This is a genomic window from Mycolicibacterium parafortuitum (assembly GCF_002086815.1).
GTDB classification, from domain to species: domain Bacteria; phylum Actinomycetota; class Actinomycetes; order Mycobacteriales; family Mycobacteriaceae; genus Mycobacterium; species Mycobacterium parafortuitum.
This window is the reverse complement of record NZ_MVID01000021.1, coordinates 57672-115342: the sequence shown is the minus strand read 5'-3', so window position 1 is coordinate 115342 and position 57671 is coordinate 57672. Positions and strand designations below refer to the sequence as shown.

Annotated in this window: 53 protein-coding genes (2 of these 53 cut by a window edge); 14 read left to right on the top strand and 39 right to left on the bottom strand. The window is 69.6% G+C overall.

The annotated features are described in order from the left end of the window. The 5 genes in view from tkt to pgl are tightly spaced (at most 58 nt apart) and all read left to right on the top strand, a layout consistent with a single transcriptional unit that may run on beyond the window. Positions 1–1673, top strand: partial view of a transketolase gene (gene tkt, locus BST38_RS20620; protein ID WP_083145331.1) — the 3' portion only. It extends 418 nt beyond the left edge of the window; only the last 1673 of its 2091 coding nucleotides appear in the window; its start codon lies beyond the left edge, outside the window; it ends in the stop codon at positions 1671–1673. A gap of 8 nt (positions 1674–1681) precedes the next feature. After that, positions 1682–2797 (top strand): transaldolase, encoded by a 1116-nt coding sequence (gene tal / locus BST38_RS20615; protein WP_083145330.1) that lies wholly within the window; start codon positions 1682–1684, stop codon positions 2795–2797. 58 nt (positions 2798–2855) lie between these two features. Then, entirely contained in the window at positions 2856–4337 is a 1482-nt protein-coding gene (zwf, locus tag BST38_RS20610; RefSeq protein ID WP_237160860.1) for a glucose-6-phosphate dehydrogenase, read from the top strand. Between the two features lie 31 nt (positions 4338–4368). Next, the gene (gene opcA / locus BST38_RS20605) at positions 4369–5277 is read left to right on the top strand and encodes a glucose-6-phosphate dehydrogenase assembly protein OpcA (RefSeq protein ID WP_083145328.1); all 909 of its coding nucleotides are present in this window, start codon (positions 4369–4371) and stop codon (positions 5275–5277) included. Beyond that, entirely contained in the window at positions 5274–6005 is a 732-nt protein-coding gene (pgl, locus tag BST38_RS20600) for a 6-phosphogluconolactonase (RefSeq protein ID WP_083145327.1), read from the top strand. The genes opcA and pgl overlap by 4 nt, the downstream gene beginning before the upstream one ends. On the opposite strand, the gene BST38_RS20595 is transcribed toward pgl, so the two are convergent. From BST38_RS20595 to BST38_RS20580, 4 genes are all read right to left on the bottom strand, one after another. Further along, complete coding sequence (locus BST38_RS20595; protein WP_083145326.1) at positions 5973–6374, bottom strand: DUF6632 domain-containing protein; 402 nt, start codon at positions 6372–6374, stop codon at positions 5973–5975. The two genes, pgl and BST38_RS20595, sit on opposite strands and share 33 nt — an antisense overlap. Positions 6375–6612: 238 nt before the next feature. After that, complete coding sequence (locus tag BST38_RS20590) at positions 6613–7227, bottom strand: LutC/YkgG family protein (protein ID WP_083145325.1); 615 nt, start codon at positions 7225–7227, stop codon at positions 6613–6615. Continuing rightward, entirely contained in the window at positions 7220–8710 is a 1491-nt protein-coding gene (locus tag BST38_RS20585; RefSeq protein WP_083145324.1) for a LutB/LldF family L-lactate oxidation iron-sulfur protein, read from the bottom strand. The genes BST38_RS20590 and BST38_RS20585 overlap by 8 nt, the downstream gene beginning before the upstream one ends. After that, entirely contained in the window at positions 8707–9447 is a 741-nt protein-coding gene (locus BST38_RS20580; protein ID WP_207569362.1) for a (Fe-S)-binding protein, read from the bottom strand. The genes BST38_RS20585 and BST38_RS20580 overlap by 4 nt, the downstream gene beginning before the upstream one ends. 53 nt (positions 9448–9500) lie before the next feature. Here BST38_RS20580 and BST38_RS20575 point away from each other — a divergent pair, with 53 nt between their 5' ends. Next, complete coding sequence (locus BST38_RS20575) at positions 9501–9872, top strand: ATPase (protein ID WP_083145322.1); 372 nt, start codon at positions 9501–9503, stop codon at positions 9870–9872. Positions 9873–9902: 30 nt separating this feature from the next. Here the strand turns inward: BST38_RS20575 and ppc are convergent, their stop codons facing one another. The 6 genes from ppc to BST38_RS20545 all read right to left on the bottom strand — a co-directional run bounded on the left by ppc (position 9903) and on the right by BST38_RS20545 (position 16911). Then, positions 9903–12707, bottom strand: a complete 2805-nt coding sequence (gene ppc, locus BST38_RS20570; protein ID WP_083145321.1) for a phosphoenolpyruvate carboxylase — start codon at positions 12705–12707, stop codon at positions 9903–9905. Positions 12708–12781: 74 nt separating this feature from the next. Beyond that, positions 12782–13018 carry a preprotein translocase subunit SecG gene (gene secG, locus BST38_RS20565; RefSeq protein WP_083145320.1) on the bottom strand — a complete coding sequence of 79 codons (237 nt, stop codon included), beginning with the start codon at positions 13016–13018 and terminating at the stop codon, positions 12782–12784. Positions 13019–13049: 31 nt separating this feature from the next. Beyond that, positions 13050–13835 carry a triose-phosphate isomerase gene (tpiA, locus tag BST38_RS20560; protein ID WP_083145319.1) on the bottom strand — a complete coding sequence of 262 codons (786 nt, stop codon included), beginning with the start codon at positions 13833–13835 and terminating at the stop codon, positions 13050–13052. Between the two features lie 9 nt (positions 13836–13844). Continuing rightward, the gene (locus tag BST38_RS20555; RefSeq protein WP_083145318.1) at positions 13845–15065 is read right to left on the bottom strand and encodes a phosphoglycerate kinase; all 1221 of its coding nucleotides are present in this window, start codon (positions 15063–15065) and stop codon (positions 13845–13847) included. A 7-nt stretch (positions 15066–15072) separates the two neighbouring features. After that, on the bottom strand, positions 15073–16095 hold the full coding sequence (gap, locus tag BST38_RS20550) for a type I glyceraldehyde-3-phosphate dehydrogenase (protein ID WP_083145317.1): 1023 nt from the start codon (positions 16093–16095) through the stop codon (positions 15073–15075). Between the two features lie 102 nt (positions 16096–16197). Next, positions 16198–16911, bottom strand: coding sequence for an ABC transporter substrate-binding protein (locus tag BST38_RS20545; protein ID WP_083145316.1), 714 nt, complete (start codon positions 16909–16911; stop codon positions 16198–16200). Positions 16912–16995: 84 nt separating this feature from the next. On the opposite strand from BST38_RS20545, the gene BST38_RS20540 reads away from it, so the two are divergent. Further along, positions 16996–18504, top strand: coding sequence for an esterase/lipase family protein (locus tag BST38_RS20540; protein WP_133057250.1), 1509 nt, complete (start codon positions 16996–16998; stop codon positions 18502–18504). Between the two features lie 10 nt (positions 18505–18514). Here the strand turns inward: BST38_RS20540 and whiA are convergent, their stop codons facing one another. Genes whiA through uvrC form a run of 4 tightly spaced genes read right to left on the bottom strand, consistent with a single transcriptional unit; the run spans position 18515 to position 23485 of the window. Then, positions 18515–19492 carry a DNA-binding protein WhiA gene (gene whiA / locus BST38_RS20535; RefSeq protein ID WP_110781837.1) on the bottom strand — a complete coding sequence of 326 codons (978 nt, stop codon included), beginning with the start codon at positions 19490–19492 and terminating at the stop codon, positions 18515–18517. Beyond that, positions 19489–20520 carry a gluconeogenesis factor YvcK family protein gene (locus tag BST38_RS20530; protein ID WP_083145314.1) on the bottom strand — a complete coding sequence of 344 codons (1032 nt, stop codon included), beginning with the start codon at positions 20518–20520 and terminating at the stop codon, positions 19489–19491. The genes whiA and BST38_RS20530 overlap by 4 nt, the downstream gene beginning before the upstream one ends. Further along, on the bottom strand, positions 20517–21452 hold the full coding sequence (gene rapZ, locus BST38_RS20525) for an RNase adapter RapZ (protein ID WP_083145313.1): 936 nt from the start codon (positions 21450–21452) through the stop codon (positions 20517–20519). Before rapZ ends, BST38_RS20530 begins: the two co-directional genes overlap by 4 nt. Continuing rightward, positions 21449–23485: an excinuclease ABC subunit UvrC gene (gene uvrC, locus BST38_RS20520; protein ID WP_083145312.1), complete on the bottom strand. Its 2037-nt coding sequence runs from the start codon at positions 23483–23485 to the stop codon at positions 21449–21451. The genes rapZ and uvrC overlap by 4 nt, the downstream gene beginning before the upstream one ends. 53 nt (positions 23486–23538) lie before the next feature. On the opposite strand from uvrC, the gene BST38_RS20515 reads away from it, so the two are divergent. Continuing rightward, entirely contained in the window at positions 23539–25470 is a 1932-nt protein-coding gene (locus BST38_RS20515; protein ID WP_083145311.1) for a gamma-glutamyltransferase family protein, read from the top strand. On the opposite strand, the gene BST38_RS20510 is transcribed toward BST38_RS20515, so the two are convergent. From BST38_RS20510 to BST38_RS20495, 4 genes are all read right to left on the bottom strand, one after another. Further along, the gene (locus BST38_RS20510; protein WP_083145310.1) at positions 25439–25912 is read right to left on the bottom strand and encodes a PH domain-containing protein; all 474 of its coding nucleotides are present in this window, start codon (positions 25910–25912) and stop codon (positions 25439–25441) included. The two genes, BST38_RS20515 and BST38_RS20510, sit on opposite strands and share 32 nt — an antisense overlap. Then, entirely contained in the window at positions 25909–26388 is a 480-nt protein-coding gene (gene ribH / locus BST38_RS20505; RefSeq protein WP_083145309.1) for a 6,7-dimethyl-8-ribityllumazine synthase, read from the bottom strand. The genes BST38_RS20510 and ribH overlap by 4 nt, the downstream gene beginning before the upstream one ends. Further along, entirely contained in the window at positions 26385–27656 is a 1272-nt protein-coding gene (locus tag BST38_RS20500; protein ID WP_083145346.1) for a bifunctional 3,4-dihydroxy-2-butanone-4-phosphate synthase/GTP cyclohydrolase II, read from the bottom strand. Before BST38_RS20500 ends, ribH begins: the two co-directional genes overlap by 4 nt. A gap of 97 nt (positions 27657–27753) precedes the next feature. Continuing rightward, positions 27754–28383: a riboflavin synthase gene (locus BST38_RS20495; RefSeq protein ID WP_083145308.1), complete on the bottom strand. Its 630-nt coding sequence runs from the start codon at positions 28381–28383 to the stop codon at positions 27754–27756. Positions 28384–28492: 109 nt separating this feature from the next. Here BST38_RS20495 and BST38_RS20490 point away from each other — a divergent pair, with 109 nt between their 5' ends. Next, positions 28493–29197: an LppX_LprAFG lipoprotein gene (locus BST38_RS20490; protein WP_083145307.1), complete on the top strand. Its 705-nt coding sequence runs from the start codon at positions 28493–28495 to the stop codon at positions 29195–29197. Beyond that, on the top strand, positions 29158–30750 hold the full coding sequence (locus BST38_RS20485; RefSeq protein ID WP_420872539.1) for an MFS transporter: 1593 nt from the start codon (positions 29158–29160) through the stop codon (positions 30748–30750). Before BST38_RS20490 ends, BST38_RS20485 begins: the two co-directional genes overlap by 40 nt. Here the strand turns inward: BST38_RS20485 and BST38_RS29425 are convergent. The 9 genes from BST38_RS29425 to BST38_RS20445 all read right to left on the bottom strand — a co-directional run bounded on the left by BST38_RS29425 (position 30717) and on the right by BST38_RS20445 (position 40097). Further along, positions 30717–30869, bottom strand: a complete 153-nt coding sequence (locus BST38_RS29425; RefSeq protein ID WP_165761620.1) for a hypothetical protein — start codon at positions 30867–30869, stop codon at positions 30717–30719. The genes BST38_RS20485 and BST38_RS29425 overlap by 34 nt on opposite strands. A gap of 130 nt (positions 30870–30999) precedes the next feature. Next, positions 31000–32001 (bottom strand): bifunctional diaminohydroxyphosphoribosylaminopyrimidine deaminase/5-amino-6-(5-phosphoribosylamino)uracil reductase RibD, encoded by a 1002-nt coding sequence (ribD, locus tag BST38_RS20480; protein ID WP_083145305.1) that lies wholly within the window; start codon positions 31999–32001, stop codon positions 31000–31002. After that, on the bottom strand, positions 31998–32675 hold the full coding sequence (gene rpe / locus BST38_RS20475) for a ribulose-phosphate 3-epimerase (RefSeq protein ID WP_083145304.1): 678 nt from the start codon (positions 32673–32675) through the stop codon (positions 31998–32000). The genes ribD and rpe overlap by 4 nt, the downstream gene beginning before the upstream one ends. Before the next feature lie 24 nt (positions 32676–32699). Then, positions 32700–34085 (bottom strand): RsmB/NOP family class I SAM-dependent RNA methyltransferase, encoded by a 1386-nt coding sequence (locus tag BST38_RS20470; protein WP_083145303.1) that lies wholly within the window; start codon positions 34083–34085, stop codon positions 32700–32702. Further along, complete coding sequence (fmt, locus tag BST38_RS20465) at positions 34082–35014, bottom strand: methionyl-tRNA formyltransferase (protein WP_083145302.1); 933 nt, start codon at positions 35012–35014, stop codon at positions 34082–34084. Before fmt ends, BST38_RS20470 begins: the two co-directional genes overlap by 4 nt. A 22-nt stretch (positions 35015–35036) precedes the next feature. Then, positions 35037–35573 carry a LemA family protein gene (locus tag BST38_RS20460; RefSeq protein ID WP_083145301.1) on the bottom strand — a complete coding sequence of 179 codons (537 nt, stop codon included), beginning with the start codon at positions 35571–35573 and terminating at the stop codon, positions 35037–35039. Then, the gene (locus tag BST38_RS20455) at positions 35567–37396 is read right to left on the bottom strand and encodes a DUF2207 domain-containing protein (protein ID WP_083145345.1); all 1830 of its coding nucleotides are present in this window, start codon (positions 37394–37396) and stop codon (positions 35567–35569) included. Before BST38_RS20455 ends, BST38_RS20460 begins: the two co-directional genes overlap by 7 nt. A 5-nt stretch (positions 37397–37401) precedes the next feature. Then, complete coding sequence (locus BST38_RS20450; protein ID WP_083145344.1) at positions 37402–39348, bottom strand: primosomal protein N'; 1947 nt, start codon at positions 39346–39348, stop codon at positions 37402–37404. A 50-nt stretch (positions 39349–39398) separates the two neighbouring features. Then, on the bottom strand, positions 39399–40097 hold the full coding sequence (locus BST38_RS20445) for a lysoplasmalogenase (RefSeq protein ID WP_083145300.1): 699 nt from the start codon (positions 40095–40097) through the stop codon (positions 39399–39401). 23 nt (positions 40098–40120) lie between these two features. Between BST38_RS20445 and BST38_RS20440 the strand changes: the two genes are divergently transcribed. Next, positions 40121–41038 (top strand): alpha/beta hydrolase, encoded by a 918-nt coding sequence (locus BST38_RS20440; RefSeq protein ID WP_083145299.1) that lies wholly within the window; start codon positions 40121–40123, stop codon positions 41036–41038. Positions 41039–41058: 20 nt separating this feature from the next. Continuing rightward, a complete protein-coding gene (locus BST38_RS20435; RefSeq protein WP_083145298.1) occupies positions 41059–42561 on the top strand; it encodes a flavin-containing monooxygenase in 1503 nt (500 codons plus the stop codon). Positions 42562–42624: 63 nt separating this feature from the next. On the opposite strand, the gene metK is transcribed toward BST38_RS20435, so the two are convergent. From metK to pyrR, 12 genes are all read right to left on the bottom strand, one after another. Further along, positions 42625–43833: a methionine adenosyltransferase gene (gene metK, locus BST38_RS20430; protein WP_083145297.1), complete on the bottom strand. Its 1209-nt coding sequence runs from the start codon at positions 43831–43833 to the stop codon at positions 42625–42627. 136 nt (positions 43834–43969) lie between these two features. Further along, complete coding sequence (coaBC, locus tag BST38_RS20425; protein WP_083145296.1) at positions 43970–45232, bottom strand: bifunctional phosphopantothenoylcysteine decarboxylase/phosphopantothenate--cysteine ligase CoaBC; 1263 nt, start codon at positions 45230–45232, stop codon at positions 43970–43972. A gap of 20 nt (positions 45233–45252) precedes the next feature. Then, positions 45253–45552 carry a DNA-directed RNA polymerase subunit omega gene (gene rpoZ, locus BST38_RS20420; protein ID WP_083145295.1) on the bottom strand — a complete coding sequence of 100 codons (300 nt, stop codon included), beginning with the start codon at positions 45550–45552 and terminating at the stop codon, positions 45253–45255. A 26-nt stretch (positions 45553–45578) separates the two neighbouring features. After that, positions 45579–46190, bottom strand: coding sequence for a guanylate kinase (gene gmk / locus BST38_RS20415; protein WP_083145294.1), 612 nt, complete (start codon positions 46188–46190; stop codon positions 45579–45581). Between the two features lie 9 nt (positions 46191–46199). Further along, entirely contained in the window at positions 46200–46517 is a 318-nt protein-coding gene (gene mihF, locus BST38_RS20410; protein ID WP_011894593.1) for an integration host factor, actinobacterial type, read from the bottom strand. Positions 46518–46898: 381 nt separating this feature from the next. Beyond that, entirely contained in the window at positions 46899–47711 is an 813-nt protein-coding gene (pyrF, locus tag BST38_RS20405) for an orotidine-5'-phosphate decarboxylase (RefSeq protein ID WP_083145293.1), read from the bottom strand. 2 nt (positions 47712–47713) lie between these two features. Then, positions 47714–51052, bottom strand: a complete 3339-nt coding sequence (gene carB, locus BST38_RS20400) for a carbamoyl-phosphate synthase large subunit (RefSeq protein WP_083145292.1) — start codon at positions 51050–51052, stop codon at positions 47714–47716. A 103-nt stretch (positions 51053–51155) separates the two neighbouring features. Continuing rightward, complete coding sequence (carA, locus tag BST38_RS20395; RefSeq protein WP_083145291.1) at positions 51156–52283, bottom strand: glutamine-hydrolyzing carbamoyl-phosphate synthase small subunit; 1128 nt, start codon at positions 52281–52283, stop codon at positions 51156–51158. After that, positions 52280–52783 (bottom strand): PH-like domain-containing protein, encoded by a 504-nt coding sequence (locus BST38_RS20390; protein WP_083145290.1) that lies wholly within the window; start codon positions 52781–52783, stop codon positions 52280–52282. The genes carA and BST38_RS20390 overlap by 4 nt, the downstream gene beginning before the upstream one ends. Further along, complete coding sequence (locus BST38_RS20385) at positions 52780–54063, bottom strand: dihydroorotase (protein WP_083145289.1); 1284 nt, start codon at positions 54061–54063, stop codon at positions 52780–52782. The genes BST38_RS20390 and BST38_RS20385 overlap by 4 nt, the downstream gene beginning before the upstream one ends. Further along, positions 54060–55007, bottom strand: a complete 948-nt coding sequence (locus BST38_RS20380) for an aspartate carbamoyltransferase catalytic subunit (protein ID WP_083145288.1) — start codon at positions 55005–55007, stop codon at positions 54060–54062. The genes BST38_RS20385 and BST38_RS20380 overlap by 4 nt, the downstream gene beginning before the upstream one ends. Continuing rightward, a complete protein-coding gene (gene pyrR, locus BST38_RS20375) occupies positions 55004–55585 on the bottom strand; it encodes a bifunctional pyr operon transcriptional regulator/uracil phosphoribosyltransferase PyrR (RefSeq protein WP_083145287.1) in 582 nt (193 codons plus the stop codon). The genes BST38_RS20380 and pyrR overlap by 4 nt, the downstream gene beginning before the upstream one ends. 352 nt (positions 55586–55937) lie before the next feature. Between pyrR and BST38_RS20370 the strand changes: the two genes are divergently transcribed. Further along, complete coding sequence (locus BST38_RS20370) at positions 55938–57143, top strand: serine hydrolase domain-containing protein (protein WP_083145286.1); 1206 nt, start codon at positions 55938–55940, stop codon at positions 57141–57143. A 37-nt stretch (positions 57144–57180) separates the two neighbouring features. Then, on the top strand, positions 57181–57671 hold the 5' portion of the coding sequence (locus BST38_RS20365; protein ID WP_083145285.1) for an HNH endonuclease signature motif containing protein. It continues 805 nt past the right edge of the window; 491 of the gene's 1296 nt are visible here — the first part of the coding sequence; it begins with the start codon at positions 57181–57183; its stop codon lies beyond the right edge, outside the window.

The window sequence follows — 57671 nt, the reverse complement described above, 5'->3', positions numbered from 1 at the left end:
CCTCGGCGGTCGGCATGGCCATGGCGGCCCGCTACGAGCGTGGCCTGTTCGACCCGGACGCCGCGCCCGGTGAGAGCCCGTTCGACCACTACATCTACGTGATCGCCTCCGACGGCGACATCGAGGAGGGCGTCACCAGCGAGGCGTCGTCGCTGGCGGGCACCCAGCAGCTGGGCAACCTGATCGTCTTCTACGACAAGAACCACATCTCGATCGAGCACGACACCGACATCGCCCTGAGCGAGGACGTCGCCGCGCGCTACCGCGCCTACGGCTGGCACGTCCAGGAGGTCGAGGGCGGCGAGAACGTCGTCGGCATTGAACAGGCAATCGCGGAGGCCAAAAAGGTCACCGACATGCCGTCGCTGATCTCGGTGCGCACGATCATCGGCTACCCGGCGCCGAACAAGATGAACACCGGCGGCGTGCACGGTTCGGCGCTCGGCGACGACGAGGTCGCGGCGACCAAGAAGATCCTCGGCTTCGACCCCGAGAAGACCTTCGAGGTCAGCGAGGACGTGATCACCCACACCCGGGGGCTGGTGGCGCGCGGCAAGGAGGCCCACGAGGCCTGGCAGCAGGACTTCGACGCCTGGGCCCAGCGCGAGCCCGAGCGCAAGAAACTGCTGGACCGGCTGGTGGCCGAGGAGCTGCCCGAGGGCTGGGATTCGGACCTGACGTACTGGGAGCCCGGGTCCAAGGGCGTCGCCACCCGCGCAGCGTTCGGCCAGGTGCTCAACGACGTCGCACCGAAGCTGCCCGAGCTGTGGGGTGGTTCGGCGGATCTGGCGGGCAGCAACAACACCACCATCAAGGGTGTGAAATCGTTTGGCCCGCCGTCGATCTCGACCGACGACTTCACCGCCGACTGGTACGGACGGGTGCTGCACTTCGGTATCCGCGAGCACGCGATGGGCTCGATCCTGTCCGGCATCGTGCTGCACGGTCCGACCCGCGCGTTCGGCGGAACCTTCCTGCAGTTCTCGGATTACATGCGGCCCGCGGTACGGCTGGCGTCGCTGATGGACATCGACACCATCTACATCTGGACCCACGATTCGATCGGCCTCGGCGAGGACGGCCCGACCCATCAGCCGATCGAGCATCTCGCCGCGCTGCGCGCGATCCCGAACCTGTCGGTGGTGCGCCCCGGTGACCCGAACGAGACGGCGTACGCGTGGCGCAGCATCCTCGCGCGCGGAAACGGCAGCGGCCCGGTCGGTTTCATTCTGACCCGGCAGGCGGTCCCGGTGCTGGAAGGCACCGACGCCGAGGGTGTCGCCCGTGGCGGTTACGTCCTGGGCGGCGGGGACGCCACCGGGGCCGACGTGATCCTGATCGCGACCGGCTCCGAGCTGCAGCTGGCCGTGGAGGCCAAGAAGTTGCTGGCGGACAAGGAGATCAACGCCGCGGTGGTGTCGATGCCGTGCGTCGAATGGTTCGAGTCGCAGCCGAAGGAGTACCGCGACAGCGTCCTTCCGCCGAATGTGTCGGCGCGCGTGGCGGTCGAGGCGGCGGTCGCGCAGAGCTGGTACAAGCTCGTCGGTGACACCGGCGAGATCATCTCGATCGAGCACTACGGCGAATCCGCCGACGACAAGACCCTGTTCCGCGAATTCGGTTTCACCCCTGAGGCAGTGGCGGCCGCGGCGGAACGCACGATACAGAATTGAGGAACGACATGACCCAGAACCCGAATCTGGCGGCACTTTCCGAGGCCGGCGTCTCGGTGTGGCTCGACGACCTGTCCCGCGAGCGGCTGCAGACCGGCAACCTGCAGGAGCTGATCGACACCAAGTCGATTGTCGGCGTGACGACCAACCCGTCGATCTTCCAGGCCGCCCTGTCCAAGGGACACGCCTACGACGCGCAGGTCAAGGAGCTCGCCGAGCGCGGCGCCGACGTGGACGCGACCATCCGCACCGTGACCACCGACGACGTCCGCAACGCCTGCGACGTGCTGGCCAAGCAGTACGAACTGTCCGACGGCGTCGACGGGCGGGTGTCCATCGAGGTCGACCCGCGCCTGGCCCACGACACCGACAAGACGATCCTGCAGGCCATCGAGCTGTGGAAGATCGTCGACCGCCCGAACCTGCTGATCAAGATCCCGGCGACCGAGGCAGGTCTGCCGGCGATCACCGCGGTGCTCGCCGAGGGCATCTCGGTCAACGTGACCCTGATCTTCTCCGTCGAGCGCTACCGGGCCGTGATGGACGCCTACCTCGCCGGTCTGGAGAAGGCCAAGGAGGCGGGCCACGACCTGTCCCGGATTCACTCCGTCGCATCGTTCTTCGTGTCCCGGGTGGACACCGAGATCGACAACCGGCTGGAGAAGATCGGCTCCGAGGACGCGCTCGCGCTGCGCGGCAAGGCGGGCGTGGCCAACGCCCGGCTGGCGTACGCCGCCTACGAGGAGATCTTCCTCGGCGGGGAGCGCTTCGCTCCGCTGAAGGAGGCCGGCGCCCGGGTTCAGCGTCCGCTGTGGGCGTCGACCGGTGTGAAGAACCCGGACTACTCCGACACGCTGTACGTCACCGAGCTCGTCGCCCCGAACACGGTGAACACCATGCCGGAGAAGACCCTCGACGCGGTCGCCGACCATGGGACCGTCACCGGAGACACCGTCACCGGCCGCGGCGCCGAGTCTCAGGAGGTCTTCGACAAGCTTTCCGCGATCGGCATCGACATCACCGACGTGTTCCTGGTGCTGGAGAACGAAGGCGTCGAGAAGTTCGAGAAGTCCTGGCAGGAACTGCTGGAGGCCACACAGGGTCAACTCGACGAGAAGAAGTGACCGGGTAACCGTGGCCGAGCTCTGGCGTAACCCGTTGCGGGACAAGCGCGACAAGCGCATGCCCCGCGTGGCAGGCCCGTGCAGCGTCATCATCTTCGGGGTGACCGGGGACCTTGCACGCAAGAAGCTCATGCCGGCGATCTACGACCTGGCCAACCGGGGGCTGCTGCCGCCGTCGTTCGCCCTGGTCGGGTTCGCGCGCCGGGACTGGGAGGACGAGGATTTCAGCCAGGTGGTGTACGACGCCGTCAAACAGCACGCGCGCACACCGTTCCGGCAGGAAGTGTGGGACCGCCTCGCCGAGGGGTTCCGGTTCGTCCAGGGCACGTTCGACGACGACGCCGGCTTCGTGCAGCTGGCCGAGACGTTGGACAAACTCGACGTCGAGCGCGGCACCGGCGGCAATCACGCGTTCTATCTGTCGATCCCGCCCAACGCATTCCCGGTGGTGTGCGGGCAGTTGCAGAAGTCGGGACTGGCCAAGGCGAAGAACGGCAGCTGGAGCCGGGTCGTCATCGAGAAGCCGTTCGGACATGATCTCAAGAGCGCGTGTGAGCTCAACGCGGTGGTCAACAGCGTCTTCCCCGAGGAGTCGGTGTTCCGCATCGACCACTACCTCGGCAAGGAGACGGTGCAGAACATCCTGGCCTTGCGTTTCGCCAATGAGCTCTACGAACCGATCTGGAACTCGCACTACGTCGACCACGTCCAGATCACGATGGCCGAGGACATCGGATTGGGTGGTCGCGCAGGCTATTACGACGGTATCGGTGCCGCGCGGGACGTCATCCAGAACCACCTGATCCAGCTGCTGGCGTTGACCGCGATGGAGGAGCCGGTCAACTTCAGCCCGCACGAGCTGCAGGCCGAGAAGCTCAAGGTGCTCGGTGCGACACGTCCGCTCGGCCCGCTGGACGAGACCACCGCACGCGGCCAGTACGCGGCGGGCTGGCAGGGCAGTGAACGGGTTCCGGGCCTGTTGGAGGAGGAGGGGTTCGCGGCCGATTCCGTCACCGAGACGTACGCCGCGATCACCCTTGAGGTCGACACCCGGCGCTGGGCGGGCGTGCCGTTCTTCCTGCGCACCGGAAAACGGTTGGCGCGCAGGGTCACCGAGGTGGCCCTGGTGTTCAAGCGGGCACCGCATCTGCCGTTCGACGCGACCATGACCGAAGAACTCGGCAAGAACGCGCTGGTGCTGCGCATCCAGCCAGACGAGGGCATCACGATGCGCTTCGGTTCCAAGGTGCCGGGCAGCGCGATGGAGGTCCGCGACGTCAACATGGACTTCTCGTACGGCTCGGCGTTCGCCGAGGACTCCCCCGAGGCCTACGAGCGGCTGATCCTCGATGTGCTGCTCGGGGAGCCCTCGCTGTTCCCGGTCAATGCCGAGGTCGAATTGTCCTGGGAGATCCTGGATCCCGTACTGGAGCACTGGGCGGCACACGGCAAGCCAGACCCGTACGAGTCCGGTACGTGGGGTCCGGCGTCCGCGAACGAGATGGTGCGCAGGCTGGACCGGGAATGGAGGCGACCGTGACGAGCGCTTGCGCGAGGAACCGAGGTCTCCGATGATCGTCGAGCTCGCGGACACCACCACCAACGAGATCAACAAGAAGATCATCGGCATTCGCGAAGAGGGCGGGGCGCTCACGCTGGGCCGGGTGCTGACGCTGGTCATCACCCCCGACTGCGAGGAGACGCTGGAGAGCGCGATCGAGGCGGCGAACTTCGCCAGCCGCGAGCATCCGTGCCGGGTGATCGTCGCGCTGGCCGGCGACCGTTCGGCGGCACCGCGCCTGGACGCCGAACTGCGCGTCGGCCGCGACGCAGGTGCCGGTGAGGTCGTGGTGCTGCGGCTGTCCGGTGAGTTGGCCGACCACGCCGACAGCGTGGTGCTGCCCTTCCTGCTGCCCGACACCCCGGTGGTGGCATGGTGGCCGGCCACCGCGCCGCCGGTGCCGTCGGAGGATCCGTTGGGCAGGTTGGCGATCCGCCGGATCACCGACGCCACCCTGGCGGAGGACCCGCTGGAGGCGATCAAGAGCCGGCTGCCCGGTTATGCGCCCGGTGACACCGACATCGCCTGGAGCCGCGTGACGTACTGGCGGGCGCTGCTGGCCTCGGCGATCGACGAGCCGCCGCACGAGCCGATCGAGAAGGCCGTCGTATCGGGTCTGAAATCCGAACCGGCGCTGGACATCATGGCCGGCTGGCTGGCCAGCCGGATCGACGGTGAGGTGATCCGCGCGGTCGGCACGCTGAAGGTGGAGTTGCACCGCGCCAGCGAGATGATCACGTTGAGCCGTCCGCAGGACGGCCTGACCGCGACCCTGAGCCGCACATCGCGGCCGGTGGCGTTGGTGCCGCTGGCGCGCCGGGACGTCCCGGACTGCCTGGCCGAGGAATTGCGGCGGCTCGATGCCGACGAGATCTATCGCGAAGCGCTGACGGGGATCGAGAAAGTGGTGTATCGATGACGGCGACCGTCGAAACCTATTCGGACACTGCCGCTTTGGTTGCGGCCACGGGTGACCGGCTGGTCGACACGATCAAATCCGCGATCTCGGCGCGGGGTGCGGCGACCGTCGTACTGACCGGCGGCGGCACCGGGATCGGTCTGCTGAAGCGGGTCGGCGAACGCAGCGACGAAATCGACTGGTCGAAGGTGCACATCTACTGGGGAGACGAGCGTTTCGTTCCGGCCGACGACGATGAGCGCAACGAGAAGCAGGCCCGCGAGGCGCTTCTCGACCACATCGACATCCCGGACGGGAACGTGCACGCGATCGCGCCGAGTGACGGCGAGTTCGGCGATGCGCTCGACGCGGCCGCCGAGGCGTACTCCCAGGTGCTCGCCGAAGCCGGACCGGATCCGACGCCCGAATTCGACGTCCACCTGCTGGGTATGGGGCCCGAGGGACACGTGAACTCGCTGTTCCCCGACACCGACGCGGTGAAGGAGACTGAACGTTTCGTCGTCGGGGTGACAGACTCCCCGAAGCCGCCGCCGCGCCGGATCACGTTGACGCTGCCCGCTGTTCAGCGGTCGCGCGAGGTGTGGCTGGTGGTGTCCGGCGAGGGCAAAGCCGAGGCGGTTGCGGCCGCGATCGGCGGCGCGCAGCCGGTCGACATCCCCGCCGCGGGCGCGGTGGGCCGCGAGGCCACGGTGTGGCTACTCGACGAAGCGGCGGCCTCGAAGCTCTGACTTACGCGTCAGCACTGCCAGCGTCACCGCCACGAGGAGCAACGCCGGGACGTCACCCCACAGGTGTCCGCGGTGCGGGCCGTCCAACGACTGCACCGCCATGATCGCGGCGTGCACGACGCTGGACCACACGGTGAACCAGATCAGGCTGGCGTGCTCCTCGGGCCGGCGGGCCGCATTGCACAGGCAGGCGCCCAGCACCGCGTAGATGCCGACGATCATCATGAAGTACTGGGATTCGTGCGGCGCGCCGTGGTGCCACGCCCAGCCCGAGGGCCAGACCAGCGCCAGCGGGTAAAGCAGGAGCATCACCGCGCCGAAGACGACGAGCGCGATGCGCAGGAGTCTGTAGCTCGTCGCCGCTGTCATCGCCGCTCCTCCGTGGACTGCGCACACAGTAACGCCACCTCGTGCCGGCAGGTGGGCGCCCGACAACTACGGCGACGACCCACCACCGTTCTGATGTTCTCGGGCATCGGCGACGCCGGCCATGTACTGGGAGATCCGGTCCGTCAACGCGCCGGCGGTCAGTCGCGGGTTGTGGTCACAGTGCCGAGTGTCCATGTAGATCAGACGCCGGCGAGCATTAGACGGTTCCGTGCGACTCCTAGTCGACGACGAGCACGTGCAGCGTCCTCGGCCCGTGCACTCCCTCGACACGATCGAGCTCGATGTCGCTGGTCGCACTCGGCCCGCTGATCCACGTCAGCGGGCGGGTAGCCAGCCCCGATTCCGTCAATCGCGCGACGGCACCGGGAACATCGTCGACGATCTGATCGACCCGCACCACGCAGACGTGCACATCCGGCACCAGGCTAAGCGCCCGACGACCCTGCCCCGGTCCGTGCGACAACACGATCGTTCCGGTGTTGGCGATGCCGACCGACGCCGTCGTCACGACCGCGTCGACGGCATCCAATTCCGCGGCAGACAGCCCCTCGTCGCGGACCCAGGCAGCGCTGTCGGGCCACGACTCGATCACGCTGCCCTCGGCCACCACCCGCGCGAAGTCCTTCAGCGCCGACGCGAGCGCCGCCCCGACGTCGTCGACCCTTTCCACCCGGGCCCGGTAATCCGCCACCCGTTCGATGAACCGATCCACCAAACCGAGATCGCCGGTCCCCACGTCGCGGCCGTACTCCCACGGCACCTCGGGGACCTCGGGACGGTCGTGCAACGCGGCCCGGATCCGCCCGAGGATCTGCTGACGCGCCTCATTCATCGGCGCCGCCGTCAGTCCGTTCCCACCACGTCCGGAACGACTCGGTGGGCGGCACGGGCGCGTCCCGCGCCTGCGACCATCCGCTGGCCGGCCACGGCAACGACCGCAGCGCGTCCTTGCTGCCGAACAGCTTGCTGCGCAGCACCTTCCCGCCGATACCCGCCGCCTTCTCGGCGCCCTCCAGCCTCCGGTGATCGGCGAACAGCCAGCCGGCCGCCTTCATCGCCGCCTGTTCCCCCGACGGCAACCCGCCGCGCTGCTCGTCCACCACCCGGGTGCGCAGGTGAACCAGCATCGACGGGATGTCGATGCGCACAGGACACACGTCGAAGCACGCCCCGCACAGGCTCGACGCATACGGCAGCGACTTGTCGATCTCACTGGATGTCCCGCGCAGCTGCGGCGTCAGCACCGCCCCGATCGGGCCCGGATACACCGAGCCGTAGGAGTGACCACCCGCCCGCTCGTACACCGGGCACACGTTCAGACATGCCGAACACCTGATGCAGCGCAGCGCATCCCGGCCTTTCGGGTCGGCGAGCACATGGGTCCGGCCGTTGTCGAGGAGCACGATGTGCACGTTCTGCGGCCCGTCGCCATCGGCCGTGCCGGTCCAGATCGATGTGTAGGGGTTCTCCCGCTCCCCCGTGCTGCTGCGCGGCAGCACCTGCATCAACACCTCGAGATCCCGCCACGACGGCAGCACCTTCTCGATGCCCACCACCGAGATCAGCGTCTCGGGCAGCGTCAGGCACATCCGCCCGTTGCCTTCGGACTCGACGACCACGAGACTTCCGGTGTCGGCGATCGCGAAGTTCGCCCCGGATATCGCGACCCGTGCGCGCAGGAACTTCTCCCGCAGATGCAGGCGTGCCGCCTCGGCCAGCCGGCGGGGCTCGTCGGTCAGATCCTCGGGGGCCGGGCGGCCGACTTTGGCCATCTCCCGCAGGAAGATCTCGCGCACCTCGGCGCGGTTGCGGTGGATCGCGGGCACCAGGATGTGGCTCGGCCAGTCGCCACCGAGCTGCACGATCAACTCGGCGAGATCGGTCTCCCACGCATCGATCCCCGCGGCGGCCAGCGCCTCGTTCAGCTCGATCTCCTGGGTGGCCATCGACTTGACCTTGACCACCTCGCGCGTGTCGGCCGCGCGCACCAGGTCGACGACGATCCGGTTGGCCTCCTCGGCGTCCCGGGCCCAGTGCACCGTCGCACCGGCCGCCGTCGCGTTGGCCTCGAACGCCTCCAGATGCTCGTCGAGCCGGTGCAGCGCGGCGTCCTTGATGGCTTCGGCGGCCAGCCGCAGCTGCTCCCAGTTGTCGAGCTCCTCGACGACGCGGGCGCGTTTGGTCCGGATGGTTCCGGTGGCGTGGGCGAGGTTGCGCCGCAGCACCGAGTCGCCCAGCGCGTCGCGGGCCGCGGTCTGGAACTTCGGCAGCCCGAGGAACTGCTTGGTCACCCCGACGCGGGGATGGTCGCTCATCCCGGTCCGCCTTCGGTGCGGGCCAGCACCTCGGCAAGGTGCATCACGCGCATCCCGCTGCGTTGCCGCGACAGCAACCCGCCGATGTGCGCCAGACACGAGTTATCGCCGGCGACAAGCACTTCCGTACCGGTGTCGCGGGCGGCCCTGGCCTTGTCGAAGCCCATCGCGACCGAGGTGTCGGCGTTCTTGAGCGCGAAGGTCCCGCCGAAACCGCAGCACTGGTCGGCGCGGGGCAGTTCGACGAGGTCGATGCCGCGCACCGCCTGCAGCAGCTGCAGCGGCTTGTCCCCGACGCGAAGCATCCGCAGCGAGTGACATGTCGGGTGGTAGGTGACGCGATGCGGGAAGTACGCGCCGACGTCGGTGACGCCCAGGACGTCGACGAGGAACTCGGAGAGCTCGTAGACGTTGGGCGCCAGGATCTCGACCTCGTCCTGCATCGCACGGCACCCGGCCCGTGCGGCGATGTCGCGGTGCTGGTGACGCACCGAGCCGACGCAGGATCCCGACGGCGCGACGACGGCGTCGTACCCGGCGAATGCGGCGACGAAGTTCCGCACCGCGGGGATGGCCTCCTCCGCGTAACCGGTGTTGGTGAACATCTGCCCGCAGCACGTCTGCTCGACCGGGAACTCCACCCGACATCCGAGCCGTTGTAGCAGTCGCACAACGGCTTTCGGGGTATCCGGCCACATCAGGTCGTTGTAGCAGGTGGCGAACAGTGCCACCCGCATGTTCATGGGCGCATCCTCACCACCGTATCCGATGTGTGGGCCATACTGGCCGAATGTCAGACAAAGCGGGCAGACCCGTCCGGACCGGCCCCGAACGGATCCGCAAGCTCGCCCAGGCGGCGCTGAACGCCGACGTCACCGTCGAGCAGGTCGACACCATCCTGGAAAGCCTGAGCGTGACGCTCGAAGATCTCAGCCGCTCCACCGAGATCCTCGACGTCACGCTGGAGCGGTTCAACGGAACCATCAACCAGATCAACGAGCTCGCCCCGCGGCTGATCGCCGTCGTCGACCGGATGGAGGGCATCGTGTCCCGGGTCGAGCGCATCGTCGGCGTCGGCGAATCGGTGATCATGCCGCTGGCCGCCACCGAGCAGGTCATCCGCGGCGCGCTGGACCGGGTGCGACGCACGACGGGCCTGTAACGGGCTAGCCGGAGTTGCGACAGCAACAATTCAGCCGGAGTTGCGCAGCGCGGTCGCCAGCCCGCTCATCGTCAGCAAAATGCCACGCTGGACGAGTTCGTCCTCGTCGCCGGACCGGTAGCGCCGCAGCAGTTCCACCTGCAGGTGGTTCAACGGCTCCAGATACGGGAACCGGTTGAACACCGAACGCGCCAGCGACGGGTTGTCCGCCAGCAGGTCGTCCTGTCCGGTGATCAACTTGTACATCCGGATGGTGCGGGTGTGCTCGTCGGCGATCTTGTCGAACACCCGGCGCCGCAGGTCTTCGTCCTCGACGAGCTCGGAGTAGTGGGCGGCCAGGCCGAGATCCGATTTCGCCAGCACCTGCGCCATGTTCGACAGCACGGTGGAGAAGAACGGCCAGCGTCGGTACAGGTCCTGCAGGACCTCCAGCCTGCTCTCGTCCTCGGAGATCCAGTCTTCGAACGCCGTCCCGGTGCCGTACCACCCCGGCAGCATCACCCGCGACTGGCTCCAGGCCAGCACCCACGGGATCGCCCGCAGGTCCGAGATCGACGTCGTGGGTTTGCGCGAGGTCGGCCGGCTGCCGATGTTCAGCGCGCCGATCTCGCTGACCGGCGTCGAGGCCTTGAAGTACTCGACGAACCCCGGTGTCTCGTGCACCAGTTCGCCGTACGCGCGCTGCGCGCGGGCGGCCAGGTCGTCGAGCACCGCGTACGCCGGCTCGGCCTCGTCCCCGAGGCCTTCGACATCGAGCAGGGTGGCCTCCAGCGTCGCGGCCAGCAGCGTCTCCAGGTTGCGGTGCGCGATCCTCGGCTCGGCGTACTTGGCGGCGATCACCTCACCCTGCTCGGTGATCCGCAGCGAGCCCTGCACCGCACCGGGCGGCTGGGCGAGGATCGCGTCGTAGCTCGGGCCTCCGCCGCGCCCGACCGTGCCGCCGCGCCCGTGGAACAGCCGCAACCGGATCCCGGTCTTGCGGGAGGACTCCACCAGGTCCAGCTCGGCGCGGTAGAGCGCCCAGTTCGCGGCCAGGTAGCCGCCGTCCTTGTTGGAGTCGGAGTATCCGAGCATCACCTCCTGGCTGTCGCCGCGCGCGGAGACCATCCGGCGGTACAGCGGAAGGTCGAGCGCGGCTTCCAGAATCGACGATCCGCGCTGCAGGTCGTCGATGGTCTCGAACAGCGGCACGATCCCGACAGGTGCGTACGGGTGCTCCGACGACACGTCCAGCAGGCCGGCTTCCTTGAGCATGATCGCGGCTTCGAGCATGTCGGACACCGACTGGCACATCGAGATGATGTAGTTCGGCACCGCCTGCGGCCCGAAGACGTGCACGGCCCTGGCGGCGGCGGAGACGATGTCGAGTTCCTTGCGGGCCAGTTCGGACAGTTCCGCGTCGACGCCGATCAGCGGGCGGCGGGTGCTCAGTTCGGCCGCCAGGATCTCGACGCGTTCGTCCTCGCTCAGCGACGTGTAGTCCGGATGCACACCGGCCCATGCGAGCATCTCGGCGACGACTTCCTCGTGCACATCGGAGTTCTGCCGCATGTCCAGCCCGGAGAGGTGAAACCCGAAGACCCGCACCGCTTCCCGCAGCCGGGCCAGCCGGTCGTCGGCCAGCACCGCACTGCCGTGCGCGCGCAGCGACTCGTCGATCACGTCGAGGTCGTCGAGCAGTTCGCCGGGGGACGGATACGGCTCCATGCCCAGGTCGAGTTCGTGCTCGGGCTGACGGTCCAGGATCTGCGCGGCGGTCGCGGTCAGCCGCGCGTGCGCGACGCGCAGCGCCCGCCGGTACGGTTCGTCGGCGCGGGCGGGCTCATGGCAGGAATCCGCGAGCGCGGCGAGGTCGTCGGTGATGTGCACCAGCCGCGCCGACATGGACAGTTCCTGTTCGAGCGCGGCGAACTCGGCGAAATAGTGCGCGAACGCCGTGTAGGCGGCGCTGCCGGTCGCCAGCCGCACCACGTCGGCGGTCACGTTCGGGTTGCCGTCGCGGTCTCCGCCGATCCAGGACCCGGGACGCACGATGGGCTCCTCCAGCAGCCCGGCGCCGGGCCAGCGGTCCTGCAGCGCGGCCCGCACCTCGGCGTTCACCTGGGGGATCACCTCGAAGAACGCCGCCTCGTAGTACCGCAGGCCGGTCTCGATCTCGTCCTGGATCTTCAACCGGGACAACCTGATCAGCGCGGTCTGCCACAACGTCAGGATGTTTCGGCGCAGCTCCTGCTCGACGTCGCGGCCGTCGGGGGTGGTGTCGTGGCCGCGCAGCCGCAGCCGCATCAGCTCGGTGATCCGATGCTGGGTGTCGAAGACGGTGCGCCGGCGCGTCTCGGTCGGATGCGCGGTGATCACCGGCGACACCAACGCGCCGGCCAGCGCGTCGGCGACGGTGTCGGCGTCGAGTCCGGCCTTGTCGAGTTTCAGATAGGTCGCGGCCAGCCTGCTGTCCTGCGGCGGCTTCCCCGCGGCCTCGTGGATCCGGCGGCGGCGTTCGCGGTGGATGTCCTCGGCAACGTTGGCCAGCAGCGCGAAATGGGTGAACGCGCGGATGACCGGGATGGCCCGGTGGACGTCGACGCCGTCGAACATCTTGGCCATGTCGGCGCGGTCGATCTCCGAGCGCCGGACGCGGAACGCCTCGACGCGGGCACGCTCGACGAGGTCGAACACCTCGTCGCCGTTCTGCTCGCGCACCGTGTCACCGAGGATCGTGCCGAGCAGACGGATGTCCTCGCGCATCGGCTCGGTGGCCTCCCGGCCCACCTGGGTGCGGAGCACCGCCCCGATCGGTTCCAGCGTGGTATCAGGCGAATCGGAAGCGTGGGGCACGGGATCGATTATCCGGCTTGCCCGTCCGCGTCGCAGAACGAGCAGGTCAGGACCCCGGAAAGGGTCCGGAGAGGCTAGACGCCGTACTTGATGGACAGCGCCATGCCGACGATAGAGACGATCCAGATGCCGGTGACGAAGAGCGTCACCCGGTCCAGGTTCTTCTCGACCACCGTCGAGCCGGACAGGCTGGACTGCACGCCGCCACCGAACAGGCTGGACAGACCGCCACCCTTGGCGCGATGCAGGAGGACCAGGAGCACGACCAGGACGCTGGTCACGACCAGGGTGATCTGCAGAGCCAATTGCATAGCCGCAACCTTACAACGTCAAGGACCGCACTCAGGGCAGCGGGCCGCCCGCGGCGATCGCCGACAGTGTCGCGAACTGCTCACCGTCCAGCGACGCCCCGCCGACCAGCGCGCCGTCGACGTCGCCCTGGGCGACGATCTCGCCGACGTTCTTGGCGTTGACGGAGCCGCCGTAGAGCACCCGCACACCCGCGGCGATCTCCGGCGACGCGAGGTTGGCCAACTCGTCCCTGATGGCCTTGCACACTTCCTGCGCGTCGGCAGCGCTGGCCACCCGGCCGGTGCCGATCGCCCAGACCGGTTCGTAGGCGATGACGGTCTGGCCGATCCGCTCGGCCGACAGCCCGGCCAGCGACCCGCGCAGCGAGTTCACGTTGAACTCGACGTGGTTGCCGGCCTCACGCACATCGAGCTGCTCGCCGATGCACACGATCGGCGTCAGACCGTGCTTGTGCGCGGCCTGGGCCTTCGCGGCGACCAGCTCGTCGGTCTCGCCGTGGTAGGTGCGCCGCTCGGAGTGCCCGACGACGGCGAACGTGCAGCCCAGCTTCGCCAGGAACGCGCCGCTGATCTCGCCGGTGTAGGCGCCCGAATCGTGCTGCGACAGGTCCTGCGCGCCGTAGGTGAGCCGCAGCTTGTCGCCGTCGACGAGCGTCTGCACGCTGCGCAGATCGGTGAACGGCGGGATCACCGTCACGTCGACCCGGTCGAAGTACTTGTCCGGCAACGAGAACGCGATCTTCTGAACCAGCGCGATCGCCTCGAAGTGGTTCAGGTTCATCTTCCAGTTGCCGGCGATCAGCGGCTTACGGGACAAGTCGATCTCCTAGTTGTTGGGGCGTCCCAGCACTTCGATGCCGGGCAGCGTTTTGCCCTCAAGGTATTCCAGCGACGCGCCGCCACCGGTGGAAATGTGCGAGAAACCGTCCTCGGCCAGGCCGAGTTGACGCACCGCGGCCGCGGAGTCGCCGCCACCGACGACGCTGAACGCGCCCTTCTCGGTGGCGCCGATGATGGCCTCGGCGACTCCCTTGGTGCCCGCCGCGAACGCCGGGAACTCGAACACGCCCATCGGGCCGTTCCAGAAGATGGTCTTCGCGTTGGCCAGCAGCGCGGAGAACCGGCGCACCGACTCCGGGCCGATGTCGAGGCCCATCTTGTCGTCCGGGATCTTGTCCGCCGCGACCGTCTCCGCCGGCGAATCGGCGGCGAACTTCTCGGCCACCACGATGTCGACGGGCAGGTGCAGCACGTCGCCGTAGTCGTCGAGCAGCTTGCGGCAGGTCTCGATCATGCTCTCCTCGAGCAGCGAGCTGCCCACCGAAAGCCCTTGGGCGGCAAGGAAGGTGAAGCACATGCCGCCGCCGATGATGAGGCTGTCGGCCTTGGTGGCGAGGTTCTCGATGACGGCCAGCTTGTCCGACACCTTCGATCCGCCGAGCACCACCGCGTACGGCCGCTCGCCTGCGCTGGTGAGCTGCTCGAGCACCTTGACCTCCGCGGCGACCAGCTTGCCCGCGTAGTGCGGCAGCAGCGTCGCGACGTCGTAGACCGAGGCCTGCTTGCGGTGCACGACACCGAAGCCGTCGGAAACGAAGGCGCCGTCATCCCCCACCAGTTCGACGAGGGCTTTGGCCAGCTTGAGCCGTCCGGCATCGTCCTTGCTGGTCTCACGCGGGTCGAAGCGGATGTTCTCCAGCAGCAGGATGTCGCCGTCGGTCAGGCCCTCGGCGCGCGCGAGCGCGTCGCTGCCGACCACGTCGCCGGCGAGCTGCACGTGCCGGCCGAGCTTCTCCCCCAGCGCCGCGGCCACCGGGGCCAGCGAGAACTTCGGGTCCGGCTCACCCTTGGGGCGACCGAGATGCGCGGTGACGACGACCTTGGCACCGGCGTCGCTCAACGCCTTGAGCGTCGGCACCGAGGCGATGATGCGACCCGGGTCGGTGATCGTGCCGTCGTCGAGCGGGACGTTCAGATCGGAGCGCACCAACACGCCCCGACCCGAAACACCCTCGGACAACAGGTCGTCGAGTGACTTGATCCCCATCGCGCTGTTAGAGCGACTTGCCGACCAGGCCGACGAGGTCGACGAGGCGGTTGGAGTAGCCCCACTCGTTGTCGTACCACGAGACGACCTTGGCCTGGTTGTCGATGACCTTGGTCAGACCCGAGTCGAAGATCGAGCTGTGCGGGTCGGTGACGATGTCGCTGGAGACGATCGGCGCGTCGTAGTACTTGAGGATGCCCTTGAGCGGTCCTTCGGCGGCGGCCTTCATCGCGGCGTTGATCTCGTCGACGGTGGCCGACTTGCTCAGCTCGGCGGTCAGGTCGGTGACCGAGCCGGTCGGGATCGGCACGCGCAGCGCGTAGCCGTCGAGCTTGCCCTTGAGCTCGGGCAGCACCAGGCCGATGGCCTTGGCGGCGCCGGTGGAGGTCGGCACGATGTTCAGCGCGGCGGCGCGGGCGCGGCGCAGATCCTTGTGCGGGCCGTCCTGCAGGTTCTGGTCCTGGGTGTAGGCGTGGATCGTGGTCATCAGACCCTTGACGATGCCGAACTCGTCGTTGATGACCTTGGCCAGCGGGCCGAGGCAGTTCGTGGTGCACGACGCGTTGGAGATGATGTTCTGGCTGCCGTCGTACTTGTCGTCGTTGACGCCGAGCACGATGGTGATGTCCTCGTCGCTGGCGGGCGCGGAGATGATGACCTTCTTCGCGCCGGCGTCGAGGTGACCCTGCGCCTTGGCGCGAGCGGTGAAGATGCCGGTCGACTCGACGACGACGTCGACACCGAGGTCGCCCCAGGGCAGCGCCGCCGGGCCTTCCTTGACCTCGAGCGCCTTGATCTTGGTGTCGCCGACGACGATGGTGTCCTCGCCTTCGAGGCTGACGTCGTAGGGCAGCCGGCCCAGGATCGAGTCGAACTTCAGCAGGTGCGCCAGCGTGGCGTTGTCGGTGAGGTCGTTGACCGCGACGATCTCGATGTCGGTGTTCTTGCCTTCGGCCTTCTGCGCGTCCAGCGCGCGGAAGAAGTTGCGTCCGATACGGCCGAAACCGTTCACGCCTACCCGGATCGTCACGTCTGTCTCCTCTGCCTAGTGGCTCATTCATGAAACTTCGGCAATGCTCGCCGCCAGCCTAGTAGTACCCCTTCCACCTGCGCTCAGTCCCCCCTGCCGGGGTCAGAGCACGCCCAGACTCTGGTCGACGTAGGGGTTGCCGAGCCACCTGCGGCGGATCCGCTGCAGTGTGCCGTCGTCCTCCAATTCGGCCTGCGCCACCTGCAACCGGGCCAGCAGTTGCTGGTTATCCGGGTTGACGGCGATCGCGATGTCCTCGACCGACAGACCGCGCTGCACCAGGTCGACCTGCGGGACGTCGCGGACGAGCTCGGCCAGTGCCGGCGCCAGCTTCATCACCGCATCGCAGCCGCCGGTGACCAGGTCGGCGATCGCGGTGCTGATCGCGCCGTAGTCGTAGACCCGCACGCGCGCGGCCTTGCCCGCCGCGACGAGGTCGGCGGCGATGCGCTCGCTGGTGTTGCCCCGCTGCACGCCGATCGTCAGGCCGTCCAGGTCGTCGACGGAGCGCACCTGCGGCAGCCGTTCGGTGTCGACAGCGAGTCCCTGGCCCGCGATCAGGTACGGCGGCAGGAACGCGGCGCGGGTCTGCCGCTCGGGGGTGACGGTGATGCCGCCGACGACGCAGTCGAACTCCCCCACCGCGAGATGGTCGAAGATCGCGTCGAGATCCGCGCAGTCGTAGGTGATGAACTCGACGTCGTCGCCGATCGCGTGGGCGAGCGCGGTCATCACCTCGATCTCCAGGCCGGTGTGTCCGGGCATTGCGTTGAACGGCGGATCCGGATAGGCCACCCCGACTCGCAGCGTCGTCATGCCTTCAAACCTAGGTCGCATCGGCGGCGAACCGCTATGGTCCTGGCAATCCCGGAGAAAGGCCTGGTGGTGGACGCACGCCCGATGAGACTCGTTCTGGCCGCGGCGATGTTGTCCTCCTGGGCGGTGATCGGACTCTCGGCAGGTGTCGCCCATGCCGACGACGACACCTCGGGGTCCGCGGCGAGCAGCGGCGCCGCTTCACAGACCGACCGCGTGCAGACCGACCGCGTCGACCGGGTGCCCGCGAAGCCGTCGCGCCCGGCGAGAAGCAGCGCCGACACCGCAAAGCCGGACGGGACCGAGACGTCCGGGGACAGCACGGACAACAGAACCGCCAAGACCACCCGCGACCGGGCCGGCGCGGCCGGGGAAACCGAGGAAGCCGAGGCGGTGGACAACGACGCCGAGGCGGTGGACAACGTTGTCGAGTTCCGGCCCCGCACACCGCTGCGCACCGCGGCCATTCGCGACACAGCGGACACCGAGAACCCGGCAGACACCGCCGACGCAGCAGACGCAGCAGAGGCCCCGCCTGTTCGCCCGACCCTCGGCAGGCAACTGGTCGGCGGGGTCTCCGACGTCGGCACCATCGTCGTGTCGGTGGTGCACGCCGCGGCCACGGCCGTCGCCGAGGCCGTCGGCCCGGACGCGTTCTACGGTGTCCCCCACCTGTTGGCCACGATCGTGGCCAACACCGCGGCGGCCGTCGGCCGCACGCTGGTCGGCGGCCGGTTGCACGAGCCGGACACCGACCAGCATTCCGTCGGCTACGGCCTGCTCGACATGCGCGGGTTGTTCGACCCGACGAAGCCACCGCCCGGCGCGAACGACCCGACGACGACGGTCACCGACGAGCATCCGCTGCCGGTCATCCTGCTGAACTCGACGGTGCTGACCCAGGGCGTCAACTGGTATGCCGGGGCGCCGGCGCTGGCCGGCGCGGGCTACAAGGTCTACACGTTCAACTACGGCAACGTGACCTCGAACCCGCGCTTCCCGCTCCAGTCGATCGCCGACATCAGGAGGTCTGCCGCCGAACTCGACGCCGAGATCAACCGGGTGCTCATCGAGACCGGGGCCCCGCAGGTCATCCTGATCGGGCACTCGCAGGGCGGCGGCGCGCTGCCCTCGTACTACATCAACGCCATGGGTGGCGCCGCGAAGGTCTCCCAGCTGATCGGTATCGGGCCGGGCCACCACGGCACCGACTTCATGGGTCTGGTCGGCCTGGTGCTGAAACTGCCGATCCTGCGCCAGCTCTACATCGGGATCTCCGAGGCCATCGCGCCCGCCTTCTACCAGCAGTCCGTCGGCTCGCCGTTCCTCGACGAGGTCTACGGCGACGGGGACACCCGTCCCGGCGTGCTGTACACGAACATCAGCACGGTCTACGACGAGGTCGCGACCCCGTACACGAACCAGGCGCTCGACGGCCCGAACGTGACGAACATCGTGCTGCAGGACCGCCACCCCGGGCTGCTGCTGGGGCACCTGAACATGGTGACCAGCCCGCTCACCTGGGCCGTGGTGCTGGAGGCACTGGCGGCCAACCCGGCAGCCAACCGGGTGCCGCTGACCGTCGCGGCCTAGAAACCGAGGCTCAGGCGTCTTCGAGCAGGTCCGGCGTCACCGCGGACTCGGTGTCCGGAATGCCCTCCTGCTTGGCCTTGCGGTCGGCCATCGACAGCAGGCGCCGAATCCGTCCTGCCACAGCGTCTTTGGTCATCGGCGGATCGGCGAGCCGGCCCAGCTCCTCCAGAGAGGCCTGCCGGTGCGCGACCCGCAGCGTGCCCGCGGCGGCGAGATGGTCGGGGACGCCGTCCCCGAGGATCTCCAGCGCGCGTTCCACCCGGGCGGCAGCGGCGACCGCGGCGCGGGCCGAGCGCCGCAGGTTCGCGTCGTCGAAGTTGGCGAGCCGGTTGGCGGTCGCGCGCACCTCGCGGCGCATGCGCCGCTCTTCCCACGTCAGCCGGGTGTCCTGGGCGCCCATCCGGGTCAGCAGCGCGCCGATGGCCTCGCCGTCGCGCACCACCACCCGGTCGCTGCCGCGCACCTCGCGCGCCTTCGCGCTGACCCCGAGCCGCCGTGCCGCGCCGACCAGGGCCAGCGCCGCCTCCGGTCCGGGGCAGCTGACCTCCAGCGCCGACGAGCGACCGGGTTCGGTCAGCGAACCGTGGGCCAAAAACGCTCCGCGCCAAGCGGCTTCGGCGTCGGCGACACTGCCGCCGACGACCTGGGCGGGCAGCCCGCGCACCGGGCGGCCACGCAGATCCAGCAGGCCGGTCTGGCGGGCCAGCGCCTCCCCGTCCTTGGCGACGCGCACCACATAGCGGGTGCTCTTGCGGATCCCGCCGGCCGACAGGACGTGCACGACGGCGTTGTAGCCGTACAGGTCGTAGATGTCCTTGCGCAGCCGGCGCGCGATGATCCCGAGGTCGACCTCGGCCTCGACGACGACGCGGCCCGACACGATGTGCAGGCCGCCGGCGAACCGCAGCAGCGAGGCCACCTCGGCGCGGCGGGCACTCACCGAGTTGACCACCAAGCGGCTCAGCTCATCCTTGACCTCGGCTGTCATCGCCACGGGTCGTCACCTCTCGGTCCGTTCACTGTCTGGGTGGGCTGCGCTGTCGCAGCGGGTTCCTCCGGGTCGGCCGACATGCCCCGCCTGCGGACGCCCTCCAAGGCCGCGGCCAACCTCGCCGGATCATGTAAAGGTGTACCAGGTCTGGAGACATCGGCGAACTCGACCTCGGCGCCCAGAATCGAGGCGGTGCGGCGAAGTTGGTCACGGTCCCGGTCACCGACCACCCGCGCCGAGTCCACGATGATGTCGTGCACCGTGAAACCGGGGGCATGTTGGGCCAGCACGTGGATGTGGCGTTCCACCGAGAAGCCCGCGGTCTCCCCCGGCTCGGCGACCAGGTTCAGCACCAGCGCGCGCCGGGCCGTGGTGGCCTGCAGCGCCGCGATCAGCTGAGGCACGAGCACGTGCGGGATCACACTGGTGAACCACGACCCCGGGCCGAGGACGACGAGATCGGCGTTCATGATCGCGTCGATCGCCTGGTGGGTGGCCGGCGGATCCGGTGGGATCAGCCTGACCCGACGAACCTTGCCGACCGTGGTCGCGATCGCCACCTGGCCGCGGATGGCGCGGCTGACCCGCGGATCGGATTCGAGGCCGACCACGTCGGCCTCGATGCTCAGCCCCATCGGGCACATCGGCAACACCCGGCCCTTGACGCCGAGGATGCGGCCGAGCTCGTCGAGTGCGGCGACCGGGTCGGCGAGGACCTCGTTGAGGCCGGCGAGCATCAGGTTGCCGATCGGATGCCCGGCCAGCGCACCGCTGCCGCCGAAGCGGTGCTGGATGATGGTGGCCCACAACCGGCCGTGCGGGCTGTCGGATGCCAACGCCGCCAACGCCATTCGCAGATCACCGGGTGGCACCACGTCGAGTTCGTTGCGAAGCCGCCCCGACGAGCCGCCGTCGTCGGCGACGGTCACGATCGCGGTGACGTGCGGGGTCAACCGGCGTGCGGCGGACAGCGTCGCATACAGCCCGTGGCCGCCACCGAGCGCGACGATGCGGGGGCTGCTCATTCGCGCCCCAGATCGCGGTGCAGCACGCGCACCGTCAGCGCGGGTCCGCTCTGCAGCCGTTCAGCCAACGCCTCGGCCATCGCCACACTGCGGTGTTTACCGCCGGTGCAGCCGATCGCGACCGTCATGTAGCGCTTGCCCTCCCGGCGGTATCCGTCGATGACGACGTTGAGCAGCTGATGGTAGGAGTCCAGGAACTCGACGGCACCGGCCTGTCCCAGCACGTAGTCGCGAACCTCGGGGTGTTGCCCGGTGTGCGGGCGCAACTGGTCTATCCAATGCGGATTGGGCAGGAACCGGACATCCATCACGGTGTCGGCGTCCATCGGCAGGCCGTACTTGTAGCCGAACGACTCGACGGTGACGCTGGTGGCCGACACGGTCTCCGCGGCGAACGCGCGCTCGATGCTCTCGCGCAGCCCGTGCACCGACAGCGAAGACGTGTCGATGACCAGATCGGCCGAGGCCCGCACCGGGGCCAGCAACGCCCGCTCGGCGGCGATGCCCTCGGCCAGCGTCTGGTTGCCCTGCAACGGATGGCTGCGCCGGTTCTGCTCGTAGCGACGGACCAGGATGTCGTCGGAGGCCTCCAGGAACACGACCCTGGGCACGATGTTGCGTGTGGCCAGTTCGCTGCGCACCCAGTCCAGGTCGCCGGTGAACCCGCGCGAGCGGACGTCCATCACGGCGGCGAGCTGGGTGATGCGCGAGCCCGCGGCCAGGCCGAGATCGACCATCCGCGCGATCAGTTCGGGTGGAAGGTTGTCGGCGACATACCAGCCGAGGTCTTCGAGCACCTTGGCCGCCGTGCCGCGGCCCGCTCCGGACATGCCGGTGACCAGGACCACGTCGATTCCGTTGTCGATGGACTCGTCGTCGACAGCACTGTCAACTTCCCCGCGCAGTTCGTCGTGCATGCCCTGCCTAGTCATCCCGTTACCGTGCTCTGATCATTGCCGATAACCGCGGCAGCCGCCTGCGAATCGGGGTCGGCATCCGGTGCTGCGCCGAGTGCCTCCAGCACCGCCCGCGCCGTCGCGGCCCCGATCCCGGGCACCGCCGTGATCTCCTCCACCGACGCCTGCTTGATCTTGGCCAGCGAACCGAAGTGCGTCACCAGCGCCTTGCGCCGGTGCTCGCCGAGCCCGCGCACCGAATCGAGCGCCGACGCCGTCATTCGCTTCGACCGCTTGCTGCGGTGATACGAGATCGCGAACCGGTGCGCCTCGTCGCGGACCCGCTGCAACAGGTAGAGCCCGTCACTGTTGCGCGGGAAGATCAACGGATCCGGTTCCGCGGGCACCCACACCTCTTCCAGACGTTTGGCCAGGCCGATCACCGCGACATCGCTGATCCCGAGCTCGTCGAGGACCGCCTGCGCGGCGTTGACCTGCGGCCCGCCGCCGTCGACGACGAACAGGTTGGGCGGATAGGCGAACCTACGCGGTCTGCCCTCCGGAGCCGCCCCGGTGGCGGCATCAGCGCCGGCGACCGTCTCGTCGGGCTCCTGCGCGTCGCGCAGGTGCCGGTGGAACCGGCGCCGGGTCACCTCCGCGATCGACGCGACGTCGTCGGAGCGGCCGTCGCCCGCGGCCTCCCGGATCGCGAAGTGCCGGTAGTCCGACTTGCGCGGCAGCCCGTCCTCGAACACCACCAGCGACGCGACCACGTCGGTGCCCTGCACGTGGCTGATGTCGATGCACTCGATGCGCAACGGCGCGTCCTGCAGCCCCAGCGTCTCCTGAATACTCTGCAGCGCAGCGCTTCTGGCGGTGAAATCGCCGGCCCGCTTGAGCTTGTGCTGGTTCAGTGCCTGCTCGGCGTTGCGCTTGACGGTCTCGGCCAACGCCTTCTTGTCGCCACGCTGGGGCACCCGCAGCGTGACCCGCGACCCGCGCAGCCCGCTCAGCCACGTCTCCAGCTCGTGCGCCGTCTCGGGCAGGCAGGGCACCAGCACCTCCCGGGGTACCGGGTTGGTGGCCTCGTCGCCGCCGGCGTCGCTGGCGCCGCCGAGCGCGTGCTGGTCGCCGTAGAACTGGGTCAGGAACTGCTCGACGAGATACTCCAGCGTCGATTCGCCTGGCTCGCCGGACTTTTCGATCACCCAGCCGCGCTGGCCGCGCACCCGTCCGCCGCGCACGTGGAACACCTGCACCGCGGCCTCGAGTTCGTCGTCGGCGAAGGCCACCACATCGGCGTCGGTGCCGTCGCCGAGCACGACGGTCTGCTTCTCCATCGCGCGGCGCATCGCGCCGATGTCGTCGCGCAACCGGGCGGCGCGCTCGAAGTCGAGCTCCTCGGCCGCGGCGTTCATCTGGCGTTCCATGTCGCGAATCAGCTTGTCGGTCTTGCCCGCGAGGAAGTCGCAGAAGTCGAGCACGATCCTGCGGTGCTGCTCGGCATCGACGCGCCCGACGCACGGCGCGGAGCACTTGTCGATGTAGCCGAGCAGACACGGCCGGTCAATCTGGCTATGCCGCTTGAAGACTCCGTTCGAGCAGGTGCGCGCCGGGAACACCCGGGTCAGCAGGTCGAGCGTCTCGCGGATCGCCCAGGCATGCGAGTACGGACCGAAGTAACGCACACCTTTACGGCGCGGACCCCGGTACACCTTCAGCCGCGGATACTCCTCGTTGAGGGTCACCGCGAGCACCGGATAGGACTTGTCGTCGCGGTAGCGGATGTTGAACCGCGGATCGAATTCCTTGATCCAGTTGTACTCCAGCTGCAGCGCCTCGACCTCGGTGCCGACCACCGTCCACTCGACGCTGGCCGCCGTGGTCACCATCTGCCGGGTGCGCGGCGCCAGACCGGAGATGTCGGCGAAGTACGAGTTGAGCCTGCTGCGCAGACTCTTGGCCTTGCCGACGTAGATGACCCGCCCGTGCGGGTCGCGGAAACGGTAGACGCCCGGTTCGACGGGGATGGACCCGGGAGCGGGTCGGTACGTCGCTGGATCGGGCACGGTCCCAGGTTACTGCCGGGTCCCGACGGGGTAGATCCACCTCCGTGGCAGTGATGAGGGGCACCCGCCTCCTGACGGCCTCTCTGCTGGGGCTGACGCTGATCGTCGCCGGTTGCGCGGCGACGCAGGACACACCGGCCGCTGCGCAAGGACCGTGCGACATCGCCGCCGACGGGGCGTCCGAGACGAGATCGGACGCCCGCCAGGACGAGTCCGACCCCGAAACCGCGACCGGCTACCGCTCCGGCATGACGGCGGTGCAGACCCGGACCTACGCGGTCGCCACCGCCAATCCACTGGCCACCCGGGCCGCGTGTGAGGTGCTGCGCGACGGCGGCACCGCGGCCGACGCACTGGTCACCGCGCAGGCGGTGCTCGGCCTCGTCGAGCCGCAGTCGTCGGGGCTCGGCGGTGGCGGATTCCTGCTGTACTACGACGCGGCCACCGACTCGGTGCAGGCCTTCGACGGCCGCGAGGTCGCCCCGGCCGCAGCCACCGAGAACTATCTGCGCTGGGTGTCCGACACCGACCGGACCGAGCCGCTGCCGGACGCGAGGGCGTCCGGACGCTCGATCGGGGTGCCCGGGATCGTGCGGATGCTCGCCGACGTGCACGCCGAGCACGGCCGAACCCCGTGGCGGGAGCTGTTCTCCCCCGCCGTCCGGTTGGCCGACGACGGCTTCGACGTCAGCCCGCGGCTGGCGGCGGCCATCGCCGACGCGGCGCCCAGGCTCGCGGCCGACGAGGACGCGGCGGCCTACTTCCTGAACCCCGACGGCAGCGCGAAGACCGCACAGACCCGGCTGACCAATCCGGCCTACGCGAAGACGCTGGGTGCCATCGCCACCGATCCCGCCGCGTTCTACACCGGTGACATCGCCCGCGACATCGTGGCCGCGGTCGCGGATCCGTCCGGTGGCCGCACCCCCGGTCTGATGACGCTGGAGGATCTCGCCGGGTACACCGCGAAACCCCGCCAGGCGGTCTGCACGCCGTACCGGGGCAAGGAGATCTGCGGCATGCCGCCGCCGTCGTCGGGCGGGATCGCCGTCGCGGCGACCCTCGGCATGCTGGAGCGGTTCCCGATGGCGCAGTACGCCCCCACCGACGTCGACCGCGACGGTGGGCGGCCGACGGTGCTGGGCGTGCATCTGATCTCCGAGGCCGAGCGGCTGGCATACGCCGACCGGGACCGCTACGTCGCCGACACCGACTTCGTGCCGTTGCCCGGTGGGTCACCGGACCTCCTGCTGGGCAGCGACTACCTGGCCGGGCGCGCCGCGCTGATCTCGACCGAGAAGGCCATGGGCACCGCCGAGCCCGGCGCCTTCGGCCCACCGGCCGCCCCGGTCGCGCCGGTACCCGAACACGGCACCAGCCACGTCAGCGTCGTCGACGCGCAGGGCAACGCGGCGTCGCTGACGACCACCGTCGAATCGGCGTTCGGCTCGTTCCACATGGTGGACGGCTTCCTGCTGAACAATCAGCTGACCGACTTCTCCGCCGAACCCGCCGGCCCGGACGGCGTGCCGGTGGCCAACCGGGTCGAGCCCGGGAAACGGCCGCGCAGCACGATGGCGCCGACGCTGATCTTCACCCCGGCCGGGCCCGGGACGCGCCGCGAGCTGTACGGAGTCGTGGGCTCACCGGGCGGTGCGACGATCATCCAGTTCGTCGTCAAAACCGTGGTGGGAATGCTCGATTGGGATCTGGATCCGCAGCAGGCGGTGTCGATGGTCGACTTCGGTGCGGACAACTCGCCCGAGACCAACGTCGGCGGCGAGCACCCGGTGATCGACACCTCAGATGACGGCGGCAACGACCCGCTGGTGCGGGGGCTGAGAGAACTCGGCCACAAGGTGGACCTGGCCGATCAGTCCAGCGGACTGTCCGCGATCGTGCGGGCACCCGGCGGCTGGATCGGCGGTGCCGACCCGCGCCGTGAGGGCGCGGTCACGGGTGATGTGGGCGGCCCTGCGAGTTGAGATCACGCGTGTAGCGGTCCAGAAGAGCACGCACCTGGTCCATCGCGTCGATCGCGCGGGCCTTGTCGACGGCCTGGATCGCCATCACCGGGACGTACTCGTCGTCCGGCAGATCGAGCCGGGCCCAGCGGGCACCCGGGTGAAACGATATGTCGACGACGGTGTCCCACGGAAAAAGTCGATAGCCCAACAGGTTTCGTACCGCCACTCCGGCCGGACCGACCCGAAGCCGCGGTCGCGCGAACAGCGTCACCAGCGCGGCGATCACGACACCCACCGACGCGATCGCGATCTGATCGGCGGTGCGGAAGAACACCCCGGTGGACCCGATCTTCAGCAGGGCGCCGACCGTGACATGCGCGCCGACGATGATCACCGCGGCGCCCCAGGCGAAGATCGGGGTCAGGTGCGGTTTGACCTCCAGGTCCCAGTCGCCACTCATGAGCCGGCGGCGAGTTGGCGCAGCGTCAGCGCGGTCGACAGCGCCGCCGCGGCCGCCTGGGCGCCCTTGTCCTCGCCGGACCCGGGCAGCCCGGCGCGGTCGAGCGCCTGGTGTTCGGTGTTCACGGTGAGCACCCCGTTGGCGACCGGGGTGGACGCATCCAGCGACACCCGGGTCAGACCCTGCGTGACGGCATCACAGACGTAGTCGAAATGCGGTGTCTCACCGCGGATCACCACACCGAGGGCGACCACGGCGTCATGGGTCTGGGCGAGCGCCTGCGCGACGACGGGGATCTCGATCGCGCCGAGCACCCGCACCACGGTCGGGTCGCTGATCCCGGCCTCCTCGGCGACCTTGACCGCGCCGGCGAGCAGCGCGTCGCAGATCTTTTCGTGCCAGGTGCTGGCCACGATGCCGAGCTTGACGTCCTTGGCATCGAGCGGGGGCAGGTCGGGAACTCCCTGGCCGCTCATACCGCGCCGCCGAACTCGCCCGGGACGGCTTCGTCGAAGTCCTCGAGGCCGACCAGGTCGTGGCCCATCCGGTCGCGCTTCGTCATCAGGTAGCGGATGTTCTCCGCGTTGGCCCGCACCGGCAGCGGCACCCGCTCGATGATGTGCAGGCCATAGCCGTCGAGGCCGACCCGCTTGGCCGGGTTGTTGGTCAGCAGGCGCATCGACCGCACCCCGAGGTCGACGAGGATCTGCGCACCGGTGCCGTAGTCGCGGGCGTCGGCGGGGAGCCCGAGCTTGAGGTTCGCGTCGACCGTGTCCTCGCCGGCGTCCTGCAGCTGATAGGCCTGCAGCTTGTGCATGAGCCCGATGCCGCGGCCCTCGTGGCCGCGCATGTAGAGCACGATGCCGCGGCCCTCGCGCGCGACCATCGCCAGCGCGGCGTCGAGTTGCGGACCGCAGTCGCAGCGGCGCGAGCCGAACACGTCACCGGTCAGGCACTCCGAGTGCACGCGCACCAGCACGTCGTGCCCGTCGCTGTGCGGGCCCGCGATGTCGCCCTTGACCAGTGCGACGTGCTCGACGTCCTCGTAGATGCTGGTGTAGCCGACGGCGCGGAACTCGCCGTGGCGGGTCGGGATGCGCGCCTCGGCGACCCGCGCGATGTGCTTCTCGTGCTTGCGCCGCCACTCGATCAGGTCGGCGATCGAGATCAGCGCGAGACCGTGCTCGTCGGCGAAGATCCGCAGCTCGTCGGTCTGCGCCATCGCGCCTTCGTCCTTCTGGCTGACGATCTCGCAGATCGCGCCCGCGGGCTGCAGACCGGCGAGCCGGGCCAGATCGACGGCGGCCTCGGTGTGGCCCGGCCTGCGCAGCACGCCACCGTCCTTGGCGCGCAACGGCACCACGTGACCGGGTTTGGTGAAGTCGTCGGCGACCGCGTCGGGATCGGCGAGCAGCCGCATCGTCGTGGCCCGGTCCATCGCCGAGATACCGGTCCCGACACCCTTTTTCGCGTCGACGGTCACGGTGTAGGCGGTCTGGTGCTTGTCCTGGTTGACCGCGTACATCGGCAGCAGGCCGAGCCGGTCGCAGATGTCACCGGCCAGTGGGACGCACAGGTACCCGGAGGTGTAGCGCACCATGAACGCCACCAGTTCGGGTGTGGCTTTCTCGGCGGCGAAGATCAGGTCGCCCTCGTTCTCCCGGTCCTCGTCGTCGATGACGACCACGGCCTTGCCTGCGGCTATGTCGGCAACCGCACGCTCGACCGAATCCAGCCTCGTCATCTTCACCACCCTTGCCGGTTCCGGGCACGGAACCTCGTCTCGATGCCCTTCAGTATGAACCACGGCTAGGCCCCGGTTATTGCCCCCAGGGTGGCGCTCAGTCACCCGCGGGCAGCTCGCCCTTCTTCTCCAGAAGCCGTTCGACGTACTTGGCGATCACATCCACCTCGAGGTTCACCGGGCTGCCGACCCCGGCGTGGCCGAGCGTCGTCATGCCGAGCGTCGTCATGCCGAGCGTCGTCGGGATCAGCGACACCTCGAACCAGTCGTCGCCGAGCCCCGAAACCGTCAGGGAGACCCCGTCGACGGTGATAGAGCCCTTGTGGACGACGTAGTGGGACAGTTCGGCGGGCAGCGACACGCGCACCACGGTCCAGTGCTCCGACGGGGTCCGGGACACGATTTCGCCGGTGCCGTCGACGTGGCCCTGCACGATGTGACCACCCAGCCGGCTGCTCACCGCTGCCGCGCGTTCCAGGTTGACGCGGGCGCCGACGTCGATGCCGCGCAGGCTCGACCGGCTCAGTGTCTCGTTCATCACATCGGCGCTGAACGAATCGCCGTCGAGCACGTCGACCACGGTCAGGCACACGCCGTTGACCGCGATCGAATCCCCGTGGCCGGCATCGGAGGTGACGACGGGCCCGCGGATCACCAGGCGCGCCGAGTCACCCAGGTTCTCCTTGGCGACGACCTCGCCCAGTTCTTCGACGATTCCAGTGAACACGCCGACCAGCCTAGAACGTCACCGAACACGCAGTTCAGCCACCGCATCGGCGGTCCGCTACCGGCCCGGGCACCCACGTGCCGACACCTGCACCCTCTACGATGCAGGCATGCAGACCCGCCTGTTGGCGATCTTCGCCGCCCTTTTTGCCGTCGTCGCCCTCGCCGCAGGGTGTTCCGGTTCGTCCTCAGAGGACTCCGGCAAGGACCTGCCCGACGCCGCGACCCTGCTGAAGCAGTCCGCGGAGACCACCAGGGGCCAGACCAGCGCCCACCTCAAACTGTCCGTGCAGGGGCAGATCGCCGAGCTTCCCGTCGAGGAACTCGAAGGCGACCTGACCCAGACCCCGGAGGTCGCAGCCAAGGGCGTCGCGAACATCATCTTCCTCGGCCAGAAGCTCAACAACGTCGAGTTCGTGGTGTCCGACGGCGACCTGTGGGCCACCATCACCGCCGGTGGCGCGCTGTCGAACTTCGGTCCGGCCGCCGACGTCTACGACGTCGCCGCGATCCTCGATCCCAATGTCGGCCTGGCCAACGTGCTCGACAACTTCGGCAACCCCAGCGCCGACGGTCGCGAGACCGTCGAGGGAACGCAGACCGTCCGGATCACCGGCGACGTCAGCGCCGACGCGGTCAACAAGATCGCCCCGCAGATCGGCGCCACCGGCCCTGTGCCCGGCACCGCCTGGGTCGCCGAGGAAGGTGACAACAAGCTCATGCAGGTGCGCTTGGAGCCGACGCCCGGCAACAGCGTCACGATGACGCTGTCCAAATGGGGCGAGCCGGTGACCGTCGACAAACCCGCGGCGTGATGCTCGAGACCCGGGGCGCCACCAACCGCTGGCTGGCGATCAGCGCGGGCAGCCTGGCGGTGATGCTCGGCGCGCTCGACACCTACGTCGTGATCTCGATCATCCGCGACATCATGTTCGACGTCGGCATCGCGATCAACGAGATCCAACGGGTCACGCCGATCATCACGAGTTACCTGCTCGGCTACATCGCCGCGATGCCGCTGCTGGGCCGTGCGTCGGACAAGTTCGGGCGCAAGATCCTGATCCAGGCCAGCCTGGCCACCTTCGCCGTCGGTTCGGTCATCACCGCGCTGTCCACCGACCTCGTGATGATGGTGATCGGCCGCGCCGTCCTGGGCGTCGCCAGCGGCGCGCTGCTGCCCGTCACGCTGGCGCTGGCGGCGGACCTGTGGGTCAGCCGCAACCGTGCCGCGGTCCTCGGCGGGGTCGGCGCCGCCCAGGAACTCGGCAGCGTGCTCGGCCCGCTCTACGGCGTCGCGCTGGTCGCGCTGTTCACCCACTGGCAGGCGGTGTTCTGGGTCAACGTGCCGCTCGCGGCGCTCGCGATGGTGATGATCCACTTCAGCCTGCCTGGCCGCTCCAAGGATGCGCCGACGGAGAAGGTCGACGTGGTGGGCGGGCTGCTGCTGGCCCTGGCGCTCGGGCTGGTCGTCGTCGGGCTCTACAACCAGACGCCCGACGGCAAACAGATGCTGCCGAGCTACGGCGTGCCGGTGCTGATCGCCGCGGCGGTCGCCGCGGCCGCGTTCTTCATGTGGGAGAAGGTCGCCTCCACCCGGCTCATCGAGCCGGCCGGGGTGCGGTTCCGGCCGTTCCTGGCCGCCTTGGGCGCATCGCTGTGCGCCGGGGCGGCGCTGATGGTGACGCTGGTCAACATCGAGCTGTTCGCCCAGGGCGTGCTCGGCAAGGAACAGAGCGAAGCGGTCTTCATGCTGCTGTGGTTCCTCGGCGCACTACCGATCGGCGCGCTGGCCGGCGGCTGGCTGGCCACCAGGATCGGGGACCGCATCGTCGTGTTCGTCGGCCTGCTCATCGCCGCGGTCGGCTACTGGCTCGTGTCGCAGTGGACCTCGGCGGTGCTGACCGACCATCACGACCTCGGCTTCGTCCACCTGCCCACGTTCGACACCGACCTGGCGATCGCCGGACTGGGCCTCGGCCTGGTCATCGGACCGCTGACCTCGGCCACGTTGCGGGTCGTTCCGTCGGCTCAGCACGGCATCGCGTCGGCCGCGGTGGTGGTCGCGCGGATGATCGGCATGCTGATCGGCATCGCGGCGCTGTCGGCGTGGGGTCTGTACCGGTTCAACCAGCATCTCGCCGAGCTCCCCCCGAGCACCGCGGGCGGGTCACTGGCCGAGCGGCTGGCCGCCGAGGCCAACCGGGTCGTCGAGGCCTACGTGCTGCAGTACGGGGAGATCTTCACGATCACCTCGATCGTGTGTGTGGTCGGCGCCGTGCTGGGCCTGCTGATCGCGGCCAGGAGCGAACACGCCGACGAGCCGGCGGCAGAGCCTCAGCAGCGCTCGAGCCCGCGGCCCATCAGCTGACGGTCTTCGGCCGGATCCGCCTGATCGGAGGTCAGTCCCCGCCATGCGGCACGCAGTGCGTCCGTGAGGTCGCGGGGGTCGATGGGACTGATGCTGAGCCAGTTCTGCAGGGCAGGCATGCTCGATGTCCTTTGTTTATTCGTGCTCACCATGCGCAAACGTCGGTGAAGGCGCGATTTCTGGACCCAGTCTAGCGAGATCCGGGCACCGCCCCCGGTAGCGGCGCGGTGTGAGACCCGGCACTCGGGATCAGTGCGGGCTCAGACTCAGCAGCACATCGGGCCCGACCGGCTGCATCCCGTCGAAGCGCCAGCGGTGCGCCTGGGAGATGTTCGTCACCCCGACGTCGTCGATCACGGTGACCGGCCCACCGAGCAGGATCGGGGCCACGTAGGCCAGGATCCGGTCCACCGCTCCGGCCCGCAGGAACGCGCCCGCCAGTGTCGGTCCGCCTTCCAGGAACACGTCGGTGCGGTCCGCCAACGCCTGGAGCACCTCGTGCGGATCACGGGTGCGGATCACCATGGTGTGGGAGTCGTCGTTGAGAACCGTTGCGTCCGGCGAGATCTCACGCATCCCGACCACGACGCGCAGCGGCTGGTGATCGGCCAGGCTACCGTCGGACAGCCGCGCGGTCAGCGCCGGGTCGTCGGCGAACACGGTCCCGGTCCCGACGATGATCGCATCGGCGGCCGCGCGCCGCCGGTGCACGTCGGCGCGCGCCGCCTCGCCGGTGATCCACTGACTGGAACCGTCGGCCGCCGCGCTGCGCCCGTCCACGCTTCCGGCGAATTTCCATGTCACGTGCGGCTTTCCGGTGCGCTGTTTGTGCAGCCACTCCCGCAGCGGGCCACCGGACACCTCGGCGGCCAGCACGTCCGCGGTGACCTGCACCCCGGCGGCGGTCAGCCGCGCGGCCCCACCCGCGGCCGCGGGGTTGGGATCGGCGACGGCGTATGCGACCGCCGCGATCCCGGCGTCCAGCAACGCATCCACGCACGGCGGGGTGCGGCCGAAGTGGTTGCACGGTTCCAGGGTGACGACGGCGGTGCCGCCGGCCGCGCGCTGACCGGCGCGGCGCAGCGCGAGCACCTCGGCGTGCGGCCCGCCCGTCGGCGCGGTCGCCCCGACGCCGGCGATCTCCCCGTCACGGTCCAGGATCACCGCTCCGACAGGAGGATTCGGGTACGTGCGACCCTTCACGCGCTCCGACTGCTCGATGGCCGCGGCCATCGCCGCGTCGAGGTTCACAGCACCAGATGCTTGGACGCCGACGCGGCCTGGCTGCGCAGCGACTGCACCGCGGCCGCCGGGTCCTCGGCGCTGTAGACCGCGGAGCCCGCGACGAAGCAGTCCACGCCGGCCTCGGCGGCGGCCTCGATGGTGTCGGTGTTGATGCCGCCGTCGATCTCGATCAGGATCGTCAGCTCGCCGGCGTCGACCAGCCGGCGCACGGTGCCCACCTTCGGCAGCACCTCGGCGATGAACTTCTGGCCGCCGAAGCCCGGCTCCACCGACATCACCAGCAGGGTGTCGAATTCGCGCAGGATCTCCAGGTACGGCTCGATCGGGGTGCCCGGCTTCACCGACAGGCCGGCCTTGGCCCCGGCGGCGCGGATGTCGCGGGCCACTGCGATCGGATTGTCGGTCGCCTCGGCGTGGAACGTGACGTTGTAGGCGCCCGCCTCGGCGTACGGCGGCGCCCACCGTTCGGGGTTGTCGATCATCAGATGGCAGTCCATCGGGATGTCGGTGGCCTTGAGCAGGGATTCCACCACCGGCAGGCCGAGCGTCAGGTTCGGCACGAAGTGGTTGTCCATGACGTCGACGTGCAGCCAGTCGGCGCCCTCGACGGCGGCGGACTCCTCTGCGAGCCTGGCGAAGTCGGCGGCCAGAATCGACGGTGCGATCAACGGTTTCGGCATGGGGATCAGCCTACGATGTGCCCGCTACCCGGCAGTGACCCGCAGCGCCGCGGCGAACATCGCGTCGGTGCCGTGCCGGTGCGGCCACAGCTGCACCGACGTCCCGTCGCCGGTGTCGGTGGCCGGTGCGAACAGCTCGCGGGTGTCCAGTGCGGTCACCGGATGCCTGCGTACGGCGTCGGCGACGACGCCGGCGGTCTCGGCGAGATGCGGGGAACAGGTCGCGTACAGCACCACCCCACCGGGGCGGGTCAGCCGGATCGCCGCGGCCAACAGTTCGCGCTGCAGTTTGGCCAGCGCGGGCACATCGCCCGGGGTACGCCGCCACCGTGCTTCCGGGCGCCGGCGCAGCGCGCCGAGCCCGGTGCACGGCGCGTCGACCAGCACCCGGTCGAAGCCGGGGGTGAGCCCGGACTCCCGGCCGTCGACGCGCACCACCTCGACACCGAGTCCCGCGGTGTTCTGCTCCACCATCTCGGCGCGCCGTGGCGCGGGTTCGACGGCCGTGACCGTGGCACCGGTGGACCGGCCCAGCGCGGCCAGCAGGGCGGTCTTGCCGCCGGGCCCGGAACACAGGTCCAGCCACCGGCCGCCGTCCTCGCCGTCCAGCGGCGCCAGGGTCAGCGCCTGTGCCACCAGCTGGCTCCCCTCGTCCTGCACCAGCGCCCGGCCCTCGCGCACGGCCGCGACCCCGCCGGGATCGCCGTCACCGAGATACACCGCGTACGGCGAGTACCGCCCGACGGTGCCACCGGTCTGCTCGGCCAGCTCGGCGGCGCTCAGCTGCCCGGGCCGGGCCGCCAAGTGCACCTCGGGGCGGGCGTCGTCGCTGGCGAGCAACTCCTCCAATTCACCGGCCCGCGCTCCGAGGGCGTCGGCGAACGCCTGCCCGATCCACCTCGGGTGGGCGTGCACGAACGACAGGTGACCGATGGGGTCGGTGCCCGCCGGCGGGGCGAGCTCGGCCACCCAGGACGCCTCGTCGCGGCGCGCGATGGTGCGCAACACACCGTTGACGAAACCTGCTCGCGCCGTATCGAATTCGAGGCCCGCCTGCTCCACGGTGGTGGAGACCGCCGCATGGTCGTCGACGCGGGTGCGCAGCAGCTGGTAGGCACCGAGCCGCAGCAGATCCAGCAGCACCGGGTCGATCCGGTCCACCGGTCTGCCCGCCGCCGCGGCGATCACCGCGTCGAGCAGACCGGTCGCGCGGCAGGTGCCGTAGGTCAGTTCGGTGGCGAAAGCGGCGTCGCGCCCGGTGATTCCGCGCTCGCGCAGCAGCGCCGGCAGTGCGAGGTTGGCGTATGCGTCGCGTTCGGACACCGCGCGCAGCACGTCGAACGCGGCTTGGCGGGCCGGGTCCAGCCGCTTGCGCCGCATCGGGCGCTTCTTCTTCTCGGGCCGGTTCATTCGGCGCACCCGATGTCCTCGGCCCGGGCGCCACGCGCCCAGTCGGCGGCGTTCATCGGTTTCTTGCCCGGCGGCTGCACGGTGCCGAGCAGCACAGGCCCGGAGCCGGTGCCGACGTGGACGTGTTTTTTGTCCGCCCGGATCTGTCCGGGGGCGAGGCCGTCGGGTCCGTCGGTGGGCACCGTGACGGGGCCGACCTTGACCCTCATATCGCCGATCATCGTCCAGGCGCCCGGGTTCGGGGTGACCGAACGGATGCGCCGGTCCACGACGTGTGCGGGCAGGTCCCAGCGGATGCGGGCGTCGTCGACGGTGACCTTCGGTGCGACGCTGACACCGTCGGCGGGCTGCGGCACCGCGGTCAGCGCGCCGTCCTCGATGCCGTCCATGGTGGCCTCCAGCAGACCCGCGCCCGTCTCGGCCAGCCGCGCCAGCAGGTCACCGGCGGTGTCGTCGGGCCGGATGGTCTCGGTGACCACACCGAACACCGGGCCGGAGTCGAGGCTGCGTTCGATCTGGAACGTCGTCGCGCCGGTCACCTCGTCGCCCGCGGCCAGCGCGGCCTGCACCGGCGCGGCCCCGCGCCACGCGGGCAGCACCGAGAAGTGCAGGTTCACCCATCCGTGCCGGGGTACGGCGAGCAGTTCGTCGCGCAGCAGCGCGCCGTAGGCCACCACCGCGCAGCAATCCGGGGCCAGATCGGCGAGTTCGGCGACGAACTCTTCGGAGTTGGGGCGCTGCGGTTTCAGCACCGGGATGCCGTGTTCGGTGGCCAGCGTCGCGACCGGGGACGGGGCCGGGCGGCCGCGCCGGCCCGCGGCGGCGTCGGGACGGGTCAGGACCGCGACGACGTCGTGGCGGGGCGAATCGATGAGCCGTCGCAGTGACGGGAGGGCGGGTTCCGGGGTGCCGGCGAAGACGAGACGCACCGAGCCAGTCTAGGGAGCGGGTCTACCGCGGGGTCTGGTAGTACTCCTTCTCGGTCACCCCGGCCAACGGGGCGACGAACATCCACGGGATCGTCGTGAGCAACCGGTTGAGGGTGGCCACCGCGTCGTTGTAGTACTGCCGGGCGAACGCGAGTTTGTCCTCGGTGTCGGCGAGAGTGCGCTGAAGGTCCAGAAAGTTGTTCGACGAGTTGAGCTGCGGATAGTTCTGCCCGAGCGCCAGCAGCGGCGTCAGCGCCGAGTCGAGTTGTCGCTCGGCGGCGCTGCGCTGGGCCACCGAATCGCCACCGGTGGCCGACGTCAGCGCCGCCCGCGCATCGGTGACCCGGTCGAGGATGCCCTTCTCATGGGCCGCGAACGTCTGCACGGTCTGCACCAGGCTCGGAATCAACGATGCACGCCGGGTCAGCTCGACGTCGATCCCGGACAGCGCCTCGGCGACGCGGACGTCGGCGGAGCGGATCTTGTTGTACCCCATCACGAATCCGATCAGCACCGCCACGGCCAGCACCAGCACGACGACGAGCACGAAGCTCACCATGATCCACCTCCTCCGCCGCCGCCCCCGCCGCCGCCACCACCGCTGCTGAAGCTGCCGCCGCCGCCCGAGGACGAGGACGACGCCGCCTGCGATGCGGTGTAGGCGCCGATCGAGGACGACAGTGCCGAATCGAAACTGTCGAAGTCCGCGCCGCCGGAGTCGCCGGCGAATCCCGACGAGCCGGAACCGTGCGGAATGGGGTACCAATCGGGTTGCGGCGCAGCGGTTCCGGTGTAGGCCTCGTACTTCTTCGCCCACAGCGCCGCGACGCCGGCCGCGACCGCGAACGGCACGTAGGCGATGTAGAGGTCCTTGCGGGCCGAGAAGTCGAACCGGCTCTCCGCCGAGTCGGTGGACAGCATCCTGTGGAAGCCGCCGACCCGGGACCACAGCTCACGGCCCGCGGCGGTGCGCCGGGTGCCGACGCCGTCGCGCCACGACCCGGCCGACAGCATGAAGAACGCCGCGAACGGCAGCGCCCACATGGTCGTCGGGAAACCCCAGCGGAAGCACGCGCACACCATCAGCACGAACGCCGCCGCGTTGGCGGCCCGCAGCCAGAGTTCCTTCTTGCGGGGCACCAGCAGACCGTCGTCGATCGCCCATTTCCGGACGGCCGAGGACATGTCGGCCTTGGCCTTGCTGAGCTTCTCCCCCGACTTGGGTGTCTTCTTGGCCTCGAACACCGCGGTCTCGTTGAGCAGCTTCAGCCGCGACGCGACCGCGACGCTGACCGGGTCGACGTCGGACCACTGGCCCGGTTTGCCGATCGTGGTGATCGTCCAGTGCTTGTCGCTGATCCGGTCCAGCCGGACAAGGCCGCGTTCGGCGAGGTACAGCAGCGTCGCGGTCAGGCCGCGGGACGGGACGGACTCGGTGCGGATGTATTCGGTCTGCACCGGTCCGAGCCCGGGCGGCGGGGCGTACTGCAGCGGGAAGCCCGGAGGTCGCTCCAGCACGCGGCGGAACCCCACCAGCGCGGCGGCGCCGGCGAGCACGGTGAATGCCGCAACCCACCACACCCCGGTCAGCGACTGGCCGAGCACCCGATCCCAGCTGTGCGACCACGGCAGGGTCGTCCGCGGCGGGGTCGGCACGTCCACGCCCACGCGGACGGTGACCGGGGTGCGCGGAGGCAGGTCCTCGGCGCTCAACCGCACCCGGGTGCCGTCGACGGTCAGGTCGTCGCACGCACGGCCGACGCCGTAGCCGACCGAACACTGGGCGGTGCCGACCGCGCCGGGCAGGTCCAGCGTGATGTCGGCACGCTCGATCCGGTTGTTCCAGGCCGGGGCGATCACGTTCCAGAAGAAGGCGCTCGGTGACGGCGCCGGGTCGCCGACCGTTTCGGCGAACTCGCGGCCCGAGCCGACCTCGCCGGGGTCGAGGACACCGGGAATGGTGTAGCGGATCTCGAAGACGTGCTCGCCGTCGCTGAGGTAGCGGTCGGGATCCCCGATCTTCGCGACCCGGAAGCGATTCGCGTCCTCCCACAGCATCTCGTAGGTCGCGGGACGGCCGTCGAGCAGGATCGACTGGATCTCGGGTTTCTGCCGCATCGACGGGTCGTTCGGGTTGACCACATCCCAGTAGCGGAAGATCCCGTGACGCGCGGTGGTGTAGAAGTCGGCGGTGATCGTCTCGACCGCGGACAGATCGCCGGCGGCGTTCACGGCGATGTCGACGTCATAGTGCGTGATCACCACCGGGTCGTCGACCTCGGTGGAGCCGCCGGAGCCGCCGTCGAAGATCACCGGCCACAGCACACCGAACGCGATCAAGATCAACGGGATGAGCGCTTTGAGCACCCTCCCCGCCGACATGGGCATCAGCCTATGTGCAACGGGTCGATCTGGATGCGAACTGGCTCCTGATCGTGGCGTGCGCTTTGCACCGCCGCCGCGCGCCGCAGCGCCGCGGCCAGTTCCAATCCGCCGTCGCGAGGCACCCGCACCAACATCCTGGCGACCGGGACGTCCGGGGCGATCCCGGCCGGTCTGCGCGCCCCGACCGGAAGATCCACCGGCCCGAGCACATCGGCGCCCTCCGGCAGCGCGGCGGCCGCCAGCAACGCGTCCACCGCGACCGGGGCACCGTCGATCGCGGCCATGTGCGCCGCGGGCGGCAGACCGACCTCGGTGCGCGAGTCCAGTTCGGCCTCGGCGTGCCCGACGGGATCCCAGCGGATCAGCGCCTGCACGGTCGGGATCGCCGATTCGGCGACCACCGCCACCACCCCACCGTCGGCCCTGCTGCGGACCAGCGCCGACGCCGCCATCCACCGGCGCAGGGTGTCCTCGGCGGCGCGCAGATCCTGCCGCCCCAGCAGCGCCCAGCTGTCCAGCAGCAGCGCCGCGCCATAGCCTCCGTCGGCGACCGGCTCCACCCCCGGGGTGGACACCACCACCGCGGCGCGCTCGGGCACCGACGCGACGATGTCGTCGCCGCCCGAGGTGATCACCTGCGCGCCGGGGAACGCGCGCCCGAGCTCCTCGGCGGTGCGGCGGGCGCCGACGACCACCGCGCGGACCGCATCGGAGCCGCACCGGGCGCACCGCAGCGCGAGTTCCTCACGCCCGCACCACCGGCAGACCGCGCCGGGGGCGTCCCGGCCGGGCAGCGACAGCGGTCCGGTGCAGTGCCTGCAGCGCGCGACGGCCCGGCATTTGGCGCACGACAGCGCGGGCACGTAGCCGCGACGCGGCACCTGGACCAGCACGGGGGTGTGCTTGGCCAGCGCGGCGCGGGCGGCGTCGAGGGCGACGGTCGGCAACCGTGCGCTGTGCGCCGCGGCGTCCCGTTCGTGCGCGTAGGCACTGTCCTCCAGGGCGATCACCCGCGGCGCGTGTGCGCGCAGCGTGTGCCGGGTCGCGGTGAGGTCGTGCGCCCATCCACTGCGGACCAGCGCCTGCGCCTCGGCGGTGCGCGCGTATCCGCCGATCATCGCCGCGCAGCGCAGCTGGTGGGCCCGCAGCATCGCGACGTCGCGGGCGTGCGGGTACGGCGAGCGCGGCTCGGCCAGCGAATCGTCACCGTCGTCCCACAGCATCAACAGACCGAGATCGGCGACCGGCGCGAAAACCGCACTGCGCGTACCGATCACGAACCGCGCGTCACCCCGCAGCACCGCCAGCCAGCGCCGGTAGCGCTCGGCGGGTCCCAGCCCCGCCGACAGCGCCACCACCCGGTCGGCGTCGAGGCGGGTGAGTGCCGCCCCGTGGAGCAGGTCGACGTCGCGCTGATCAGGGACGACGGCGAGCACCCCGCGACCGGCGTGCACCGTCACCGCGGCGACCTCGGCCAGCCTCGCCGGCCAGGATTCACCGGGGAGGGCCTGCCACACCGCCCGCGCGGCCCTGGTCTCACGCAGCGCGGCGACGAACCGCTCTCCGCCGCTGTAGGCCGCCCACGCGGCGGTGTCGACCGGTGCGGCCGCCAGTGGCGCAAGCACCGCCGGGGTCTTCTTCTCCACCGTCGCGTGCCGCGGCGGCACGGCCAACCGCAGCACGTCGGCGCGGGTCCCGGCATACCGGGCGGCGACCGCGTCGACGAGACGGCGCACGTCGTGGGTCAGCACGCACTCGGGTGACACCACCTTGTCGATCCATCCGAGCTTGCCGGCATGGTCGGTGTCGGAACGTCTTTCGAGCACGAACGCGTCGACGAGCCTGCCGTGGAAGCGGACCTTGACCCGCACCCCGGGCTGCGCGTCGTCGGACTGCTCGGCGGCCACCAGGTAGTCGAACTCACGGTCGAGGTGCGGCACCGTCAGCATCGGCAGCACACGGGCGATGGGCTCGTGTTCGGCGGCCTGCCGGGCGGGTTTCACACCGCAGGTGTAGCAGACGGCGCGGACGTGCGGCCGAACAGCAGCCCCGCGGTGATCAGCAGCAGCGACGCCGCGTATGCCCACCAGATCGGCACCGCCAGGGCCTCCGAACCCAGCACGAACTTGCTGATGCCGATCATCGCGTCCGACACCGCGAAGCACACCGCGCCCAGCGCGGTCCACGGGGTCGGCAGGTCCGCCAGCAGCGCGACGCACACCATCGCGCCGAGCACGGTGATGTAGAGCGTGACGGGCAGTGCCATGCCCTGGTCGAGCAGCCGCGGCCAGAACCACACCAGCAGCGCCACACACGCGGTCAGGACGACCGCGGCCGCCGCGAGTCCGCGCGGGGACCGCCGCGCCAACGGCAGCAGCGCGGCCAGGAAACACAGATGCGCGATCAGGAACGACGCCAGCCCGAGGACGAACGACGGCTCCCACCACGGCATGGCCAGCAGGTAGTCGCCCGCCGCCGAGAACAGCAGCGCCGCGACCAACCACAGCCGCTCCCGCCGGATCGGATGGGTCAGCGCGGCACCTGCCAGCAGCACCGCCGCCAGCGCCTTGACCGCGGGTTGCAGTGCGAACTGGCCGGTCAGCTCGGCCCCGGCGGGCACCCGCGTCGCGGTCACGATCAGGAACACGCCATAGCCCGCGGCCACCGCCGCGGCACCGGCCCACAGCTTCCGGGTCATGCCGAGAAGTTACGGTATGGGACATGGCTGACCTTGATCCGGTACTGCAGAAGGTGCTGGAGGCGTTCCCGTTCCAGCTGAGCACCGACGGCGGACCGGAGGCGGCCCGGCAGCGGTTCAAGGATCTTCCCCGCGGCCCGGTGCATCCCGAGGTCGAGGCGCACGACCGCACGATCGACGGCCCCGCCGGACCGATCGCGCTGCGCGTGTATCGCCCGCCGGCAGAGGATGCGGCGCTGCCCGTGGTGGTGTTCATCCACGGCGGCGGCTGGACGGTCGGCGACCTCGACAGCTACGACGGTCAGGCCCGCATGCACGCGATGGGCGCCGGCGCCGTCGTGGTGTCGGTCGACTACCGACTCGCCCCCGAGCATCCGTATCCAGCCGCGGTCGAGGACGTCTGGGCCGCGACCCGATGGGTTGTCGAGAACGCGGGCGAGATCGGCGCCGATGCGGGCAGGCTCGCGGTCGCGGGCGATTCCGCGGGCGGCAACCTCGCCGCGGTGGTGGCGCAGTCGGCGCGCGACGCCGGGATCGCGGTGCGCCTCCAGCTGCTGTGGTATCCGTCGACGACCTTCGACACATCGCTGCCGTCGTTCACCGAGAACGCCAACGCCCCGATCCTGGACCTGAAGTCCTGCAAGGCTTTCAGCCGTTGGTACGTCGGCGATCTGGACCTGTCCGATCCGCCGGTGACGCTGATCCCGGCGCGCGGGGAGCTCTCGGGGCTCGCCCCCGCCTATATCGCGGTCGCCGGCCACGACCCGCTGCGCGACGACGGTCTGCGCTACGCGGAGTTGCTGACCGCGGCCGGCGTGCCGGTCGACGTGCACGAGGCCGAATCACTGGTGCACGGCTACCTCGGGTACGCCGGGATCGTGCCGGCCGCCACCGAGGCCCTCGAACTCGGGCTGAAGGCGTTGCGTGCCGCGCTAACGTGAGGTGAGCAGCAGGAGGCGCCATGACCGAGCCCGACGTCCACACCGTCATCGTCGGCGCGGGGTTCTCCGGGATCGGGACCGCCATCCAGCTCGACCGGGCCGGTATTCCCGATTACCTGATCGTCGAGGCCGGCGACCAGCCCGGCGGCACCTGGTACTGGAACACCTATCCGGGGGTCGCGGTCGACATCCCGTCGTTCTCCTACCAGTTCTCGTTCGAACAGAGCACGTCGTGGTCGCGGACCTACGCGCCGGGCAGCGAGCTCAAGGCGTACGCCGAGCACTGCTTCGACAAGTACCGGCTGCGGTCCAGGACCCGGTTCGCGACGGTGGTGCGCAGCGCCGAATTCGATGAGGCCCAAGGGCTTTGGCGTCTGAACATGGAGTCCGCCGAAGGCCCGACAACCGTGACGGCGCGGTTCGTCGTGAACGCCGGCGGCGCGCTGACGGTACCGAACCTGCCCGACATCGACGGCGTCGACACCTTCGGCGGACCCACCGTGCACACCGCCCGCTGGGACCACGACCTGGACCTGGCCGGGAAACGGGTCGCCGTCATCGGGACCGGCGCGTCGGCCGTCCAGGTGATCCCGGAGATCGCGCCGATCACGGCGCAGCTGACGGTGTTTCAGCGCACCCCGATCTGGTGCTTCCCGAAATTCGACGTCCCGCTGTCGAAGGCTGCCAGGTCGATGATGGGGTTGCCGTTCGGCCAGACGCTGCAGCGTTTCGTCAGCCAGGCCTATGTGGAGCTGACGTTCCCACTGGCCGCCCAGTACTTCACCGTCAACCCGATGGCCAAGCGGATGAGCAAGCTCGGGCTGGCGTATCTGCGCAAGCAGGTCCACGATCCGGCGGTGCGCGACAAGCTCACGCCGCGCTACGCGGTCGGCTGTAAGCGGCCCGGGTTCCACAACACCTACCTGTCGACGTTCAACCGCGACGACGTCGAGTTGGTCACCGAACCGATCGACGAGATCACCCGGGCGGGCGTGGCGACCACCGACGGGGAGCTGCGCGAGGTCGACGTGCTGATCCTGGCGACCGGCTTCAAGGTGCTCGACCCCGAGCACGTGCCGACGTACGACGTGATCGGCCGCGACGGCCGATCACTGTCGAAGTTCTGGAACGAGCACCGAATGCAGGCCTACGAGGGCATCAGCGTCCCCGGCTTCCCGAACTTCTTCACGGTGTTCGGACCGTACGGCTACATCGGCTCGTCCTACTTCGCGTTGATCGAGGCACAGACCGGGCACATCGTGCGCTGCCTACAGGAGGCCGGGCGCCGCAACGCCAATCGGGTCGAGGTACGCCAGGAGGCCAACGACCGGTACTTCGCCGAGATGATGCGCAAGAGGCACCGGCAGATCTTCTGGCAGGACAGCTGCCGGCTGGCCAACAGCTACTACTTCGACCAGCACGGCGACGTGCCGCTGCGGCCGGCCAGCACACTCGAGGCGTACTGGCGCAGCCGCCGCTTCCCGATCGACGACTACGAGTTCGCCGACCGGGCTGCCATCTAGATCAGACGGCGCCTATCTCGTCTGACTCCTCAACGCGGCTCGTCCCTCACCGCTTGATCGTCGTCAGACCGCGTTCTTCAGCTCGTCGACCTTGTTCAGCTGCTCCCACGGCAGTTCCACGTCGGTGCGGCCGAAGTGGCCGTACGCGGCGGTCGGCGCGTAGATCGGGCGCAGCAGGTCGAGGTCGCGGACGATCGCGCCGGGGCGCAGGTCGAACACCTCGCCGATGGCCTTCTCGATCTTGACCGGGTCGACCGTCTCCGAACCGAACGTCTCGACGAACAGGCCGACCGGAGCGGCCTTGCCGATGGCGTAGGCGACCTGGACCTCGACGCGCTGGGCCAGGCCCGCGGCGACGACGTTCTTGGCGACCCAGCGCATCGCGTACGCGGCCGAGCGGTCCACCTTTGACGGATCCTTGCCGGAGAAGGCGCCGCCACCGTGGCGGGCCCAGCCGCCGTAGGTGTCGACGATGATCTTGCGGCCGGTCAGGCCGGCGTCACCCATCGGGCCGCCGAGCACGAACTTTCCGGTCGGGTTGACCAGGATGCGCGGATCGGAGGTGTCCAGCGTGTCGTGCCCGAGCTCGGCAAGCACCGTGTCGATGACGTGCTGCTTGATCTCCGGCTCGAGCTGGCTCTCCAGGTCGATGCCGTCGGCGTGCTGGGTGGACAGCACCACGGTGTCCAGGCGCACCGGGGTCGTGCCGTCGTACTGGACGGTGACCTGGGTCTTGCCGTCGGGACGCAGGTAGCCCAGCGTGCCGTTCTTGCGGACCTCGGTCAGCTTGCGCGACAGGCGGTGCGCCAGCGCGATCGGCAGCGGCATCAGTTCGGGGGTGTCGGCGATCGCGTAGCCGAACATCAGGCCCTGGTCGCCGGCGCCCTGGGCGTCCAGCGGGTCGGCCGCGCCACCGACGCGGGTCTCGTGGGCGGTGTCGACGCCCTGCGCGATGTCGGGCGACTGGCGGCCGATGCCGATGTTCACGCCGCAGGTCTCGCCGTCGAAGCCCTTCTCCGACGAGTCGTAGCCGATCTCCAGGATGCGCTCGCGCACGGTGTTGGTGATGTCGGCGAACGCTTCCTTCGCGTTCGTGGTCACCTCGCCGACGACGTGCACCTGGCCGGTCGTCACCAGCGTCTCGACCGCGACACGCGACTTCGGGTCACCGGCCAGCAACGCGTCCAGCACCGAGTCACTGATGGCGTCGCAGATCTTGTCGGGATGACCCTCGGTCACCGACTCACTGGTAAACAGCCGAGCTTCGCTCACGTCCGATTTCCTTCCACTCAGCGCACCTGAGGTAGTTAGTTAGCCAACTTATAGTGCGGCGGCCACACCGCTCTGGGCGCCCCCAAGCACCCAAGCGTGTCCCCCCGCTGCGCGCAACCCTTACGCGCATGTCGATTTACACGTCGTGTTCCTGCGTCGCCGCCGACTGCAGGAATGCTGCGATCGCGTCCACAATACGGCTTGCCATCACGGTCTTCGACCCGTGTTCGAGGGCCGATTCCGAACCGTCGGCCGAGAGCAGCCATCCGTCGTTGTGGTCGACCTCGAATGCCCGGTTCTCCCCCACCGCGTTGACGACCAGCAGGTCGCATCCTTTGCGCTTGAGTTTCGACCGCGCGTGGAAGAGCACGTCGCCGTTCGCGTCACCGGTCTCGGCGGCGAACCCGACGATCGCCGTCATGTTCGGCAGTTGGCCGTCCCGGCGGGACCGGACCGCGCCCGCCAGCACATCGTCGTTGCGGATCAACTCGATGGCGGGATCGGTGGAGCTGTCCGGACCCTTCTTGATCTTGCTGGTGGCCGGGTGGGCGGGCCGGAAATCGGCGACCGCGGCGGCCATGACCAGCACGTTCGCCTCAGGAGCGTGTTTGGACACCGCGTCGCGAAGTTGCGTGGCGGACCCGATGTGGACGACGTGCACGCCTGCCGGGTCGATCAGGCCCGCGGTGTTGCCGGCGATCAGCGTGACATCCGCGCCGCGCTGGGCCAGTACCCGCGCGACCGCATAGCCCTGCTTGCCGGAGCTGCGGTTGCCGATGAACCGGACGGGGTCGATCGGTTCCCGGGTGCCGCCGGCGGTGACGAGTGCTTTCACCCCGGCGAGGTCGTAGGGCAGCGCGTCGCCGCGGGCCAGCAGCAGCTGCGCGACCGTGGTGATCTCTTCGGCTTCGGGGAGCCGGCCGGGTCCGGTGTCGGCGCCGGTCAGGCGCCCGGAGGCGGGCTCCATCACGACCGCGCCGCGGCGGCGCAGGGTCTCGACGTTCTCGACGGTGGCCGGATGCAGCCACATCTCGGTGTGCATCGCCGGGGCATACAGCACCGGACAGCGTGCGGTGAGCAGGGTCGCGGTCAGCAGGTCGTCGGCACGGCCGACGGCTGCGCGGGCCAGCAGGTCGGCGGTGGCCGGGGCGACGACGACGAGGTCAGCTTCCTGACCGAAGCGGACGTGCGGAACCTCGTGGACGTCCTCGAAGACCCCGGTGTGCACGGGGTTGCCGGACAGCGCTTCGAACGTGGCCGCCCCGACGAACTTCAGGGCGGACTCAGTGGGTACCACCCGAACGGAGTGCCCGGCCTCGGTGAGTTGACGGACGACTGTTGCCGCCTTGTAGGCGGCGATGCCACCGGCGACGCCGACGATGATCCGCTTGGCACTCATCGAGTCGCGCCGCGCGCCTGCTACTCGCCCTCGGTGTGCTCGAGGAGGTCGGCGTGGATCTCCCGCAGCGCGATCGACAGCGGCTTCTCCTGCAGACCCGGCTCGACCAGCGGGCCGACGTATTCGAGAATGCCGTCACCGAGCTGGTTGTAGTAGTCGTTGATCTGGCGCGCCCGCTTGGCGGCGTAGATGACCAGCGCGTACTTGCTCGACGCGCGGTCCAGCAGCTCGTCGATCGGCGGGTTGGTGATGCCCAACGGGGTGTCGTAGGCGCTGGCGGCCGACGGGTCGATGTCCACCGGGGACAACGGAGTACTCACGTAGAAATCTCCTGAAAAATTGGGCGTTAGGGCTGATCGCGCCGTACCGGCGCGTGGGCCACCAGCAAGGATACCAATTCCGCGCAGGCAGACTCCAATTGACTGTTGACGACGACCCTGTCGAAGTCACCTTGCGCGGCAAGTTCGGCTTTCGCCGTCTCCAGCCTGCGGGCCATCACCTCGGGGGTCTCGGTGCCGCGGCCGGTCAACCGGCTCTCCAGCACCTCCCAGCTCGGTGGGGCCAGGAAAACCGATGTCGCCTCGGGCATCGCCTGTTTGACCGCGCGGGCTCCGGCCAGGTCGACCTCGATCAGAACCGGCCGGCCTGCCGCCGTGGCGGCCCGGACAGGTGCGGCGGGCGTCCCGGAGCGCTGCAGGCCGCCGTGGATGTCCGCCCACTCCAGCAGTGCTCCGTCGTCGATGAGCTGCTGGAACTGCGCTGGCGTGACGAACGTGTAGTCCACTCCGTCGACTTCACCGGGGCGCGGATCGCGCGTCGTCACCGAGACGCTGAAGTACAGCTCGGGCACGCGCTCGCGCAGGCACCGCACGACGGTGGACTTCCCGACGGCAGACGGGCCGGACAACACCAGGACCGTGGCCCTCGATGCGCTGTCCGGCCCCCTACCTTCGTTCACGACCTCCCTTTACGAGAAGTCGAACTTTTCCAGCAGGGCCTTGCGCTGACGATCACCCAGGCCACGCAGGCGGCGGGTCGGGGCGATCTCCAGTTCGGTCATGATCTCCTGCGCCTTGACCTTGCCCACCTTGGGCAGGGCTTCCAGCAGCGCGGAAACCTTCATCTTGCCCAAGACCTCGTCGGTCTCGGCGTCCGTGAGGACCTGCTTGAGGTTGGTGCCGCCGCGCTTGAGCCGATCCTTGAGCTCGGCACGCGCTCGACGTGCGGCAGCAGCCTTCTCCAACGCTGCCGCGCGCTGTTCGTCGGTCAACTGGGGAAGGGCCACGGGTGTTCCTCCGTCTCATCACCATCAACTGATTTGTCTCGACTGGAAGTGGTGGGGAACCAGAACCAGCCAGCGTGGACGACCGTACCCACGGAGGCTGACGAAAGCGAACCCCACCCCCGGGTTCGACCGTCAAAAGCCCAGCGTGTAGGGCGCACCAGGGTGCCGCCCACGGCGGTTCGGCCGTCGCGTCGGCACGCGTGCCGACGCCGCCGGTTCAGGATGAAATCCCTGCTTATCGGCGGTATTCGTCGATATCGCCGGTTGCCTGGGGCGGATCGCCGGGCGCGGCGGTCCCGGCGGCGGCGCCGCGTGGACGGCGGACCTGAGAATTTCCCAGGTCATCGCGTGTCGGGCGTGTCGCGGTTCGGTAACGGAGGCTCAGGCGAGGTGCGCGACGGCGCTGCGCATCCGCTCAGCGGCATCGCGGATCGCGGACACATCCGGGCCGCTGCGCAGCACCTCGCGCGACACCGCGGGCAGCAGTTGGCCCTGGTGGGCCCCTCCGAGGCCCGCCAGCGCGTCGGGACGGCCGCCCTGCGCTCCGACGCCGGGTACGAGCACCGGGCCGTTCAGGGCGCTGACATCCGGCGGATCGGCCAGCGTCGCGCCGACGACCACGCCGACGGAGCCGGGCGAGCCGGCCGGGTTGAGCGCCGCGGCGGCGTCGACGATCGACTGGGCGACGGTGCGCCCGCCCGCATCGGCGCGCTGCACCGACGCACCCTCCGGGTTCGACGTGGCGGCCAGCACGAAGACCCCGCGGTCGTGGTCGCGGGCGGTGTCCAGCAGCGGCTGCAGTGACCCGAAGCCCAGATACGGCGACGCCGTCACCGCGTCGGCGGCCAGCGGCGAGTCACCGGCCCACGCGGCGGCGTACGCGGCCATCGTCGAGCCGATGTCGCCGCGTTTGGCGTCGGCGAGCACCAGCACCCCGGCCTCACGCAGCGCGGCGATGGTGCGCTCCAGCACGGCGTAGCCGGCGGAGCCGTACGCCTCGAAGAACGCGACCTGCGGCTTGACGACCGCGAACCCGTCGAACGCGGACACACAGATGTCGCTGAAGCGGGCCAGGCCGTCCGCGCCGGTCCCGAGCCCCCAACTGCGCAGCAGTTCCGGATGCGGGTCGATACCGAGGCACAGCGGGCCACGCTGTGCGATCGCCACCGCCAGGCGCTCGCCGAAACCGCCCACCGTCACGACCCCAGCGTGCTGTGCAGTTCCTGCAGCGACATCACGCCGATGTCGCCGCGGAGGCTCGCCTCGATGCCCTGCACCGCCGCCGACGCGCCCTGCACCGTCGTCACGCACGGGATGTTCATCGACACCGCGGCCGAGCGGATCTCGTAGCCGTCGATGCGCGGCCCGGAGTTCCCGTACGGAGTGTTGAGCACCATGTCGACGTCGCCGGCCTTGATCGCGTCCACCGCGGACGGGCGCGGATCGTCGGCGCTGGGTTGTTCGAAGTGCTTGCGCACCTCGTCGCACGGGATCCCGTTGCGGCGCAACATCTCGGCGGTGCCCTCGGTGGCCAGGATGTGGAAACCGAGGTCGGCGAGACGTTTGACCGGGAACACCAGCGAGCGCTTGTCCCGGTTGGCGACCGAGACGAACACCGTGCCCTCCCTGGGCAGCGACCCGTAGGCGGCGGTCTGGCTCTTGGCGAATGCGCTGCCGAAGTCGTGGGCGATGCCCATCACCTCTCCGGTGGACTTCATCTCCGGCCCGAGCAGCGAATCGATCTGGGAGCCATCGGCCTTGCGGAAACGATGGAACGGGAGAACGGCTTCCTTGACCGCGACCGGGGCGTTGCGGGCGGTGGTGGCGCCATCGCCGCTGCGGGCCAGCACACCTTCTTCGCGCAGCTCGGCGATGGTGGCGCCCAACATGATCCGCGCGCACGCCTTGGCCAGCGGCACCGCGGTGGCCTTGGACACGAACGGCACGGTCCGCGACGCCCTGGGGTTGGCCTCCAGCACGTAGAGGATGTCGTCCTTGAGCGCGTACTGCACGTTGAGCAGCCCGACGACACCGATACCGAACGCGATCGCCTCGGTCGCACGCCGCACCGCGTCGATGTCGCTGCGGCCCAGGGTCACCGGCGGCAGCGCGCACGCCGAGTCGCCGGAGTGGATGCCGGCTTCCTCGATGTGCTCCATCACGCCACCGATGTAGACCTCCGAGCCGTCACACAGCGCGTCGACGTCGATTTCTATCGCGTCTTCGAGGAACCGGTCGACCAGCACCGGATGTTCGGGCGAGAGCTGGGTGGCGCGCAGGATGTAGCCCTCCAGGTTCTCGTCGTCGTAGACGATCTCCATACCGCGCCCGCCCAGCACGTAGGACGGCCGCACCAGCACCGGGTAGCCGATGTCGGCGGCGATGCGGCGGGCCTGCTCGAAGCTGGTGGCCATGCCGTACTTCGGCGCGGGAAGCCCGGCCGCGGTGAGCACCTCGCCGAAATGGCCGCGGTCCTCGGCCAGGTCGATGGCCTTCGGGCTGGTGCCGACGATCGGGACACCGGCGTCCTGCAGCCGCTCGGCCAGGCCCAGCGGGGTCTGGCCGCCGAGCTGCACGATCACGCCGACCACGCCCGGGCCACCCTCGCCGGACTGCTGTTCGGCGTAGTAGACCTCCAGCACGTCCTCGAACGTCAGCGGTTCGAAGTACAGCCGGTCGGCGGTGTCGTAGTCGGTGGACACCGTCTCGGGATTGCAGTTGACCATCACGGTCTCGAAGCCGGCCTCGGTCAGCGTGGTCGCGGCGTGCACACAGCTGTAGTCGAATTCGATGCCCTGGCCGATGCGGTTCGGGCCCGATCCGAGGATCAGCACCTTGGGCCGCTCGGTCTGCGGCGCCACCTCGGTCTCAGCGGCGGGATCGATCTCGTAGCTGCTGTAGTGATAAGGAGTCTTGGCCTCGAACTCCGCGGCGCAGGTGTCGACGGTCTTGAACACCGGGTGGATACCCAGCCGCCGGCGCAGCGCCCGCACGCCGACCTCGCCGGCGAGTTCGGGCCGCAGCGCGGCGATCTGACGGTCGGACAGGCCGTGGTGCTTGCTGCGGCGCAGCAGCTCCTCGCCGAGCACCGGAGCCTCCAGGAGTTCCGCGCGCAGTTCGACGAGCCCGCCGATCTGGTCGACGAACCACGGGTCCACGCCGGAGGCCTCGGCGACCTCTTCGACCGTCGCCCCGAGGCGCAGCGCGTACTCGATGTCGTAGAGCCTGCCGTCGGTCGCGGTGCGCAGCCGCTCCAGGACCTCGGGGATGTCCCCGGTCGGGTCGGGCCCGGTCCAGAATCCGGCGCGGCCGGTCTCCAGCGAGCGCATCACCTTGCCGAGCGCCTCGATGAAGTTGCGGCCCAGCGACATCGCCTCGCCGACGGATTTCATCGTGGTGGTCAGGGTGGCGTCGGCGCCGGGGAACTTCTCGAACGCGAACCGCGGCGCCTTGACCACGACGTAGTCGAGCGTCGGCTCGAAGCAGGCCGGGGTCTCCTTGGTGATGTCGTTGACGATCTCGTCGAGCGTGTAGCCGATCGCGAGCTTGGCGGCGATCTTGGCGATCGGGAACCCGGTGGCCTTCGACGCCAGCGCCGAGGACCGCGACACCCGCGGGTTCATCTCGATGACGATGAGCCGGCCGTCTTTCGGGTTGACCGCGAACTGGATGTTGCAGCCGCCGGTGTCGACGCCGACCTCGCGCAGGATCTCGATGCCGAGGGTGCGCATCTTCTGGTATTCGCGGTCGGTCAGCGTCATCGCGGGGGCGACGGTCACCGAGTCACCGGTGTGCACGCCCATCGGGTCGAAGTTCTCGATCGAGCAGACGACGACGACGTTGTCGCGTCCGTCGCGCATCAGCTCGAGCTCGTATTCCTTCCAGCCGTAGATCGATTCCTCGATCAGCACGTTGGCCGACGGCGAGGCGGCCAGGCCGTCGCCGGCCATCCGCTCGACGTCCTCGGCCGAGTACGCCATGCCGGAGCCCAGGCCGCCCATCGTGAAGGAGGGCCGCACCACCACGGGCAGTCCGAGTTCGGCGACGGTGTCGCGGACTTCGTCCATCGTGAAACACACGCGGCTGCGGGCTGATTCGCCGCCGGCCTTGGCGACGATGTCCTTGAACTTCTGCCGGTCCTCGCCGCGCTGGATGGCGTCGAAGTTCGCGCCGATCAGCTCGACGTTGTAGCGCTCCAGCGCGCCGTTCTCGTAGAGCGAGACGGCGGTGTTCAGCGCGGTCTGTCCGCCCAGGGTCGGCAGCAGCGCGTCGATCTTGTTGCCGCGCGCGGCCTGCTGCGCGATGACCTTCTCGACGAAGTCGGGCGTGATCGGCTCGACGTAGGTGTGGTCGGCGTACTCCGGGTCGGTCATGATCGTCGCCGGGTTGGAGTTGATCAGCGTGACCTGAAGACCTTCGGCCCGCAGCACCCGGCACGCCTGGGTGCCCGAGTAGTCGAACTCGGCGGCCTGCCCGATCAGGATCGGTCCCGACCCGATGACCAGGATGTGGTTGAGGTCTGTCCGACGCGGCATCTCTACTGGCCCCTTTCACCGCGAGCGCGCGTGTCTGCACACGGCACGCCGAGGAAACTCATACGAACTCGCGCGCTCACGCGCGTCGACAGCTCGGTGTCTGTCACTTCTCCCCTGCCATCAGGTCGACGAACTGGTCGAACAGGTATGCGGCGTCGTGCGGACCGGCCGCCGCCTCCGGGTGGTACTGCACCGAGAACGCCCGGCCGCTGGAGAGCCGCACGCCCTCGACCACCCCGTCGTTCGCGCAGGTGTGGCTGACCTCGGCCTGGCCGAAGGCGGTGTCGAACGTCTGGCCCGCCTCCCCTTCCAGCGCGAAGCCGTGATTCTGCGCGGTGATCGCGACCCGGCCGGTGCTGTGGTCCATCACCGGGATGTTGATGCCGCGGTGGCCGAAGACCATCTTGTAGGTCGACAGCCCCAGCGCCCGGCCCAGAATCTGGTTGCCGAAGCAGATGCCGAACAGCGGAATCCCCGCGCCGAGCACCTCGCGGGTGACCTCGACGATGTGGTCGGCGGTCGCGGGGTCGCCGGGCCCGTTGGACAGGAACACCCCGTCCGGTTTGAGCTCGGCGATCTGCGCGAACGTCGCCGAGGACGGCAGCACCACGCTGCGCACGCCGCGGGCGGCGAAGTTACGGGGGGTGTTCGTCTTGATGCCCAGGTCCAGCGCGGCGACGGTAAACCGGTGCGGCCCTTCGGGATCCACCTCGTACTCGGTGTCGGTGCTGACCTCCCCGGCCAGGTCGGCGCCGAGCATCGGCTGCTGCTTGCGCACGCGGTCGACCAGCTCCTCGATCGGCGCCTCCGCCGCGTCGCCGGAAAACAGCCCGGCCTTCATCGAGCCGCGGCTGCGCAGATGCCGCACCACCGCACGGGTGTCGATACCTGCGATGCCGACGATGCCCTGGCGGCGCAGTTCGTCGTCGAGGGTTCCGGTGGCGCGCCAGTTCGACGCCCGCGGCGAGGGGTCGCGCACGGCGTAGCCGGCGACCCAGATCTTGTCGCCGCGGCTCTCGCTGTCCTCGTGGTTCCAGCCGGTGTTGCCGATCTGCGGTGCCGTCGCGACGACGATCTGGCGGTGATAGCTGGGATCGGTCAGCGTCTCCTGGTAGCCGGACATGCCGGTGGAGAACACCGCCTCGCCTAGGGATTCGCCGACCGCGCCGAACGCGGTGCCGGTGAAGACGCGTCCGTCCTCCAGGACGAGCAGTGCTTTGCGTTCGGTCATGCCACTTCCTCTGGGAGCCACTTCGAATGATCGCGTCGGTCGTCGGGGCGGAACCCGGTGTCGATCTCGGTGCCCGACGGCAACTTCCATCGGATCGCCAGGATGCCCTCGTGGGTGAGGGCCTTTCCGGCCAGACTCTTCTCGGCCCGGATCTCGGAGATGGACTCGTCCGGGATCCAGATCGGTCCGGCGCCGGTGCGCTGCAACATGATTCCTTCGGGATAGCGGGTCAGGACGGCCTTTGCGCGAAAGCCCAGGTCGCCGGCGGCGACGCGGTCGTTCCAGTGCGGCGCCAGTGTGCTGCCGACGTAGAGACCCTTGGTGGCCGGCACGAGCGCCGGGCCGACGGTGTCGGGTAGCGGAGGCAGGGTGCCGATGATCTGCATCTGTCGTGCGACGCGGTTGCGCCAGCCTCGGATCATGCCCTGGATCAGCACCGCGATCAGCAGTGCCAGCACCGCGGCCATGACCAGGGAGGCGACCAGCGTCGGAGTGTTCACGCGCCCGCCTTCCCGTCGCGGGCGGTGATCTTGCCGCGCAACAGGGTCACCGTCACGGCCGCGGGCAACTCCATGTCCTCGTACGGGGTGTTGTCCGACCGACTGGCCAGCGCGGAACCCTTCACCGTCCAGCGGGCGTCGGGGTCGACGACGGTGAGGTTCGCGGGTTCGCCGACCTCCAACGGCCTGCCCTGATCCGGCAGCCCGACGATGCGGGCCGGCGCCTCGCTCATCACCCGCGCGACGTCACGCCAGGTCAGCAGGCCGGGTTCCACCATGGTCTCGACGACGACCGACAGCGCGGTCTGCAGGCCGAGCATGCCGGGACGGGCGTTGGCGAACTCGCACATCTTCTCGTGTTCGCCGTGCGGTGCGTGATCGGTTGCGACGCAGTCGATCACACCGTCGGCCAGGGCCTGGCGCAGCGCGGCGGCATCGCCGGCCTCCCGCAGCGGCGGGTTGACCCGGTTGCGCCCGTCGTAGGTCTGCAGCCGGGTGTCGTCGAGCAGCAGGTGGTGCGGGGTGACCTCCGCGGTGATCGCGATGCCCTGCTCCTTGGCCCACCGGACCAGTTCGACGCTGCCCGCCGTGGACGCGTGGCAGATGTGCACACGGGCGCCCGCGTCGCGGGCCAGCAGCGCGTCGCGCGCCACGATCGACTCCTCGGCCGCACGCGGCCAGCCGGCCAGGCCGAGTCGCGCGGCGTTGGGGCCCTCGTGGGCGACGGCGCCCACGGTCAGGCGGGGTTCCTCGGCATGCTGGGCGATCAGCACGCCGAGGCCGGAGGCGTACTCCAGCGCCCGTCGCATGACCAGCGGATCGTCCACGCACACACCGTCGTCGGAGAACATCCGGACCTGACCCGCACCTGCGGCCATCAGCCCCATCTCGGTGAGCTGCTTGCCCGCCAGGCCCACGGTGACGGCGCCGACGGGGTGCACGTCGACGAGCCCGACCTGCTGACCGCGGTGCCACACGTGGTCGGTGACCACCACGCTGTCGGCGACCGGGTCGGTGTTGGCCATCGCGAACACCGCCGTGTAGCCGCCGAGAGCAGCCGCGGCCGAACCGGTTTCGATGTCCTCGGCGTATTCGCGGCCGGGCTCGCGCAGGTGGGTGTGCAGGTCGACGAAGCCGGGCAGCAGGATCTGGCCGGTGCAGTCGATCTGTTCGTCGGCCGACAGGCCGGCGCCGACCTCCGCGATCTGGCCGTCGCGCACCAGCACGTCGACCGGCTCGCCCTCCCCGTAGAGCCGGACGGCCTTCAACACCACGCTCATGCGCTGATCGCTTCCTTCTCGGCACCGACGAGCAGGTGGAACAACACCGCCATCCGGACGTGCACACCATTGGAGACCTGTTGCAGCACAGCCGATTGCGAGGAATCGGCCACCGAGTACGCGATCTCCATGCCGCGCAGCATCGGTCCGGGGTGCAGCACCACCGCGTGCTCGGCCAGCCGGGCCTGGCGCTTTTCGGACAGTCCGTAGCGCACCGAGTACTCCCGCGACGACGGGAAGAACCCGCCGTTCATCCGCTCGGCCTGCACGCGCAGCATCAGCACCGCGTCGGCGAGCGGCAGTTCGGCGTCGATGTCGTGGGACACCGTGACCGGCCAGTTCTGCACGCCGACGGGCAGCAGCGTGGGCGGCGCGACGAGCACGACCTCGGCACCGAGGGTGTGCAGCAGCGACACGTTGGACCGGGCCACCCGGCTGTGCAGCACATCGCCGACGATCACGACCCGCTTGCCGTCGATGGACCCGAGCCGCTGCCGGATGGTCAGCGCGTCGAGCAGCGCCTGGGTCGGATGTTCGTGGGTACCGTCGCCGGCATTGATGACCGACGGCCCGCCGTGCTCGTCGAGCGTCCAGGCGGCCAGCTGCTGGGCCGCGCCCGAGGCCGGGTGCCGGATGATCAGCGCATCGGCGCCCGCGGCGCGCAGCGTCAGCGCGGTGTCGCGCAGCGACTCCCCTTTGGCCACAGACGACCCCGAGGCGCTGACGTTGATCACGTCGGCGCTCATCCACTTGCCGGCGACCTCGAATGACACCCGGGTGCGGGTCGAGTTCTCGTAGAACATCGTGATGATGGTGCGGCCGCGCAGGGTGGGCAGCTTCTTGACCTCGCGGCCGACCAGCGCCTCGCGGAAGTGGTCGGCGTTGTCGAGGATCGCCGTGGCGTCGTCGCGGCTCAGATCGGCCGCGGTCAGCAGGTGCTTCACCTGGCAGGCCCTCCGTAGGGTGCGATGCGGACTCCGTCGTCGCCGTCGTTCTCGGTGAGGCGGACCTTGACGTTCTCGGCGCGCGAGGTCGGCACGTTCTTGCCGACGTAATCCGCGCGGATGGGCAGCTCTCGGTGGCCACGGTCGACAAGCACTGCCAGCTGCACGACCTTCGGCCGCCCCAGGTCACGCAGCGCGTCGAGCGCCGACCGCACGGACCGCCCGGTGTAGAGCACGTCGTCGACGAGGATCACCAGCGCTCCGTCGATGCCGCCCTCGGGGATGGAGGTTTCGGCCAGCGCGCGGGGCGGCTTGCTCATCAGGTCGTCGCGGTACAGCGTGGTGTCGAGCGCGCCGTGCGCGACCTCGACGCCGCTGAACTCGCTGATGTTGCGGGCCAGCCTGGTGGCCAGCGTCACGCCACGGGTCGGGATGCCGAGAAGGATCACGCGCGGGCCGTCGGGACCGTCGAGTGCGGTCTTCTCGATGATCTGATGCGCGATACGGGCGACGGTTCGGCTGACGTCCGCTGCGGACATCAGCTCCCGGTCTGAGCCGGACTGGTCAGGTGCGCCCACGAGGGAGCCGGACCTCCTTCTCCGCCTCACGGGACGGATCGTTAAAGGATGTCGAAAAACTGCGGCGAGCTTATCAGGTGCCAGAGTGTGACCGCGTGCACAGCGAAGTCGGCGATGCCGGAGAAGTACAGACCTGCATAGGGGCCCGCCCACGGTGTGGCGTTGTCCCGCAGCCTGTTTGATTGTCGATCGGTTGTCGGCGACCGCGGATTCTGCCGTCCCCTCCGCGGCAGAATCCGCAGTGCTGCCATTGTCGCGCTGTTTGTCGCCGACGACGGCGGTTTCGCCGGTTTTGTTGCATGGTGCCGGTACTTGATGCGGCCGCGGTCGGACGCTGACCTACCCTGGCGCGATGAACCTCGACCGCAACAAGACCTCCATCGTCGACGCCATCGATGCCGGGTTGCTGGCCGGGGCGGTGACGCTGGTCTGGCACGACGGCGAGGTCCGACAGGTCAACGAGCTGGGCTACCGCGACGTCGACGCGAGGCTGCCGATGCAGCGCGACACCATCTTCCGGATCGCGTCGATGACCAAGCCCGTCACCGTCGCGGCGGCCATGTCGCTGATCGAAGAGGGCAAGCTGGCGCTGACCGACCGGGTTGCGACATGGCTGCCGGAGCTGGCGGACATGCGGGTGCTCGTCGATCCGCGCGGGCAGCTGGACCAGACGGTGCCCGCGCAGCGCTACATCACCGTCGACGACCTGATGACCCACCGGAGCGGGCTGGCCTACATGTTCTCGGTGCTCGGCCCGATCTCCGACGCGTACCGAAAGCTCCCGACCCGCCAGGACCAGGACCGATGGCTGGCCGAGCTGGCCGCGCTGCCGCTGGTTCACCAGCCCGGTGAGCGACTGACGTACAGCCACGCCACCGACGTGCTCGGCATCGTACTGTCGCGCATCGAGGGCAAACCGCTCAGCGACGTCCTGAAGGACCGTGTTCTCGGTCCGTTGGGGATGGCGGACACCGGCTTCAGCGTCGGAGCCGAGGGCAGGCGCCGGACGGCGACGATGTATCAGCTGGACAAGGACAGCACCCTGCGTCACGACGTGATGGGGCCGGCGCCGATCGTGGATCCGCCGTTCTGCACAGGCGGCGCCGGGCTGTTCTCGACGGTGGACGACTATCTGCGGTTCGCCCAGATGCTGCTGGCCGGCGGGACGCTGGACGGCACCCGGGTGCTGTCGCAGCATTCGGTCGACCTGATGCGGACCGACCGGCTGACCGCCGAGCAGAAGCGCCACGACTTCCTCGGCGCGCCGTTCTGGATCGGCCGCGGGTTCGGACTGAACCTGTCGGTGGTCACCGATCCCGCGAAGTCGCGTCAACTGTTCGGGCCCGGTGGGCTCGGCACCTTCTCCTGGCCGGGCGCGTACGGCACCTGGTGGCAGGCCGATCCGTCGGCGAACCTGATCTTGATCTATTTGATCCAGAACCTGCCCAACCTGACCGTGGACGCCGCCGCGGCGGTGGCCGGCAACACCTCGCTGGCCAAGCTGCAGACGGCACAGCCCAAGTTCGTGCGGAGCACCTACCAGGCGCTCGGCCTCTGACGCGGAGTTGTCGGACCCGAGGCGTAGCCTCGGGCACATGTTCGAAAGTTTGTTCGATGATGACCGGCACGTCGGCATCGGGGCGTCGGAGGCCGAACTCCGCGTCCTGGTCGAGCGGTACGAGCAGCTGAAGTCCCGGGCCGCCGCCGCGCAGGCCCGGGTGACCGCGATATGGGCCGCCAAGCGCGCCGCGGCCGAAGAAGTCGGCGGCGTCCCGGCACGCAGGCGCGGCAAGGGTCTGGCCGCGGAGGTCGCGCTGGCCCGCCACGACGCCCCCGTCTGCGGCAACACCCATCTCGGCGTGGCCAGGGCGCTGGTGCACGAGATGCCGCACACGCTCGCGGCACTGGAGTGCGGGGCACTCTCCGAATACCGGGCGACCTTGATCGTGCGTGAGTCGGCATGCCTGTCGCTGGAGCACCGCGGGCAGCTCGACGCCGAACTGTGCGCGGACACCAGCAAGCTGGCGGGCTGGGGCAACAAGCGGGTCGAGGCCGAAGCCAAGCGGATCGCCGCCCGACTCGACGC

What these genes read in the sequence shown, in the direction of transcription:
- BST38_RS20590 (WP_083145325.1), bottom strand. Translation starts at nt 7,227, where the DNA reads ATGAATGAGGCGCGTCAGCAGATCCTCGGGCGGATCCGGGCCGCGTTG.
- ribH (WP_083145309.1), bottom strand. Translation starts at nt 26,388, where the DNA reads ATGAGCGGCCAGGGAGTTCCCGACCTGCCCCCGCTCGATGCCAAGGAC.
- BST38_RS20440 (WP_083145299.1), top strand. Translation starts at nt 40,121, where the DNA reads ATGGCTGACCTTGATCCGGTACTGCAGAAGGTGCTGGAGGCGTTCCCG.
- BST38_RS20485 (WP_420872539.1), top strand. Translation starts at nt 29,158, where the DNA reads ATGGGGCGAGCCGGTGACCGTCGACAAACCCGCGGCGTGATGCTCGAG.
- opcA (WP_083145328.1), top strand. Translation starts at nt 4,369, where the DNA reads ATGATCGTCGAGCTCGCGGACACCACCACCAACGAGATCAACAAGAAG.
- rpe (WP_083145304.1), bottom strand. Translation starts at nt 32,675, where the DNA reads ATGCCGAAACCGTTGATCGCACCGTCGATTCTGGCCGCCGACTTCGCC.
- BST38_RS20490 (WP_083145307.1), top strand. Translation starts at nt 28,493, where the DNA reads ATGCAGACCCGCCTGTTGGCGATCTTCGCCGCCCTTTTTGCCGTCGTC.
- BST38_RS20455 (WP_083145345.1), bottom strand. Translation starts at nt 37,396, where the DNA reads ATGTCGGCGGGGAGGGTGCTCAAAGCGCTCATCCCGTTGATCTTGATC.
- BST38_RS20580 (WP_207569362.1), bottom strand. Translation starts at nt 9,447, where the DNA reads ATGCGGGTGGCACTGTTCGCCACCTGCTACAACGACCTGATGTGGCCG.
- BST38_RS20575 (WP_083145322.1), top strand. Translation starts at nt 9,501, where the DNA reads ATGTCAGACAAAGCGGGCAGACCCGTCCGGACCGGCCCCGAACGGATC.
- carB (WP_083145292.1), bottom strand. Translation starts at nt 51,052, where the DNA reads ATGCCGCGTCGGACAGACCTCAACCACATCCTGGTCATCGGGTCGGGA.
- BST38_RS20370 (WP_083145286.1), top strand. Translation starts at nt 55,938, where the DNA reads ATGAACCTCGACCGCAACAAGACCTCCATCGTCGACGCCATCGATGCC.
- rapZ (WP_083145313.1), bottom strand. Translation starts at nt 21,452, where the DNA reads ATGACTAGGCAGGGCATGCACGACGAACTGCGCGGGGAAGTTGACAGT.
- BST38_RS20545 (WP_083145316.1), bottom strand. Translation starts at nt 16,911, where the DNA reads ATGACGACGCTGCGAGTCGGGGTGGCCTATCCGGATCCGCCGTTCAAC.
- BST38_RS20530 (WP_083145314.1), bottom strand. Translation starts at nt 20,520, where the DNA reads ATGAGCAGCCCCCGCATCGTCGCGCTCGGTGGCGGCCACGGGCTGTAT.
- BST38_RS20460 (WP_083145301.1), bottom strand. Translation starts at nt 35,573, where the DNA reads ATGGTGAGCTTCGTGCTCGTCGTCGTGCTGGTGCTGGCCGTGGCGGTG.
- zwf (WP_237160860.1), top strand. Translation starts at nt 2,856, where the DNA reads ATGCCCCGCGTGGCAGGCCCGTGCAGCGTCATCATCTTCGGGGTGACC.
- pgl (WP_083145327.1), top strand. Translation starts at nt 5,274, where the DNA reads ATGACGGCGACCGTCGAAACCTATTCGGACACTGCCGCTTTGGTTGCG.
- BST38_RS20540 (WP_133057250.1), top strand. Translation starts at nt 16,996, where the DNA reads ATGAGACTCGTTCTGGCCGCGGCGATGTTGTCCTCCTGGGCGGTGATC.
- BST38_RS20510 (WP_083145310.1), bottom strand. Translation starts at nt 25,912, where the DNA reads ATGAGTGGCGACTGGGACCTGGAGGTCAAACCGCACCTGACCCCGATC.
- BST38_RS20515 (WP_083145311.1), top strand. Translation starts at nt 23,539, where the DNA reads ATGAGGGGCACCCGCCTCCTGACGGCCTCTCTGCTGGGGCTGACGCTG.
- BST38_RS20435 (WP_083145298.1), top strand. Translation starts at nt 41,059, where the DNA reads ATGACCGAGCCCGACGTCCACACCGTCATCGTCGGCGCGGGGTTCTCC.
- BST38_RS20445 (WP_083145300.1), bottom strand. Translation starts at nt 40,097, where the DNA reads ATGACCCGGAAGCTGTGGGCCGGTGCCGCGGCGGTGGCCGCGGGCTAT.
- BST38_RS20500 (WP_083145346.1), bottom strand. Translation starts at nt 27,656, where the DNA reads ATGACGAGGCTGGATTCGGTCGAGCGTGCGGTTGCCGACATAGCCGCA.
- carA (WP_083145291.1), bottom strand. Translation starts at nt 52,283, where the DNA reads ATGACCGAACGCAAAGCACTGCTCGTCCTGGAGGACGGACGCGTCTTC.
- coaBC (WP_083145296.1), bottom strand. Translation starts at nt 45,232, where the DNA reads ATGAGTGCCAAGCGGATCATCGTCGGCGTCGCCGGTGGCATCGCCGCC.
- BST38_RS20385 (WP_083145289.1), bottom strand. Translation starts at nt 54,063, where the DNA reads ATGAGCGTGGTGTTGAAGGCCGTCCGGCTCTACGGGGAGGGCGAGCCG.
- BST38_RS20470 (WP_083145303.1), bottom strand. Translation starts at nt 34,085, where the DNA reads ATGAACCGGCCCGAGAAGAAGAAGCGCCCGATGCGGCGCAAGCGGCTG.
- BST38_RS20450 (WP_083145344.1), bottom strand. Translation starts at nt 39,348, where the DNA reads ATGCTGACGGTGCCGCACCTCGACCGTGAGTTCGACTACCTGGTGGCC.
- BST38_RS29425 (WP_165761620.1), bottom strand. Translation starts at nt 30,869, where the DNA reads ATGCCTGCCCTGCAGAACTGGCTCAGCATCAGTCCCATCGACCCCCGC.
- secG (WP_083145320.1), bottom strand. Translation starts at nt 13,018, where the DNA reads ATGCAATTGGCTCTGCAGATCACCCTGGTCGTGACCAGCGTCCTGGTC.
- BST38_RS20555 (WP_083145318.1), bottom strand. Translation starts at nt 15,065, where the DNA reads ATGGGGATCAAGTCACTCGACGACCTGTTGTCCGAGGGTGTTTCGGGT.
- BST38_RS20585 (WP_083145324.1), bottom strand. Translation starts at nt 8,710, where the DNA reads ATGAGCGACCATCCCCGCGTCGGGGTGACCAAGCAGTTCCTCGGGCTG.
- tal (WP_083145330.1), top strand. Translation starts at nt 1,682, where the DNA reads ATGACCCAGAACCCGAATCTGGCGGCACTTTCCGAGGCCGGCGTCTCG.
- BST38_RS20595 (WP_083145326.1), bottom strand. Translation starts at nt 6,374, where the DNA reads ATGACAGCGGCGACGAGCTACAGACTCCTGCGCATCGCGCTCGTCGTC.
- whiA (WP_110781837.1), bottom strand. Translation starts at nt 19,492, where the DNA reads ATGACAGCCGAGGTCAAGGATGAGCTGAGCCGCTTGGTGGTCAACTCG.